Origin of the sequence: Hyphomonas sp. TMED31 (assembly GCF_002172815.1) — a bacterium.
Classification (GTDB): Bacteria; Pseudomonadota; Alphaproteobacteria; order Caulobacterales; family Hyphomonadaceae; genus Hyphomonas; species Hyphomonas atlantica.
In genome coordinates this window covers 1-57,671 of the sequence record NZ_NHCK01000065.1, presented here as the reverse complement: position 1 = coordinate 57,671, position 57,671 = coordinate 1, and the positions used below count along the sequence as shown (strand labels likewise).

The following is a 57,671-nucleotide window of genomic DNA, read 5'->3' as shown; positions in this document are numbered from 1 at the left end:
TAGGCATGAGAAATTCGGTACGGCGACAACCATTTGCGCCCGTAGAGGCGGCAAACGCCATCACGCCTTATCCCGCCGACCAATTTCTCGGCCTTGAGCAGAGCCTTGCCAGGCTATGGATCAATTCCGGCCTGATACGATCTGATCTGAAACGGGGTTTCGCAGGCCTTTCAGGAACCGCCACCGGCGCGCCACTTGATCTGAGACTTCAGTTCCTCTCAGCCTCAAACAGGCAAGCGCCGCTTGCAAATCATGCGATCCATATCTGGCACGCGGATGCCTCTGGGAAGTACTCTGTGTACAATAAACCGGATACAAATTACTTAAGGGGGATTGGCGTTACTGACACGAGTGGACGGGTACGATTTTCAACGGTGTTTCCCGGAACATATCGCGGGCGCATACCCCATATACATTTCGAGGTTTATCGAAACCTCGAAGCGCTTGAAGCAGGCGCTGAACGTATTATCAGGTCGCGATTGCTCTTTCCGGACCATATCACCCGGGCCGTGTACTCGGGATCCTCGTGCTATGTTGAAAGTCTTGCTTGCTACAAAGAGCTAAATTTTGAACGCCCGGTGACAGAACCTCGGCACGACCGCAGGTCTGTCCAAATGGCCAGCGTTACTTCCNGTGGAGCTGACACGCTACGNGCGAGCATGACCGCCTTCCTTTCGACATCAAAATGAAGACGGCGCAATGCATATGCGCCTCAACCTGAGCAATCGTCCCCTACAAGAATATCTGTGATGATCGGCTTCATCAGCTCAATGAATTGGGAGCGCTCCTGCTCCGGATGGCGCAGATTGCGGGCGGGAATTCCCGCAAACAGGCTNAAGAGCATTTCGGTTCGCATGATGGGCGTCCCAATACCGGCCTTTTCGAGAAGAGCGCAAAACTCCTCCCGAATTTCTCGGTCATATCGCTGCAATATCGCAGCGATCGAAGGATTGCGCTGCGCCTCAGCCAGAATCTCAAAATTCAAAACAGTTCGGAACGGTTCCTGGCTTTTTACAATAGCATCAATGACCAGGGGCGCGATCTGATCACGAATTTCTGCAGCGTTGAGATTCCGAAAGTCTTCCAGCTTGTCCCGCTGCCGCACCAGTTCCCGCTCCACGACGGCTTCGATGAGAGCCTCTTTGGAGGAAAAGTAGTGATAGAGGTGCCCGACGCTTATTCCGCAGGATTTCGCAATGCCCGAAATTCCCGCGCCATGAAATCCACTCTCAACGAACTGTACCTCNGCACAATCGAGGATTTCGGCAATCCTGGCCTCTCTCTTGGCGGCGGTCTTCGAAATCTGAATATCTGTCATGCGTTTATGCACCTAATTTACGTCATGCCCAATCTTGACTTGCTGCACCGCAGCACTAGATAGAGCGCTCATTCTATTTTTANAAGTGAGCCGACCGGCTCGTCAAGGAATCCCCATGAAACCTATAAGAAAAAGTCTTTCGGTTGCAGCCCTTGCCGTTGCGTTACTCGCGACGGCATGTGGTGACAGTGGGGAAACCACCGCGACACCGCAACCTGTNGCCCCCCGAGTTGAGACACTCACCGCGGAACTGACCACCGTTCCAAACGAGGTGGAACTCCCCGGTCGTGCACGCGCATACGCCGAGGCTGAGATTCGGCCGCAAGTTACAGGCATCATCAAGGAACGCCTCTTCAAGGAAGGCGACCTGGTCGAACGCGGNCAGGCCCTATATCAAATCGATGCCGCCGAATATGCAGCAGATGTAAGAAGCGCCGAAGCATCCTTGGCCCGCGCGCAAGCATCTTCCAAAGTCGCACATGAGACGGCTGCNCGTTTCGCTGAGCTCGCAAAGATCAACGCCGTCAGCCAGCAGGAATATGATCAGGCAATGGCCTCAGCCCAGGAAGCGGAGGCGGATATCGCGCTCCAAAGAGCAGCTTTGGACCGCGCNCGTATCGACCTTGCCCGTACAAAAATCTCATCTCCGATTGAAGGCCGCATNGGTCGCTCTTCCGTAACGCAGGGCGCGCTCGTCACACAAAACCAGACCGANGCCCTGGCCCGCGTNCTTCAGATNGACCCCATCTATGTGGACCTGACTGTTTCCAGCAACCGGGTACTCAGCGTTCGCCAGCAAATCGCTTCTGGAGAGGTGGCCTCTTCAGAACTCAACATGACACCAGTGAGCATCATTTTGAATGACGGCTCCATCTACCCGCTTCAGGGTACGCTTGAGTTCAGCGAAGTGAATGTTGATGAGAGTGCAGGCACGATTGCCGTGCGCGCAAATGTACCCAATCCGGATGGCATCCTCCTGCCCGGTATGTTCGTTCGCGCGAAGTTTGTTGCCGGCTCATACGAGAACGTCGTTACTCTCCCACAGTCCGTCGTATCGCGCACGCCGACAGGCCAGGCATCTGTCATGGTNCTGAAGGAAGACAACACGGTTGAACAGCGCCTCATCAAGGTTGAGGACTTTGATGGAAAATCCTGGATCGTGCTCGATGGATTGGAAGCGGGTGAAGAAGTCGTCNTCTCAAACCTGCAATCGGTTCAAGNNGGCATGACGGTAAACCCTGTNCGGGCAAATCCTCAGATNTCTGCCGCCCGCGAAACCCAAAGCGACCTGAACTAGAAACACCGGATACTCACTCATGGCCAAGTTTTTCATTGATCGCCCAGTGTTCGCCTGGGTGATTGCGATCATTATCATGCTTGCGGGCGGGATGGCGCTTCGGTCGCTTCCAGTCGCGCAGTATCCGGACATTGCTCCTACCACGGTAAGCATCAATGCGAGCTATCCCGGCGCCTCAGCCGAAGCCGTTGAGAATGCGGTAACNCANGTTATCGAACAGCAACTCACCGGGCTGGACGGACTGGACTATATTTCCTCTTCCTCAAGCTCGGACGGCGTTGCATCCATCACGCTTTCCTTCGAGCCCGGCACGGACCCTGACATTGCGCAAGTGCAGACACAGAACAAGATTTCCCTGGCCACACCTCTTCTGCCAGAGCAGGTTCAGCGTCAGGGCGTGACGGTCAGCAAGGCGAGCGGGGGCTTCCTGCTGGTAACGGCTGTCTACTCGCCAAACGAAACATTCAATCAGACGGATTTGGGCGACTATGTCCAATCGAACATCTACGACACGATCAGTCGTCTGGATGGTGTTGGGAATGTCCAGGTGTTCGGCTCCCAGTACGCAATGCGGGTTTGGCTCGAACCTGAAAAGCTCAATCAATACGGCCTGACGCCGTCTGAAGTCGTCCAAGCCATCGAGGCGCAGAACGCACAGATCGCCTCGGGTGCCCTCGGCGGCGCGCCCTCAGTACCCGGCCAGGAAATCAATGTGACGGTGACATTGCAATCGTTGCTGACGACACCAGAACAATTCCGCAATCTGCTTATCCGCACGACGTCAGCTGGCGGCTCTGTGAGACTGCAGGATGTAGCGCGAGTTGAATTGGGCGCACAGGACTACTCCTTCATCTCTCGCTTCAATGGCTATCCATCAACGGGATTCGCCGTCTCGCTTGCGACAGGCGCAAACGCGCTCGACACTGCCGAACGAGTGAAAGAAGCGATGGGCCACCTCGCGGAAGATTTCCCCGCAGATATGGAATACGTCTTCCCGGTGGATGCGACCCCCTTCATCGAGACCTCCATCCACGAAGTAGAAAAGACACTTTACGAAGCCATCGCACTGGTCTTCGTCGTTATCCTGATATTCCTTCAAAGCTTCCGCGCGTCATTGATCCCGATCATTGCCGTGCCTGTAGTGTTGTTGGGAACATTCGCCGTGCTGCTGGTATTCGGCATGTCCATCAACACGTTGACCATGTTCGCCATGGTGCTCGCTATCGGCTTGCTGGTTGATGACGCGATTGTCGTTGTCGAAAANGTTGAGCGCGTAATGCATGAGGATGGATTGTCGCCTTATGACGCCACCGTCAAATCCATGCAGCAAATCACCGGCGCACTTGTCGGAATTGCCGTCGTGCTCTCAGCCGTTTTCGTTCCAATGGCGTTTTTCCCCGGTTCAGCCGGGGTGATCTACCGCCAATTCTCAGTGACAATCGTGGCCGCCATGACCTTGTCGGTAATTGTAGCTGTCGTGCTGTCTCCAGCTCTCTGCGCCACGCTGCTCAAGCCTTCTCACGGGAATGGCAAGTCGTGGCTCATGGCTCCCGCGAATGCCTTCAATGCCGGATTNNACAAGCTGACCAGTGGCTATGAGGCGGCGGTCACCCGGATTGTGCGTCGGCGCTGGATCATGCTGGGCGTATTCGCAATAATCATCACCCTGACCGGCCTGATGTTTGTCCGCTTGCCCACCGCGTTCCTCCCAGACGAAGACCAGGGCACAATGATGACCATCGTTCAGCTACCGGAAAGCGCCACACTTGAACGCACAGCTTCCGTGCTTGACGAAGTTCGGGGCTATTATGCTGAAAACGAAAGTTCCAACATCAAGGGCCTCTTCACGGTCGCCGGCTTCAGCGTCGTNGGGGCNGGCCAAAACAATGGCATTGCCTTCGCAGCCATGAATGATTGGGAAGAGCGCCCCGGTGCCGAAAACACTGTACAAGCTATTGCGGGCCGCGCATTTGGAGGCCTCTCCCAAATCGATGAGGCAAACATCTTCCCGATTGTTCCGCCTCCCATTCAGGAAATGGGCAACTCCAGCGGATTTGACCTATACATCAAGAACACTGGCGGGCTGTCCCACGAGGAGTTCCTCAATGCACGCAATCAATTGCTCGGCATGGCCTCTCAAGACCCCCGCCTGATGGGTGTACGCCCGAACGGNAGTGATGATGGCCCACAATTCAACATGCATCTGGACTACCAGAAGTCTCAGGCCCTAGGTGTCTCGGTCGGGGACGCAACAAGTCTGCTGTCCATCGCTTTTGGTGGCACCTATGTGAACGACTTTCTGGATCGTGGACGGATCAAGCGCGTGTATGTCCAAGGCGATGCAGACGACCGCATGCAGCCAGACGATGTCTCGAACTGGTTCGCACGCAGCAATACAGGTGANATGGTTCCACTGGACGAAATCGTATCCGGCGAATGGAGCTATGGCTCTCCCCAATTGCAGCGCTTCAACGGCGTTTCCGCCATGAACATCCAGGGATCGCCAGCCCCNGGACAGAGCTCGGGAGCTTCGATGGANCTCATCGGCAGCCTGGTCGACCAGCTGCCGGGCGACATCACCTATGAATGGAGTGGCCTCAGCCGTCAGGAGCAACAAACCGGAAATCAGGCGACCATGCTNTATNTCATGTCTCTGCTTTTCGTATTCCTTTGCCTCGCGGCNCTCTATGAAAGCTGGACAGTGCCNATTTCGGTACTTCTCGTTGCACCGCTCGGCGTTACAGGNGCCGTCGCCTCGGCAAACCTGTTCGGTCTGGCAAACGATGTGTTCTTCCAGGTGGGACTGTTGATGACGGTCGGACTAGCCTCAAAAAACGCTATTCTGATTGTCGAATTCGCACGCACTCTCGAAGAAACCGGCAAGGAAGTCGTGTCTGCCACGATTGAAGCGGTCCGTCTTCGTATCCGCCCCGTGCTGATGACATCCCTGGCCTTCGGCTTCGGTGTACTGCCATTGGCGCTAAGCTCAGGTGCGGGATCTGAAAGTCGTAACGCGATGGGCTGGATCATGATTGGTGGCGTCATTGCCGCCATGACGTTCAGCCTGCTGTTTGCCCCCCTGTTTTATGTCATCGTTCGTCAGGTAACCATGCGCCTTCGCGGCCAGCGTCCTGCCAATACTGGAGAGACCGCATGACCCGCCACCACTATCTCGCCGCTTCCCTCAGCGCGCTGGTTCTCACAGGCTGTGTCAATATGGCGCCGGAATATGAGCGCCCCGTAGCCCCTGTTCCGGCGGAACTGCCGGTTGCTGATCCTTCCCAGGAAGGAGCCTCGACACTGACTTGGCAGCAGGTCGTCCAGTCCGAAGAGCTTCAGGAGCTGATCGCCTTGTCGCTTGAACAGAACCGCGACTTGAGAACGGTCGCCGCGACGGTTGAAGTGGCCCGCGCCAATCTCATCACCGCGCGATCGGGCTTCTGGCCGTCTTTCAATGGCTCAGGCAATGCGCAGATTGGCGACACTTTTGATGACAGCTCAGCGTACTCATCAGCGTTCAGCGACAGCACATCCGCGCAAATTGGTGTTTCCGCATGGGAGCTCGATTTCTTCGGGCGCATCCGCAACACGAATGACGCGGCANTGCAGACTTATCTCGCCAGCGTAGAAGGNGAACGCGCGACGAAGATCTCGCTCGTTGCATCCGTGGCTGAAGCCTGGCTGCAACTGGGTGCGGACAAGGAATTGTTGCGCCTTGCTCAACAAACCGCCGAGAGCCAGAAAGAAAGTCTGGAGCTCACTCAGGCACTCTTCGATGCCGGGACGGCCAGTGAGATTGACCTGCGACGTGCCTCCGCATCGGTTGCGTCTGCNCAGGCTCAGGCTGCTACATTCGAAGCGAATGTACGGCGAGACATCAATACGCTCCGTTATCTGGTTGGCACGGATCTGCCGCCGGCAATTGAGGCAAGCGTGGCGCTCTCACCTTCGCCGGTACAATTGAATTTGCCAGTCGGCCAATCATCCTCGGTTCTGTTGCGTCGTCCAGACGTTATCCAGGCTGAACGAACATTGCTCGCTGCAAACGCCAATATCGGCGCGGCACGCGCCGCCTATTTCCCGTCCGTATCCTTGTCTGGGGGTGTTGGGGTTGCGGGAGGCGACATTTCAGACCTGTTCGAAGGCGACTACGCGTCAGGTTGGACGTTTACGCCGAGCGTCTCAATCCCGATTTTCGATTTCGGCGCCCGGCAAGGAAACCTCGATGCCGCCCGAGCGAACGCTGACGCAGCCATCGCCACCTATGAAGGCGCTATCCAGCAGGCCTTCCGGGAGGTTGCCAACGCACTCGCGGTTTCAGAAACAATTTCGCACCGCCTGGATGCGCTTGAACAACTGGCGGAGGATACCAGCGTAACACTGAATCTGTCTCAGGAGCGGTTCAAGTCCGGGTTGGACGACTATCTGACCGTGCTCGACGCTCAGCGCGAAAATTATGACGCCCAACAGCAACTCATTCAGGCAAATCTGGACCATGGACTGAACAGCCTGGCGCTCTATCGGGCCTTGGCAGTTTGGGAAGAGCCAGCAGAAACCACACCAAGCGAATAGAATATTTTTCGGCAATAATTTTTCATCGCGAAACGATTCATACNAACTTACTGGACATCAGGGCATAAAACATACGATATCCGCGAAAATAGAGGTAACATCACCTGCCGGGAGTTGCGAGCATGCGGATTGGCGTTCCAAAGGAAATCAAGAATAACGAATTTCGGGTAGGCCTGACCCCGGAAAGCGTCAGCGAGTTTGTCGCGCGTGGACACACCGTTCTAGTCGAAACTCAGGCCGGCATGGGCATTGGCGCTGCAGACGATGCCTATCGCGCCGTTGGTGCTGACATCGCGGACACGGCGACAGATGTGTTTGCCAGCTCAGACATGATCATCAAGGTGAAGGAGCCCTTGGCACCGGAGCGCGCCATGCTTCGCGAAGGTCAGATCCTGTTCACTTACCTGCACCTCGCCCCGGATCCGGAACAGACCCAGGATCTGATGAAATCAGGCGCAGTTTGCATCGCCTATGAAACCGTCACGGATCGCACAGGCGGATTGCCCCTGTTGAANCCCATGAGCCAGGTGGCCGGTCGACTTGCNGTGCAGGCTGGCGCGTCTGCACTCGAAAAAGCCAANGGTGGCCGCGGCGTTCTGATCGGCGGTGTTCCGGGCGTGCGCGCGAGCCGTGTGGTCGTAATCGGAGGCGGTGTGGTTGGCTTCAACGCGGCTCAAATGGCCGTGGGCATGCATGCCGATGTGACCATTCTGGACCGCAACCCCGATGTGCTCGAACGCCTCGCGACGCATTTTGAAGCAGGCGCAAACACGGTCTACTCCACGCGCGCCACACTCGAGCAGGAAATCGCGCAAGCTGATCTCGTGATCGGCGCCGTGCTCGTACCCGGCTCTGCAGCGCCGAAGCTGATCACCCGCGAAATGCTTTCCATCATGCAGCCCGGCGCCGTCATGGTGGATGTCGCGATCGATCAGGGCGGCTGTTTTGAAACCTCAAAGCCAACGACACATGACGCCCCAACTTATGTGGTGGACGACATCGTGCACTATTGCGTCGCAAACATGCCAGGCGCTGTTGCCAGAACCTCTACCTATGCCCTCAACAATGCCACGCTTCCACATGCGCTGCGGATCGCTGACAAGGGCTGGAAAGAGGCATTGAGGTCAGACCCGCACCTGGCAGCGGGACTGAACGTATGGAACGGAAAGGTCACGTGCGAAGCGGTGGCGGAAAGCCTGAAGCTCGATCTGACGCCTTTGACCACAGCNCTGGCNTAGTTGCGACCACAGCGGGGTCAGCGACCAGTCAGTTGGCTCCGCAGCGCTTCACACCCGTCGGGCAGCGACGGCTCATAATGAGTGCNCTCAAACCCCNACACAGGCTGGAACAATCGCAAGCTGTTCGTCAGGAACACGCGGTCAGCAGCCAACACATCACTGCGCGATACCGACCTTTCGGACACTGCGAAACCGCCGATGCGGCCCTGCGCAAGGATCCAGTTTCGCATCACGCCGGGCAAGGCCCCATCGTTGACCGGCGGCGTCACGATGTTTCGACCTAGCTGCACGAAGACGTTCGCCGCCGTCGCACAAGACAGATTGCCGTCTGGCGAAAAGAAAAACGCATCTCCAAACCCAGAGGAGACTGCGGCACGTAGAGCAACTACATTGTCCGTATAAGACAAAGTCTTGNACCGCGAACCTATAGAGGTTGGATTGCGCAGAATCTCGCTCTCCTGGACNTGCACGGCGGGCAANGGCNCGCNAACATCATAGTCTGTCAAATTCGCCAAAATNGTCGCGCCACNNGNCACNTCTCCGGCNAGCCCTCTACCNCCCGCGCCTCTCGTGACNGTAACNCGCAGCGCTCCGGATGANTNGGGCGGGGCAGCCTGGTCCATCGCCTGCGCAACCTGAGAGCGCTGCAATGGGATGCCAAGAGCGACAGCGCCATCCAGAAGGCGATTTATATGAGCCTCTCGCAAAATAATCCGCCCACGAACCATCAAGGACGTATCAAACACCCCGTCTGCCAGCAACAGCCCCCGGTCCCTGACATCGAACGAAACGGAATGGACCGGACTGGATGATGGTTGAAACAAACTCATAGTTGAGGCCACGTCTTACTGATGCGTACGAAGTTGCCAATCAACTCCGCACCATATTCGGTCAGGATAGACTCTGGATGGAATTGGACACCGAAGAGCGGTTTCGAGATATGCGAAAGCGCCATAATCTCACCTTCAGCCGATACCGCGTCCACCACGAGGTCGTCGGGCAATTCATCAAACTGTGCGACGAGGGAATTGTACAGCCCCACCTCGTATGACCTTGGCAGCCCTTCAAACAATTTTCCACTCTGGACGGACAATTTTGTCGTGCGGCCATGCCTTGGATGATCCGCCCTGACAATCTTGCCGCCATACACTTGCGCAATCGTCTGGTGGCCGAGACACACTCCGAGAATCGGCAACGCATCACTGAAATGGCGCACGACATCGAGGCAAATTCCGGCCTCGTTCGGTGTACAGGGCCCCGGTGAGAGCACGAGCGCGTCTGGTTCCAGATCGGTTATCTCACTCAGCGTGACGCGGTCACTATCGATGACCGTCACGTCTGCGCCTGCACAGGTCACATACCTTGCCAGGTTGAACACAAAACTATCGCGATTGTTGAGAACAAGGATCATGACGAGTTCTCTTCGGCAAATAGCCCGGGCGCTATCCGCTCCGCCTTCAACTCCGACTCGGCAAGTTCACCTTGCGGATCCGACATCAGCGTAATGCCTCCCCCTGCCAGCAGCACGCTCTCCTCAGGAAGATGGTCTATAGAACGTATAAGGATGTTGAAATCCATCGCACCGTCAAAGCCGGCATATCCAACCGCTCCGCAATACGCGCCGCGCGGTCTTTGTTCCAGTTCGTCAATGATCTCCATGGCGCGCAATTTGGGCGCCCCTGTGATAGATCCGCCAGGAAACACTGCTGAGAACAAATCAACGCCGTCCTTGTCTTCGGCCAGATCACCTTCGATGGTCGAGACAAGATGGTGAAGATTGGAGAATGTCTCAAGCCTGCAGAGTGACGTAACCTTGACCGAATCTGGCGCACACACGACTGAAAGATCATTCCGCAGGAGGTCAGTAATCATTATATTCTCTGCACGATCCTTCTCGGACGCCAACAACTCGGCCTGAATGTTAGCGTCGACTTTCGGGTCTGATGCCCGCCGCATCGTCCCCTTGATCGGTTCTGCGACAACACGCCTATCAGCCGACACAGAGATCAATCGCTCCGGTGACGCGCTGGCCAGTATTCGCCCACCAAAATGGCCAAAAGCCGCGAACGGCGCAGGTGTTCGCTTTCGCATCTCGAGATAATTGGTGAACGCATCGTTGGCACCCAATTTTTCACTGATCCAATTTTGGGCAATGTTCGCCTGATAGATGTCGCCATCCAGTATGTATTCCTGTGTACGCTCAACCGCTTTCATGTAATCGATGGCCCGGTCAGGACGCGCCCACTTAATCGACGCCTCAGAGGTGGCTAGTCCGCCTGATCCCGAAAGGGCTGCCATTACTTTCGATATTCGCTCATCTGCGAGACCTTCGTTTTGGTCTTCATCAGAAGACGAGAGACCAGCGGACATAATCCAGGTCTTTCCCCGCACATGATCAAACGCCAAGAGCGTGTCGTACAAACTGAATTCCGCCAAATCAGATTGTGCAACATGGCGCGAATGGAACCGGCTATGGAAGAGTGGCGCGGCATCATAGGCCACATAGCCTGCTGCGCCGCCCTGAAACGGTGGTCCGCCAGAAATTCGGGTTCGAGGTCGTGCCGTCACCCACCGGCGCAACATATCCATGCTGGCAGCAAATTCAGTTTCGGTCGCCTGGGCGGTCAGGCGCATGGTCGAAACCGGCGCCACACAAAGATACGACCATCGCGACGATGGGTGATCCGGATCTGCACTATCCAGCCACAGCATGCCCGGCTCACGATGGAAGACAGCTGCAGCATGTGCAGGATCACATTGATCTAACAAAACGTAACGCATTCGGACCCAACTCAGAGATGAGAAACCTCCACAGATCAATAGAGTGCGCGACATAAAAGGCACGTAATGATCGCAGCAAATTCATGCGAATGACTTGCAAGAGCATTTCGGGCCGTGTTACGACGCCGGGCAACAGTGGCGCGCACCTCCCCACGCGACATCAATAGCGGATTCTGTCTCCATGAACTCTTCTCCTGCCGCCGCTGCCAAGCGGGCTTCCTTCAAGATGTTCGTCAAGCGTCAGGTGCGTACAATACATTGGATGTCTGGCGCGGTCTGTCTGGTCGGCATGATCCTGTTTGCGTCTACGGGGATCACTCTCAACCATGCAGGCATTCTGTCTGCGAAACCAAAAGTGGTTGAGGGAGAAGTCGTGCTGCCAGAGGAGATGGCACGCCAGCTTCAGGAGACTCTGGAAGACGGCACGCAATTGCCTTTGCCGAAAGAAGTGGCACGTTACCTGAAGTCTGAGACTGGCTTCGATTTGATCGGTCGCACCGGGGAGTGGACCGAGTACGACATCAACATCAGTATTGCCCGCCCCGGTGGCGATGCCTGGGTCAGCATCGATCGCGAAACAGGCGACGTCCTGTTCGAGAAGACCAATCGCGGCGTGGTTGCCTACCTCAACGACTTGCATAAGGGCCGCAACACGGGACTGGCCTGGACGTTATTTCTGGATCTGTTCGCGATTGGCGTGATCATTTTCAGCGCGACTGGTCTATGGCTACTGCAGATGCAGGCCGCTCGCCGTAACAGCACATGGCCATTGACAGCACTAGGCTTCGCCCTGCCCGTTATCCTTCTCCTGATCTTCGTTCACGCCTGAGGAATTTCACCTCAGCAGCGGCGCGCAGTTGACTCTTCTGCGGCAGAACAAATAATGAACATATGGAGCATGCACCACTTCCCCTGAAGGATGTTTTTCATCTGTCATCCCCCCGGGACCGGCCCAGTCTGGCCTTCCCCCTCGGGCTGGGGGATGCAGGCCTGCATGAAATCTGCGAAGCCTCGCATGGGGATTTCGCCGCCATGACGGGCTTTGCCCTCGCGGCCAGAGCGCATCGCAAAGGCCCGATTGTCTGGATCCGCCAAGCCGGCCTGAAACAGTCTCATGGTCTCCTCCTGCAAGCTGGCTATCGGGAGATCTCAACAAATATATCCCCCTGCCTGACAATCACGCCCCGCAAACTTTCCGAAACCCTCTGGGCGACTGAAGAAGCCATTCGCTCAGGTGTCGCAGCGCTTGTTATCGCAGAACTGGAAGACACCGACTTCACAGCATCTCGTCGCTTGGCATTGGCCGCCGGTCGCCACGGCGTGCCTGTGCTTCTGCTAATGCCTTACAGCCGTGATGGTGCCACCGCCGCCAGTGCCCGTTGGCGTATATCCCCCCGCCCGTCCTCCCCGAACCGTTACGACCCGAAAGCCCCCGGAGCGCTCCGCTGGAAGGCTGTGCTCGAACGGTCCCGCCAGGCCCCGCACATGGCCGGGCANTCCTTTGATCTGGAGCTTGATGATGAAACGCTATCTTTGCGTGTGGTGTCCGGATTGGCCGCTGACCCGGTTGCGACGCGCCCGTCGTGGGCACAGGACCGGATCGGCCCGTCCCANCTCCGACAAAGCGCCTGATCCCCACCAGCCCTTCGTGCTGCTGGAAAACGGCGCCAAGGGCCTGCGCGTAGCGGCCGCCAATGAACCTGCCCGACAATTGGGGGTTACAGAGGGACTGGCCTTTACAGACGCCCGCGCCCGCGCGCCCAATCTCGTCGCCGAGGATCTGGACCCCGTCGCCGATGCGAAGGCCCTCGCAGCCCTTGGTGACTGGATGATCCGATTGTCGCCACTTGTCGCGATTGATGGCACAGATGGACTCATCCTTGAAACAACGGGATGCGACCACCTCTATGGCGGTGAGCACGCCATGATGGAAATGCTTTCCAGCCTGTTGNAACGGAATGCCATTCCACACCAATTGGGTCTTGCCAGCACACCGGGTGCAGCCTCGGCCCTCTCCCGCGCTGCGCCGGGCACCTGCCTGAAGGAAGGCGAAGAACANGCTGGCCTTGCCGATCTGCCCGTCGCCGCCTTGCGCCTGTCTGCTGATGCCGAAACCCTGCTAAGACGGTTCGGGCTGACACGGATTGGCCAGCTCTACGGTATTGACCGCAAGGCGTTGGGACGGCGTTTTCAATCNCGATCCGCCGCCGATGCTGTGCTTCTCCGGCTCGATCAGGCCCTTGGCCTGCGCCATGAACCCCTTGCGCCTCTGCGTCCGATGCCACTCCGGTCAGCCCGGCTGAACTGTCCGGAGCCCATTGCCACCAGCGAAGCTATCAAAATCGGCCTTGAACAGCTAACACGGGAAGTGTGCGAAGCGCTCAGCGCCACAGGGATCGGCGCACGATGCTTCCTGCTTACGGCTTTCAGATCAGATGGCTCCCGGTCAGACATCGCTGTGAAAGCCGCCCGCCCTGTACGTGAGCCGAAGCATATTCTCCGCTTGTTCCGGGAGCGGATTGATACGATTGATCCAGGGTTTGGCATAGACCTCCTCCTGCTCGAAGCCCATCGCACCGATGCCATGGAAACCAGCCCCATGGCGCTGTCAGGCGATCTCGCCTCAACCGACATGGACGCCATCGCCTTGTCCGCCTTGGCCGACCGGATCGCAGCCCGGCTTGGAGAGGGGGCGGTCAGCCGGGTCCAGCCCCGCGAAAGCCACATGCCAGAGCGCGCCGAACCTCAGGCGCGATTTGACGGGAGCGCCCCGATTCCGGCCATACCCAGCCCGACTGCCGGGCCACGACCCATCCGCCTGCTACCCTCACCGGAACGGGTCACAGTTATGGCCGAAGTGCCTGACGGCCCGCCCTTGCGCTTCATCTGGCGACGCGTGCCGCGTACAGTAACCCGCGCCGACGGGCCAGAACGCATAGCACCAGAATGGTGGACTCATATCGCCGCCCCCCAAACTCCCCCCTCACTGGATGGGCAAGCCCGCCCCTGGCTAACCCCCAAAATGGATCCCCGCGCGGATGCCGCACAGATTGCCCATGTCCGCGCTGACCTCGAAGCCATGCTGGACGCCCCCTCCGAACCGGTAAAACTCCTGCCCCGCGCACGGGACTATTACCGTGTCGAGGACGCATCCGGACGACGATACTGGCTGTTCCGCGAAGGACTTTACGGAGATGGTCGCGGCGGACCACCGGAATGGTATGTCCACGGTCTTTTTGCATGACTGAGTACGCAGAACTCTCCGTCACAACGAACTTCTCATTTCTGCGTGGAGCTTCACACGCAGAGGAACTCGTCCTGACCGCCAAACAGCTCGGGCTCACAGCTGTCGGNGTTGCAGATCGCAATACGCTCGCGGGCGTCGTGCGGGCGCACATCGCAGCGAAAGAGGCTGGCCTACGCCTTCTCATCGGCGCGCGCCTTGTNNCAACCGATGGCCCGGAACTGATTTGNTACCCAACTGACCGGGCCGCTTATGGCCGGCTGTCACGTCTCCTTTCAGACGGAAAGCTGCGCGCGGAAAAGGGCGACTGCCTGATCACGCTGGACGATATTCTCGCACATGCAGACGGACAAGTATTCATCTTCCAGCCACCAGAACGGTTGGACACGACCTTTGCAGAGACACTGGAACGCTTCGCAGCGCATACGCCAGGCAATGTCTACGCTGCTGCAACCTANGCCTATCATGGCCGCAACCGTGAACGGATCGCTCGCATTGCCGATTTCTGCGCGCGCCANGGNGTNCCAATCNTTGCGACAAATGATGTCCTCTACCACACNCCGGAGCGACGCCCCCTGCAGGATGTTCTNACCTGCATCCGCACGCATTGCACCATCGAACAGGCTGGCTATCGGCTNGAGGCCCATGCGGAACGCCATCTGAAAAGTCCGGAAGAAATGGCGCGCCTGTTCAGAGGCTTTGAGCCTGCTTTGCGCCGCACCATCGAGATTGTGGATCGCTGTCAGTTCAGCCTCGATGAATTGGCCTATGAATATCCTGATGAGCCCGTGCCTGCCGGAAAGACCCCACAGGAACACCTGACTGACCTTACCTGGAGCGGCGCACATTGGCGCTACCCAGAGGGCGTTCCCGGCAAGGTCAGCGCCGCCCTCAACAAGGAACTCGCCCTGATCGAGGAGCTGGACTATGCACGCTATTTCCTGACCGTACACGACATAGTTGCNTGGGCNCGCGANCAAGGCATTCTCTGTCAGGGGCGTGGCTCGGCCGCGAACTCGGCAGTCTGCTATTGTATCGGGATCACGAATGTCGATCCGGCCCTGACCAGCCTTCTGTTTGAACGTTTTCTCTCCAGAGAGCGCAAGGAGCCGCCAGACATCGATGTCGACTTCGAGCATGAGCGCCGCGAGGAAGTCATCCAGCATGTCTACAAGCGCTATGGCCGTCACAAGGCTGCGNTGACAGCAACNGTGATTTCCTATCGNCCCCGTTCTGCTGTTCGCGAGGTCTGCAAGGCACTTGGCCTGACCGAAGATGTTTCTTCTGCACTTGCCGGAACGGTCTGGGGCAGTTGGGGCAGCGCCATCAATCCGAACCAGATCCGGCAGGCCGGACTGGACCCGGCCAATCCCATGATCCGCCGCGCCATCCTGCTGACCCAGCAATTGATTGGCTTCCCTCGNCATTTGTCTCAACATGTTGGCGGCTTTGTCCTGACACGCGGGCCGCTGGTCGAGACAGTCCCTATAGGGAATGCCGCGATGGATGAGCGCACATTCATTGAATGGGACAAGGACGANATCAATGCACTCGGCATCATGAAGGTGGACGTGCTCGCGCTCGGCATGCTCACCTGTATCCGCAAGGCATTTGACCTGCTTCAATTGCACAAGGGGCTGGAGTTCTCGCTCGCCACCATTCCGCAAGATGATGTGGCGACCTATGACATGCTTTGCGAAGGCGACAGTCTGGGAGTCTTCCAGGTAGAAAGCCGGGCACAGATGAATATGTTGCCGCGNCTTCGCCCNCGCACNTTNTATGATCTCGTCATCGAAGTCGCCATNGTGCGGCCNGGCCCCATTCAGGGGGATATGGTCCACCCTTATCTGCGCCGCCGCAAAGGGCTGGAAACNGTAACCTACCCGTCTCCAGCGCCAGAGCATGGCCCCCCAGATGAACTGGAACGCATCCTCAGCCGAACATTGGGCGTGCCCCTGTTTCAGGAACAAGCCATGCAGATCGCCATGGATGCCGCGAAATTTTCAGCCGACGAAGCCAATGGCCTGCGCCGCGCAATGGCCACTTTCCGAAAAGTCGGCACGATTGGAAACTATCAGGACATGATGGTCGGTCGCATGATTGAGCGGGGATATGATTCCGCCTTTGCTGCACGTTGCTTTGATCAGGTCAAAGGGTTTGGCGAATATGGCTTCCCGGAAAGCCATGCAGCCTCCTTCGCACACCTCGTTTATGTATCCAGCTGGCTTAAATGTCACCACCCGGATGTTTTCTGCGTTGCGCTGCTGAATAGCCAACCCATGGGGTTTTATGCTCCGGCCCAGATCGTTCGGGATGCGCGGGAGCATGGCGTGGAGATACGCCCTGTCGATGTGAATCTGTCAGACTGGGACAATACGCTGGAGCCTGCCGAGGGCAAGTATTGCGCGGTTCGCCTCGGCTTCCGTCAAGTTGACGGCCTGCGCGAAGACGAGATGGAAGCGCTGATGGTGGCGCGGGGACATGGCTATGACCGGCCGGACGACATACGCCGCCGCGCGCGCGTCAGCCGTCGATCATTGGAGTTGTTGGCAGCGGCGGACGCCTTCGGCTCCATGCAGCTCAGTCGGCGCGAAGCCCTGTGGAGTGTACGCGGCGAGGCCAGCGGCAACACACTGCCCCTTTTTGCAGCTGCGGACGCTGCTGAGCAGGGCCAGGAACAAGCCCCTCAATTGCCCATCATGCCTGCGTCAGAACAGGTTTTGCAGGACTATCAAACCACGCGTCTCTCTCTCAAGGATCACCCGATGTCTTTCCTTCGCGAAGCCTATGAGCGGATGGGCGCTGTTTCGACACGCGAGGCCTGTAGCCTGGCAAATGGCGCGCGCGTCCAGACAGCCGGCGTCGTACTGGTTCGCCAGCGCCCCGGCTCAGCCAGCGGTGTCTGCTTCATTACAATTGAAGACGAAACAGGCATCGCCAACCTCGTCGTATGGCCAAACGTATTCGAGCGATTCCGTTCTGTGGTGATGGGCGCGCGCATCCTGCTGGTGAAGGGGCGGGTCCAGACCGCAGACAATGTTACCCATATAGTCGCAAATCAGTTGATCGACCGAACCGGAGATTTGGCCTGCTTGTCTGAAGACGCGCATCAAGACCCGCTGAAGCAGGCCCTTGATCGCGCCGATGAGGTCACCCGCCCCATTCCGGAGCGCAAGGGTCCGCCACCCCAGCGCTCAGGCGGACGCCACCCGCGCAACGTCCGGGTCATTCCTCGAAGCAGGGATTTCCACTGACAGGGCCTGAAAGAAGCCCCCATCAATTGACATATCATTATACCCTTTTACCGTGGTGGAAAATCTACGGAGCCTCCCGCCATGAATCAAACCGCCCAGCACTTTCCCTTACTCGCGCGCGGCTGTGGCAGCTGGACAGGAACCTACACCCACATAACTCCGGAAGGTGACGTGCTAGACCGGCACCAGGTCGACACGCATTCGTCTTTTCCGCTCGAAGCAGATGCAGACTTCGTTCTCGATATCCGCAACACCTGGAGCGATGGACGGGAGACACGCATAACACTGAAGGCAGATCACAGGAACAATCGCCTGGAATGGCAAGATCGCCTCGACGGCTGGATGGAAGAGGTCGACGATCGGACAGTGTATCTCAACTTCACCTATGCAGATGACCCCTCCATTCGAGTTTGTGAGATGATCCAGATCAGTGAAGACGGCCAAAGCCGCGCTCGCACATGGCACTGGTTCAAAGATGACAAGCTCTTCAAGATCACGCTGACAAACGAAACGCGCTCCACATTATAGTCCGATCAAGGATCTGGTTTCATGACCTCCCCAAGTCAAACCCCGAAAACTCTCCGCATTCACGGGCCCATCATCTCGTCGAGCGACGTAGAACGACACATTGCACTCTTCGCCGCATTCGGCCTTGAGGAAATTGGTCGTCTGGAACGGACCGCACCGGAAACCTCCGAAATCTGGGGAACACAGGATCAGGAAAGTCTGGAAGTCACGCTTCAAACGCCCGGAACGCAATTTGGCGTCAGGCTCATCCAATTTTCCCCCGGTACGGATTTCCAGATCCGGAACCCGGCGCGTGGTTCCGATAGCAATGCCCTGAAAGTGATCGACTTTTACGCACCTGATCTTGATGCGGCCATGGCTGAAATCGAAAAATCCGGATTCCGCTTCAAAGCAGAAGTCGCAGACTATGACACACCAGAAGGACGCTTCCGTGAAGCGCACCTGTGGGGACCGGACGGAGTTGTTTGCGCACTTATCAGCGGTGATCCTGACAGGTTTGAATCCCTTGCGACGGTTCGTGACAGACTTGTCAGCGAGCCCCAAAGCATTTCCGGCCCCGTGCAGGACCAAGAGCCCACATTATCCTTTCTGGAAGACGCGTTCGGCTTGGAGGTGATTCATCGATACGGACTTGACGATGAGAGCTTTGACGCACTTGTCGGCAGTGCGGATTCCATGAAGCTAAGAGCCTGGAATGTTGGCACAAAGACCAGTGAGCCGTACTTTGGGATCATAAACTATGGTTTGCCCGCGGGNTCNCANACNTCCGTGTTCGAAACGGCCCGGCCTCCNGCTCGTGGNCTATTGGGCGCCACGCTATTCGTGGAGGATATNGCTCCNGTCTCCAACCNTGCAAAGGTTGAAGNTGTTGAACANAACCTTCCCGGCATCGGACGCTGCAAGTCAGTAACCNTACAGGGGCCAAACGGCGCATGGTTCCAGGCTCTTGAGACGAAAGAATAGCGCCCTCAAGCCGCCTCAGTCTCAGAGGCGCGCACGCTGCGGGGTAGCTCCACGAACGAGCCGACTGCCCTGAACACGAACAATGCGCCAATGACAACAAGGCCAACAGACACGCCAACCGCGTATGGATTTGACCACACCAGTTCGCCGCGAATGAGATGGATCGCCGGCGCGGCCAGCATGGCAAGACCAGCGCCCCCTCTGTAAAGTCGCCCTGCTTTCGCTGCCGTCAGCCATACGCAGGCGGCTGCGGCCAACAGGATCGACCCAAGCCAGTAGACCGCGATCAGCATGGCAACACCTATACCCATCAAGCTGGCTGTGAGCGTCACAGGCAGCATTGCGGTGCTCCCCCATATCCAGCCGCTCCACATCGCCTCAAGCCGAGGGGCCGAGCGTCCCTTTTCCCGACGTTTGAGGAAATAGATATTCAAGCCCGTCGCAACGATGATGCACAGCATGATCCCCAGACCAAAGTAAGCCGCCTTGATCCAGAGGCCACCATAGTCGCCAAAGTGCAATTTATACATCGACAGCGCGATCTGCTGCCCTGCCGGACCATCAGAATTGTGACCGGTTGCGAGCAATTCGCCATCTGTTGAGTAAGTGTATGTCTCTCCATAAATCAGGCGGTCGGTTTCGTCGCTATAGAACTGGATGTGCTGGCTCTTCTGTCCAGGTTCATGCACCACGATCAGAAACGGATTGGCATCGACGACATCGCGCGACAGATTGATCATCGCCGTGTCCACGCCCGTCAGCGGCACGGGTGTTTCATCCGGCTCAAGCACCTCGCCGCCAAAGATGGCTTCGCTCAACTTGCTGGTATCACCGCCATAATTTGTCTGCGCGAACACGAGCGCCGCCACTCCGAACAAACCGATCATCGCTCCAGTTCCGGCCACGGCCACCAGGAAAGGTGTCGTCCAGACGCTCAACCGATTGTGCAAATCCACTTGCGCCAGCCNCGCCTGNCCTGANCGCTTGAACCGGAACGCATCCCTGAAAATGCGTGGATGCGCCANCAGGCCAGANATGGCCATAGAGACGAGCATCACGCCAAATATCGCTACGATTATGATGCCAAANCTGTGNGGCATGGTGAGATANTAATGAAGCTCGATCAGGAATTCGTTCCACGGCGCTTCCAGCTTTGCAACAAACGTCCCGGNCTCACTCACGGCGTAAGACCCGTTGTCGCCGCCCACGACATAGCGCGGCCAATCCTCACGAGGGAGATATACGTACAAATGGGTCGTATCCGGATCGCGCTTCAGCAATTCATCGGCGGAAGACTGCACGATTGCAGGATCAACCGAATGTACGACCGGCGTGTTCGCTTGCTCCCACCACTCGATTTCGTCTTCAAAGACCGCGACCGTTCCGCTGAGGCACAGAACGAACAGCAATGCGCTAATTACCANCCCCATNACAGAGTGCGCAGACAAGGCAGAGTCCACACGTGCGCTGGAAGATTTTGGCCAGATCGTTTTTGCCATGAGCTTGTCCCGACGAATTAAATGAAAGCTGCAGCCAATGCGACTGCACACGCGCCAAGCGCATAGAGGGTCCGACGCAGTTTACGCTGTTCCATCAACAACAATGTACTCAGCAANGCCCATGCAACCAGGCTGAATAGAAACGCNCCGACNGCTGCGTTTGCNGGATTGCCCGTTTCCGGAACCGTGACGCGCAACAGCGCGCCTCCTGCATAAAATGAGATCACGCCCGCGACAGGTCCTGCAAGCAGGAACGTCCAGATACCCGAACCGACGGCTGTTGCTTTTTGGACAATTGATGCGGCCTGTGGGGGCGTGTTTTCAATCGTTCTGATGCGTATTGGCGCATGCATTCCATTAGTGCCCAACAAGCCCGGCCAGGTAATCAGTCCCGCGACGACCAGCATCAAAATGGATGCGATCTGCGCAACACCTCGATCCATGTTCACCATGAACCAGACAAGGAGGCTCGAAAGCACGAGAGCCCAACCGACCACAAGCATCNCCGGACGCCCCGGCTTGCGCCACACTGAGTAGAGAAGCGCCAGGCCAAGCAGACCGCCCAAGGCAGCGAGCGTTGCGAAAATGTAGTCGGTTGGGCTCATATGAGTCTCGGCTTAGAATTTGTAGCGAAGGCTTGCAACAACTGTCCGGCGTTGTCCGGGGAAACAATCGCCACGCGTCAGACATCCGGTCAGATAATCTTCATCGGTGATGTTGCGGGCATTGATTGCAAAGTCCCACTGGTCCCACTCATAGCCAACCATCAGGTCGCCCAGCGTGTAGTCCGGTGTCACGTAACGCAATGTACCATTCTCGGAGACAGTTTCGCCGACATAGCGAACGCCGGCACCTGACTTGAAGCCGGTCCACTGGCCATCCGGCCGCCACGTCGCCCAGACCGAGCCTTGAGTTTCTGGCGCAGCAGCGAGTTGGAAGCCATTCGGATCTTCCGCGTCCAGTGTCGAAAACGCTGCCTGGACATACACAGTGTCAAACTGGACATGGCTTTCGAACTCGAAGCCTTTCAGCGTGCCGACGCCTTCCTGTTGGGAGGCAGCCCCCGGCAGGGAGTTCGGATTATCGAGATTGGAAATCTCAATATCGAAATAGTTCAACGTGATCAGTCCGGGGAACGCAGACGGCTCATACTTGACGCCAACTTCGTACTGACGCGCTTCTTGCGGCTTCAGCGGGTTGCCCGTCGTCGTGTCTGTACCAACGACAGTCTCGAAGGATTCCGAATAGCTCGCATAAGGCGCAAAGCCATTGTCGAACCGGTAGAGCACACCGACGCTGGTTGAAATGGCATCATCATCCTGAACAACTGTGCCGCTGTCATTTTCGACATTGTCGCTACGAAGGCCAAGCGTGAAGCGCCAGTTTTCGTAGGAAATCTGGTCGGAAACATAGATGCCGAGATCCTGAACTGTAGAAGCCGGATTGTCGTTATAGATGGCGTCAAACACGGCCTGGTCTGGGTAGTTTCCGTACACCGGATTTGCCAGGTCGAAGACATAGCTGAAATCGCCCTGCAATACGCCACCGGCAAAATAGTACGAAGAATCGCTGTCCGTTTCGACGTCCTGATATTGTACGCCTGCAAGCAATTGATGCTCAAACGCGCCCGTCGTGAAGTCCGCACGCACGCGGACGTCGCCCGCCAGCTGATCAAACGTGTTGTCGCCCTGATAGAAGGTTCGAGCTACGGTTGTCTCGGTAAAGAGAGGCGCGCCCAGATATTGATTCAGATAGCGGCTGGCACCTGTGAATGTTGGCCANGCNTGNTGGTAGTCNGCCTCACCAGAGCGCCACAGGGCGGTTGCTTCGAGTTTGAACACATCATTGATGCGATGCTCAGCCAGCAAGGTGACCTGCTGGGAATCTGTGTCGTAACGATTGAAACCAGGCTCGCCGACATANACGTCCGTGTCGATGAACTCNCCCGTCACATTGTGAGGCTCCAGCGTCCCTTCAATCGGAATGAACTGGGCGGCNGCGTCGCTGTCAGTCTCCTGCAGCAAGCCGATGATAGTGAACTTCGTATCAGGTGTCGGTAGCCAGGAAAGGGATGGCATGAAGACCGTGGTGGTCTCGTCGACTTCGTCAATCTGTGTACCCGTATCGCGATAGACGCCAACGACACGATAAAGCAGCTTTCCGTCCGATNCAGCGACTGGCCCGGTCACGTCACCTGCAATCTGGTAGCGATCAAAGTTGCCGAGCTCCGCAGCGATTTCACCACCGAAGTCTTCCTGAGGAGTCTTGGAAACATAGTTTGCGATCCCGCCAGGGGATCCTTGACCGTAAAGGACAGAGGCGGGCCCTTTCAGAACCTCAACCTGCTCAATCGTGTAAACGTCGGCGCGGGTCGAATTATAGCTGCCAAACAATTCCTGAACGGAGTCGCGATAGCGAGGGATGCTGAGGCCACGGGAGAACGGGAAGTCACCCCGTGTGGAAAAGCCATAAGGCTCGGCGGTCACACCCGCGACATAGGTCAGCGTNTCAGCGAGACGCAGCGCNCCCTTGTCGATGAACATGTCAGACGTTTCGACNGACAGCGATCGTGCGGTCTCAACGATGGGCGTTTCNTTCTTNGTCGCGCCGAACGAACCTGTCGTGCCCGTGACGATCACGGTCTCCTGACGGCTCTCATCGTCGCTGCTTTGTGCCAATGCCGGCGACGCGGCAGCCATGCCGATAACAAGCGCGACNGTGCTGACTGCGCCAACCTTCGAAATACTCATGATGTAACCTCTAGAAAACAGATGTGAGAATGCATCTCAATACTAGAGGGCACCTACGAGGCATGTTATTGCAAGTCAATCGCATGACACACGCATTCCTGAGAATGCGGNTCATTTTCTTTGGAATATCAATCGTCGTGACGAAGAAGCCACACTTCGCTCACAGCATTGGTGCGTGCCCCTGGGCATCGCGCGGCCAAGCCAATCATGTTTTGTAGCTGNGCAGACAGTTCGANTAGTCTCNGCGACACCAAGCGACAAAAAGCGACACAGGCTATTCGGCCGGCACAGCCGCCTGATCGACGCTCGCACTTTCCGCTTCCAGCTTCCGGGCGACATCTCCGGGAGAGCCGNTGCCACGTGCAATCAGCGCATACGCAGTTGGAACGAACAGCACTGTCACCAGCGCTGCTGCNATNACACCAAACAGGATGAGGACACCAATCGCTGACCGCGTTTCNGCGCCNGCNCCGCTCGACANGATNAGCGGCAACGCCCCTGCAGCCGTTGTCAAACTGGTCATGACAATCGGACGGAACCGCGCNAGAGAGGCTTCCTTGATCGCGTCGTGGAACTCTCGCCCTTCGTCCCGCAGCTGGTTTGCAAATTCCACGATCAGAATGCCATTCTTCGCGGCAAGCCCCACCAACATGATCAGTCCGATCTGCGTGTAGATATTCAGGGAGTTGCCGGTCAGCCAGATGCCCAGCATGCCACCCGCCAGCGTGGCTGGCACGCACAGCATGATGATGATGGGGTGGCGATAGCTTTCGAACTGCGCCGCAAGCACGAGGAAGACGATGACCAGCCCCGTTGCGAACACGAACAGGATCGACTGTCCCGACGTCTTGAAGTCGAGCGACTGGCCTTTGAAATCGATGATGGCTTCCTGGGGCAGCACGTCGCGCGCTGTCGCCTGCATGGCGTCCAGCACAGTTCCGAGCGCGGCACCATCAGCCAGGCCGGCCTCGATCGTGATTGCCCGGACGCGATTGTAGCGATTGAGCGTCGGGCTATCGGCGATTGGCATGATGCTTACGAGGTTGGACAATGGGATGAGTTCGCCAGAACGGGCAGACCGCACATAGATGTTCTGCACATCATTCGGCGTATTCTGCTCTGACCTAAGCCCCTCAAGAATGACGTCATACTCTTCGCCATCGTCGATATATGTCGTCACTTGTCGCGAGCCGAGCATCGTCTGAAGTGTCTCGCCAATGTCCGATACGGTCACACCAAGATCGGCCGCACGGTCGTAATTCACCTGAATACGATATTGCGGCTGCGTCTCCTTGTAGTCCCAATCAATATCGACGAGGCCGGGATTGTTTTCCTCAAGCGCTGCGATGAACGTGTCTCGCCATTCGACCAACGTTTCATAGGACGGTCCACCCAGCACGAACTGGATCGGTTTTCCCGTTCCGCCGCCCAAGCCCTGCCGCATGATGGCAAAAGCGCGAATGCCGGGCAGGTCAGAGAGCTTTCCATTCACTTCACCAATGATCTCGTCCGCAGGTCGGCGTTCGGACCAGTCATTTAGCACAACGATCATGAAGCCCTGATTGAACGATGAGCTTCCGAAACCTGGGGCGCGCAGGAGCAAACGATTGACCTCGCCGCTCTCGGTATAAGGAAGCATACGACGTTCGATCTCGTCCATGTAGCGTTCCATGTAATCATAGGACGCCCCTTCAGGGCCGCGGATGGATACAAAGAACGCTCCGCGATCCTCGATGGGGACATATTCCTGTTCGATGGTCTGGGAGAGCCCATAAGCCCCGCCAAACAGGGCGATGAGTATGGCGCCGACGGCGATGGGTCGCATAATCAGCTTGTCCAGAACCCAGGCGTACCCAACGCGCAAGCGACCAAACCCACGATCAATGGCGTTCGGCAACGCCGCCATCACGCCGGTATTCTTCTCGCGCTTCAGCAATTTGGAGGCGAGCATCGGTGCCAGAGTCAGAGCAAGAATACTCGAAAACGCAACCGCAGCCGCCATGGTCAGCGCGAATTCCGTAAACAGTCGCCCAACGTCGCCCCGCATGAAGGTGATCGGTACGAATACCGAAATCAGGACGAGCGTGGTTGCAACGACTGCAAAGCCAACCTGTCGTGTCCCGCGAAACGCGGCGACGAGCGGTGTCTCACCCTCTTCCTCAATCCGTCGGACAATGTTCTCTAGAACGACAATCGCGTCATCCACGACGAGCCCGATTGCCAGAACCAGAGCCAGCAAGGTGAGCAGGTTTACCGACAAGCCGAGCGCGTAGAGCACGATGAATGTGGCGACGATGGAAATCGGCACGGTAATGGCCGGTATGATGGTCGCTCGAATGCTTCCCAGGAAGATGAAGATCACGAGCGTGACAAGCCCGACCGCAATGGCCAATGTCGTGTAGACTTCGCGAATGGAAGCATCGATGAAAACCGAGCTGTCGAAGCTGCGCGCGATGATCATGCCTTCCGGCAAGGTTTCGTTGAGCCTTTCAGCAAGATCCCTCGCACCCGCAGCGACCTCGACCGTATTGGCGGTGGATTGCTTGATAATGCCTAGCCCCACCATCGGGACACCATTGCCCCGGAACATGTTGCGGTCTTCCACGGTGCCACGCTCGACGCGGGCCACATCGCCCAATCTGACGAGATATCCGTCTGCGCCTTCAGCAATGACGAGCGCCGCAAACTCTTCCGGTGTCCGGAAGGTCCTGTCGATACGAACCGTAAACGTTCGCTTCTCGGACTCAAGGCTGCCTGCCGGGGCTTCGATATTCTCGCTACGGAGCGCCTGAATGATCTCGGAAACGGTCAGATTTCTCGCGGCCAATTTGCGACGGTCAATCCAGACCCGAAGCGCATAGTCGCGGGAACCGCCCACCCGTACACGCGCCACCCCATCAAGCGCCGAGAACCGATCCACGAGGTAACGCTGAGCATAGTCAGAAAGCTCAGGCGTCGTCATCGTTTCACTAGCGAGGTTCAACCAGATGATCACATCATCATTGGAGTCGGCCTTCTCGACTTCTGGCGGGTCCGTGTCCTCGGGAAGATTATCCATTACTCCGGAAATTCGGTCCCGGATGTCATTCGCGGCAACATCGATATCCTGGTCGATTCCAAACTCGACGCTGATACGAGAACGTCCATCGCTTGAGTTGGAGTCGATATATCTGATGCCTTCAACACCCGCGATCCGGTCTTCGATAATTTGCGTGATGCGCGTTTCAACAACGCTGGCAGATGCACCGGGGTATCTCGTATCAATCGAGACGATCGGCGCATCAATGTCCGGGTATTCCCGGAGCGGCAAGCGCTCGAACGAGACCAGACCGAATATCACCAGGATGAGCGCGAGAACCGACGCAAATACCGGCCGCTTGATGGATGTATCGGACAGCAGCATTTTCTAGCGTCCCGCAGATGATGAAGAACCGCTTGAACTGCCTGATCTTTTCTTCCCGCTGACTGCCTGCGGCTCCAGCATGGATTTGTCGCGAATANTGACAGCGCCNCCTTCACGAACCCGGATCACGCCTTCCGTGATGACCTCTTCACCTTCGACCAGTCCGGAGAGCACTTCCACCTGTCCCGCCTGGCGTAGGCCCAGCGTGACCTCCTTGCGCCGCGCAACGCGCTNACCACCTTCTTCGGCGGCGACGAACACGAATGTACGCGGCCCGACCGGCTGAACGGCTTCCTCCGGAATGGACAGTGAGACACGCGGATCTGCAACCAGCGTGACCTGCACGAACATGCCCGCGATCAACAGACGGTCNGGATTNGGCAAGGTGGCTCGCACGCGAACGGACCGAGTGACAGGATCAATCGCATTGTCGATAGAGGCAACAGTGCCTTCGAAAGTCTCGCCAGGAAAATCGTCAGAGCGCGCCTCAATCGCGGTGCCCTTTTCAAGGGTCCGCAAGAATGTGGATGGCACCGAGAAATCGAGATTCATTTCGCTGTCATCAATCAACCTGGCGACCACATCACCCGGCTGAACATATGATCCCACACTGACCATCCGGAACCCGAGCACGCCATCAAAAGGTGCAACGAGCACACGATCGCGCTGGCGTGATTGAACTGCGCGCAACTGAGCCGCCGCGCTATCCAGATTGCGATTGGCCTGATCAAGTTCGGATTGTGAAACGGCCTGCTGCTCTGCGAGCCGAGCAAGACGTTCCTGCTGGCGGCGTGCTTCATCGTAAGTCGCCTCAGCGGCCTCTACCANGGCAACCTGCTCGCGCTGAGCCAGAGACAGCAATGTCTTGCCCTGATGCACACGGTCGCCATCGTCAAAATAGATCGCNCGGACACGGTCTGCCGCATTCAGGGTCAAATCCACCTGCTCATTCGGTTCCAGNGTACCGAGCGCTTCGATCCGCATAGAGAAATGGCGTTCCTGAANCGGTTCGACAAACACACTTGCAGGACTGTTGCGCTGAGCATTCGCAACCAGCCCGGAAAAGAGCAAAGCACTTACGAAAAGAGAGGCAAATCTGTTCAACATGTTCATTCCAANGCCATTTCTGGATCGGCTTGCGNAGTTCCGTCCATCAACTCTACTCCACCCAACGCTCTATACGCAGCAATCGCGAGGCTGGATGATTGCAATCTACTCTCCGCCAACTGGTCTTCCGCAGTCAGCAGGGTTCTCTGGGCCTCCAGAACGTCGAGATAGTCATCGAGGCCTTCTTCGAAACGCAGTCGCGCCAGATCAATCGCACGGCGCGCTGAGGCGGCGGCGCGCTGAAGATCGTCGCGCCGCCTTAATTCGTTGGTGTAGTCGGTCAGCGCCGACTCCACTTCACTGAGCGCATTCAACACTGTCTGCTCATATTGCGCAATTGCCGCTTCGGAGACGGCATCCGCAACCGCGATATCAGCGCGGACGCGTCTGAGGTCGGGACCAGCCCAGCTGATGGACGGCCCAATGCCGAACCCGAAGCTCGACAGATCCCCGACATTGTTGCTGTCGTCGAACAGCGCGAACAGATCTGCGTTGAGCGTAATTGTTGGAAACAAATCGGCCCGCGCCGCCTCTCCAAGGGCCAGTTGCCGGGCAATGGTCGCTTCAGCTTCGCGGATGTCCGGGCGTCTCCGTACCAGTTCAGCCAGGGAGCCCGTTGCGATGGCTCCCTCATGTTCCGGAATGTCCAAACGCGTGGAGACGAGGTTCGCCAAAGAGGCATCCGGATCGTTCGCCGCCCGCCCTGTCAGCGCTGCCAGAGCATTTCGAGACGACTGGATCGTCGCTTCGTAGCGGGGCAATGAGGCGAGCGTTGTCCGGTATTGTGCCTCAGCACGCTCAAGGTCCAGCCGGGTTGCACGACCATTGTCAAAAAGGGTCTGAAGCAATTCGAGCCCTTCAGCCTGGGTTTGGGCATTCTTGCGCGCAACTTCGAGCCGTGTTTGCGCCCCGCGCATCTGCACATAATTACGTGCCGTTTCGCTGGCGACGATCACCGCCACGTCTCGGCGTGCCTGTCGCGCAGCCTCNACATCGAACTCTGCCGCCGCGATCTGAGCCTCAATCCGACCGAACGCATCAAACTCCCAGCTGGCGCCTAGTCCGCCCTGAACAGACAAATCGACATCTTCGCCNGACCGAGCTGCCCGGCCGACTTCGGCTGTCGTATTGGCCGACGTCGAATAACTCCGCCCAAGACGCGCCCCGAGCGCAGAGGCCTCTGCTGCACGCAAGTTGGCAGAGGCCAGCTCAAGCGACTTGTTGGCAGACAGGGCGCGATCGACCAGCGCGGTCAGTTCGGGGTCACCAAATTGCGTCCACCATTGAGTGTTGAACGGAAGCTCTGCCTCCACACTGAGAAAATCTCCGCCCACAGGTAAAGCGGCCTCCTCCGGCCGCTNCGGCACAGAGGCACATCCTGCCAAAATCGCTACAGCAGCTACAGGAAGGGACAGATTGAAAACGGCTTTCATGCCGCGCATGTACCGCACTGGCCCTTAATATCCAGTGATAGTTGTCGAGAAACTCCTCACATGTTCGTTATAACTCATTCTACGGAGTCCTCCTTAGGGTAGCGCGCGCCTCCACCTCCGTTTGGCCTTTAGCAGCGCACGAGACTTGGCGGACACAAATTCCTTCGCGCCCGCCAGGAATGGTCTGAATTCCAGAAATGCAGAACATTTCTCTAGGTCAGAGTCCTTCTCGCTCGGTCGCGCCTCATTGTTCCTGAAAGCTGCCATTCATTCTAGCTGCTGCGCCCTGGTCGGGCGATCAGGCAAATCGTGTTCAAATCGCTCAGGANAGCTCCCGCTTCTCCCCACGAATGATCACCGCCAGCGCNGCGCAGGCGAAGAAGACAAGGCTTGGCCAGATGACGTTCTCGCGGAANGCGGCAAGGGCACCTGGGTANGCAGCCGCATCGACGAAAAGGAGTTGCGCGCCGGACACCAGCATCCATGCGAGGGATAGGAAGCCGATTGCTTGCAAACCCCACCACAAGAGTGTGTGCCCGCCAGACTCGTCAATTGGCGCGCCCGACGCCAGATAGCGAGCCTCCTCCGCCTTCCGCATCGCGAGCGTCTCTTCCTCAATCTCCGCCTGCGGATATTGTTTCGCAGNACCGAAGCTGCGCGCGAGTACCAGATAGGCAATCGTCGCGGTGGCCCATGCAGGCAGCAGAAGAAAGAACTGGTGCACACCGGCGCCAAAATACAGCACAGAGATGATGGCAAGAGCCGCGCCCCAGGCNAGAACTGCGGGCACATTCAGCCCCGACTTGCGATACGAAGTCCAGTACCGACGAAGCCCTGTGCGCGGAAACAACCAATGCTCCGCGACGATGATCGCGCCTACCGGCGACAGGATCAGCCCCATCCACCCGACATAACCAAGCAATTGGGTAAACACGAAGGGTGAACACGCCAGCACCATGGTGACGAGGCCAACGAGAATGGTGACATGGGTACGCTTCCAGGCAGGGTTCAGGCTCTGAAACGCAAGNCCTGCCCGGTAAAGCGTCGGATTGGATGTGGTCCAGCCGGCGATGATGACTGCGATAACCCCCGCAAGGCCTAGCGCCTGTGTCGCCACCGCGCCGGGGTCCAGCAGACCTATCTGTGTATTGAGCGCATAGGCCGCGCCCGCCCCCATCGCGCCTGCGCAGACCCAACAGACAAAATGACCTATGAACATGCCGAGTGCGGAGAACCAACCGTAAGACTTTTTCTTCGCAAAGCGCAGCAGCGTCATGTCTCCCAGGGATCCGTGCATTGCGAGATTGGCGACCCANGCAAAGGCCGCAATGGACCAGAAACTCTTGGCTTCGTTCGGGATGGACCAGAAAGCGCCCTCCATCGGGGTGGGCTGGTACACTTGTGTTGAGAGGACCTGCCAGAACACATCGCCTGATACCGCGGGCAAGGCACTTCCGGTTGCCTGAGCCAGCAAGGGATAGAGCACCAGGGCGCCGACAAGGAAGATGCAGATCATCCAGGGTACGACCGCGCCTGCAAACTGCGCGAGCCTTTTGAAGCCCAAGACAGCAAGCGCGACCACGACGGCCCCCACGGCCAAGGCGATGAGCACAAACCGAATGTCGGTGGGGAACATTCCGGTCTGCGGAGCAATTGGCGCACCGGGGACTGCCGAATTGTAGAATACGCGCACAGCTGAGGCAGACACGGTGATCATGGATCCGGCCAGCCCGAGGAACATCACGCCGTTTACAACCGAATAGATCTTCAGGAAATGGCGACCTGCAATCTTCTCGAGATAGGCGTAGAGTGTCAGGCGTGTGTCGACCGCAATCGGTGCGGTGATGAAGGCCCATGTCAGAACTGCCAGCAAGTTTCCGACGAGCAAACCGAGAATCACATCGGACGCAGCCGCNCCTGCCCCGGCAAACAATGCGCCGATGACAAATTCCGTACCTGCAACATGCTCCCCCGAATAGTTTCCGGCGAAATATCCAGCGGGTTGAAGCTTGCGAGGCGGAACCGGGNGGAAGTCCAGATTCTGCGGCTCACCGGTTTCGACGGCGCCTGCGGCGTCCGCTCCAGCAATCGACATTGCGATGTTCCTCCCCTGAATCACATGCACATGTATGACATATTTTGATTGATTATTATCATTGTTGATTGCATTCGATTTATTGTACGTCAAGCACGAACACGCCAGAGTGGTCGGCAAACCATCAGGGAGGCGACGGCCTTGATCATTTCATCACCACAAGACTTTCGTGCTGCCGCACGTCGCAAGCTGCCGAAATTCCTGTTCGACTATATCGATGGGGGCGCAAATGCAGAGCAGACCCTCGCGCGGAATACATCCGATCTGCAGTCGATCGGGCTACGGCAACGCGTCTTGCGGGGGTCCGAATCGATTGACCTGAGCACATCCTTGTTTGGCGAAACCCTCGCTGCGCCCTTCGGCCTGTCCCCGGTCGGTCTGACAGGCATGTATGCCCGCAGGGGCGAAGTACAGGCCGCCAAGGCTGCCGAGCGGGCGGGCATTCCCTACACGCTTTCAACGGTCTCGGTTTGCTCTCTTGAAGAAGTCGCAAGCAAGACAGATCGCGCGATCTGGTTTCAGCTCTACGTTCTGAAAGACCGCGCCTTCATGAAGAATGTGCTTGAGCGCGCCGAAGCCGCNGGNGTGCGCACNCTTGTNTTTACTGTNGACATGCCTGTNCCNGGGGCGCGNTACCGNGATGCCCACTCNGGCATGAGNGGGCCCAANGCGCCGTTGANGCGCATGTACCANGCCATCACACATCCCGAATGGGCCATGTCNGTCGGGCTGATGGGGCGCCCGCATGATTTGGGNAANATATCTGTCTACCGAGGGAAAAAGACAAACTTGTCNGACTATATCGGATGGCTNGGCGNNAATTTCGATCCCGAGATCTCATGGCGCGACCTNGAATGGATTCGCGACACCTGGTCNGGAAACCTGGTGATAAANGGCATTCTGGATCGTGACGATGTCGACGACGCCGTCCGCCTCGGGGCCGATGGCATCATCGTCTCCAATCATGGCGGCCGCCAACTCGACACCGTGTCGTCCAGCATCAGAGCATTGCCTGACATCGTCCATGCCGTCGACGGACGAATGAAAGTGCTCGTCGATTCCGGATTTCGCAACGGACTGGATGTTTTAAAAGCGCTCTGCCTCGGCGCGGATGCCGTCATGTTCGGACGGGCCTACATCTACGCACTGGCCGCGGGGGGAGAGACTGCCGTATCGCAATTCATCTCATTGATCGAACATGAGATGCGCATTGCGATGGTGCTGATGGGTGCGAAGTCCGTGCCTGACCTGTCCAGCGATCTGCTCGACAGAAAATAGTCAGCGCCCCTGCGGGTCATACTCCGCTTCGGCCAGATGACTTTCCCATCCAGATGCATATTTGCCGAGGTCTTCGGGAAGAGGCTCAACCCTCTCCAGAACGCCTTGCGGCTCCAGATCAGGATAGATCAGCCTGAGCGCCCCGAAGGAAACATCGTTCTGCGCACTCGATACAAACACCTGATCATCACCCCGCAAGGATGCCAGCCCACGCACGAAAACCTCAGCCCCTGCAAAACGCCCTTCCACAAGGACGGGCCCCGTTGAAGCAACCAGGTCAAGACAGGTATTCGTCATCAGAGCGGCATACAGACTGATGGNCGCCCCTCTGGCATCTGCCGTTCCGGGTTTTGAAATCCANTGNCCTGAGCGCTTTGNATAAGGACCAAATCCCGGCGCAAAACAGGGCANCAATTGCGCGCCAGACCTCATCACGTCCGGCACAGCGTCCATCAANCGCGCCTGATCCTGCCTCCGGTCCACTCGCTGCGCATCCGGCGCGACGAGNCGCTCAATCTCCCGCCCGCCCATGAAGCGTGCAGATGGGACTGGCCGGTTCCACGCATCCACATTGACGAGGCAATCTCTTTCATCAGACAANGCGGGCAAGTCAGCAGACTTTTCCGGTCGCCGCATCGTTACGAACCATGTACCCGTTGAAACGATGCTCATCTCGTCTTCAGCGAACTGAGGGAAGCCCATCGCCGCCACGAGCGCCGCATTCGAATCGTGCAGTCCGCAATGAATGACAGCGTTTGNACTCAATCCGGTCCTNTGGGCNAGGTCGCCGCGCAATTGTCCAATGGGCTCTCCNGCNAAGGCGACNGGCGCAAAACGCTGCNCCCAGCCTAACCGCTTCGCCATGGGNGAAAAGTCCCGTTCCATCGGCGCCCATAAATCCGTGTGGCANCCCAGGCTGGTGCCTTCCGAGCGCATTTCCCCTGACAGAAACCATGCCCAGTATTGCGCCCACGGCATGATTGTCGCGTNATCCAGGACCNCATCATTCTCCTGCACCGCCCAGTATAGTTGCGCCCCCGCATTCAAACCGTCGGCCAGAAAGGGCGAACCAGTAATTTCGAACGGNTCCCTCTCCGCCGCGTAGCCACGCCGNACATCGTCCGGAATGGGNACTTCGTAATCGAACGGCGGAATNACATGTCGGCCAGACTTCACCACAACAAGTCCTGCCCCGTGCGCGACCGGGATGATGTGGNCGACTTCTGCGAGAGGCGCGAATTTCTTGAGCGTGAAAATCAGCCATTCGGAGATGCCATCAACGTCCAGCGTGGCGCGCCCATTTGAACTCACACGCTCATTCGCCCGGGTCTCCCGCGCCAGGATATCTCCGTCAGGAGACCAAAGACTGAGCTTGCTGACCGTCTTGCCGACGTCGAGCACGATGACGGCACTCATTCGGATACTCCAACAATTGATTCCACAACAATGATCATTATTAAGCGAAAATGATTGAATTTGGCAATTTGAAATGCTAGCGAGCCGAAAGATGTCGTTTGGAGGCCCCACATGTCCACTGATACCGAAGCTCTCGCCCGCTCCGCCACAAAGTTCGCCGTTCCCGAAAGCCTGTGGAACGANGATGTGGCCGCTGATTTGTCCCCTCCTGAGCTGCTCTTGTATCGATCCAACCTGCTGGGATCGGATCTCACCGTAACGAACTTTGGCGGTGGCAACACATCGGCGAAACTTGAAGGTGTTGATCCGCTAACGGGTGAGACTGTTGACGTCTTGTGGGTNAAAGGNTCCGGTGGCGACATCGGCTCCATGAANATCGANGGNTTCGCNACGCTCTACCAATCCAGACTGCTTGAACTGGAAAAGCATTATTCCGGCCCCGANGATGACGACAAGATGGTCGGCTATCTTCCGCACTGCACCTATAATCTGAACACCCGCGCGGCCTCCATCGATACACCGCTCCATTCGCTTCTGCCCTTTGCACATATTGATCACGTCCACCCGGACGCCATCATCGCGCTTGCGGCATCTTCAGAAGGCGAAGCCGCCACGCAGGAAATATGGAATGGCAAGATCGGCTGGCTTCCGTGGAAACGGCCAGGCTTCACGCTGGGCGTCATGATCCGGGACTATGTAAAACAGAACCCTGACGTTCAGGGCGTGATGCTGGCCGGTCACGGCATCATCTGCTGGGCGGATACCGCCAAGGATTGCTATGAGCACACAATCCAGCTGATTGCAGACGCAGCGAGTTACCTGAATGAGAAACTCGGAGATGCGCCCGCATTCGGTGGCGAGATCGTGGCGCCAAATCCGGAGCGGCGCGCCATAGCCGCTGCCCTGATGCCGAAACTGCGCGCGCTGATGACCGGGGACCGGCCGAAACTTGCCCATTATTCCGACGATGCAGAAACACTGGAATTTGTTGGGTCAGCCGATTTCGAACGACTTGCCCGCCTTGGTACATCGTGTCCGGATCACTTCCTGCGCACCAAGATCGCACCACTCACGCTCGATCCCGAACGTTTGAACGATCAGGCCTACCTGCAATCCTCCCTGGAAGACTACCGCGCAGGATATGCCGGATATTACCAACGCTGCGCGGGCCCGAATGACCCTGCCATGCGCGATGCCAACCCTGTCGTGGTCCTTGTTCCGGGCGTTGGTCGGATCACCTTTGCCGCAAACAAGGCCACCGCCAGGATCGCGGGCGAGTTCTACGGAAACGCCATCAATGTCATGCGCGGCGCTGAAGCCATCGGCGCATATGTCGCGCTGGATGAACAAGAGGCATTCAACATCGAGTATTGGGCGCTGGAGGAAGCAAAGCTGCAGCGCATGCCAAAGCCAAANCCATTGGTCGGCAAGATTGCAGTTGTCACCGGAGGCGCTGGCGGAATTGGCGCGGCAACCGCTGCGCGCCTGATGCGCGAAGGCGCTTGCGTGATGTTGCTTGATCGCGATGAAGCTGCGCTGGACACAGCGGCGGCTGGATTTCAGAGCGAATTCGGCAAGGATGTCATCAGAACCGCAGTCTGCGACGTGACCGACGAAGCCGCCGTTGCTGCGGCATTCAAGTCGTGCGCGGTCGAGTTCGGGGGCTGCGATATCTTCGTCGCGAACGCTGGAATTGCCTCGTCTGCGCCATTCGAAGAGACCACGTCCGCAATGTGGAAAAAGAACTTTGACGTATTGGCTGAAGGCTATTTCCTGACCGCGCGCTCCGCCTTCACGCTGATGAAGCAACAGGGCGAAGGCTCAATGGTCTTTATTGGTTCGAAGAATGGCGTGGCCGCCGCAAATGGCGCCGCCGCCTATGCCTCTGCCAAGGCTGCAGCGAACCACCTCGCCCGCTGCCTCGCCCTGGAAGGCGCCGCGCACGGCATCCGCGTGAACACAGTGAACCCGGACGCTGTAATCAAGGGGTCTCGTATCTGGGATGGCGACTGGCGCAAGGAACGCGCCAGCGCACATGGCATTGATACGGGCAAGGAACTGGAAGAGCACTACAGGCTACGCTCAATGCTGAAGCGGGATGTGTTGCCTGCTGACGTTGCCGAGGCAGTGTACTTTTTCGCCAGCGACATGTCTGCCAAATCGACTGGAAACATGCTCAATGTAGATGCTGGCAACGCACAAGCCTTCACGCGCTAAACGGGAGCAGCCTCGATGACACATCTTCCCATTTCCGCGGACCTGATCGCCGAACAGAATGACAAACGCCTCGAAGCTGTCGAGGAAGACTACGCCGCCTTGTCACGAAAACTGTCGCGCAACGGCATCAACATCAGCGACGTACGCCAGAAAGTGTCTGATTTCAGCGTCGCGGTTCCAAGCTGGGGCACCGGCCGCGGCGGCACCCGGTTCGCGAAATTTCCGATCCCCGGAGAGCCGACCAATATTCACGAGAAACTGGAAGACTGCGCGGTGATCAACCAGCTGTCGCAGGCGACTCCGCGCGTCAGTCCTCATTTCCCGTGGGACAAGGTCGAAGACTATTCCGCCCTGCGCCGCGACGCCGAAGCCCTCGGGTTGGGCTTCGATGCGATCAACTCCAACACATTTCAGGATCAGCCGGGCCAGTCACATTCATACGCCAACGGATCACTTGCATCGACGGACGCGGCCACCCGCGCACAAGCCGTTGCCCACAACATCGAGTGTATCGAAATCGGAAAGAAACTTGGCGCGACAGACCTGACCGTCTGGGTTGGCGACGGAACCAACTTTCCAGGCCAGCAGGATCTGGGACGGTCGCTTGACCGGTATCTGGACGCGGCGGCAGAGATCTACGCTGCCCTGCCGGATGATTGGCGCATGCTGCTTGAACACAAGATGTTCGAACCGGCTTTCTATTCTTCCGTCATCTCTGACTGGGGCTCATCCATCCTGGCCGCCCAGACGCTTGGCGAGAAATGCAAATGCCTTATCGATCTTGGTCACCATGCGCCGAACGTGAACATTGAACAAATCGTTGCCCGCCTCCACCGCTTCGACAAGCTCGGCGGATTTCACTTCAATGACAGCAAGTATGGCGATGATGATCTTGATTCCGGATCAATCAATCCGCACCAATTGTTCCTTGTGTTCAACGAACTCGTCGAAGCCGAACGCAATCCACGCGGCGGTTTCAGCCCGTCCTACATGATCGACCAGTCGCACAATGTGACTGACCCGATCGAGTCCATGATGTCCTCGGCTGACGCCATTGTGACGGCGTATTCGAAAGCCCTGCTTGTAGACCGAGACGCATTGCACGCAGCGCAGGAAACGAATGATGTCATGCTCGCCTTCCAGACGCTAAGGGACGCCTACAAGACGGACGTGTCCCCGCTTCTCGCGGCCGTGCGGGCAGACAAGGGCGGCGCAATCGACATGATCGCCACCTATCGCGCGAGCCAATACCGTGAACGAAAGAGCCAGGAACGCGCCGCGGTCGGGCTTGGCGCTGGAATTGTCTGATCGAAATTGATTGATTCTTAGCGTTCGTCGTCCAAAATACCGCTCATGCATGCGACACAACGTGAATCGATCATTCTGGACCTGCTGGCAGAGCACGGCTTTGTCAGCTTTCGGGACATAGAAGCAAAGCTGGACGGATCACCGGCCACGATCCGGCGCGACCTTGAGCGACTGGACGAGGAAGGCAAGATCATCCGCGTTCGCGGCGGGGCAAAATCTGTTTCGTCCAGCGACGGTCAGGCGAAAGCGGATCTGAAACTGTTCGGCACGCCATTTCATGAGAATGTCGTTCTGAACACCCAGCAGAAAAAAGCCATTGGCCAGGCCGCAGCGCAATTATGCAATGCGGGCGAAGGCATCATGATCGATGGCGGGTCAACCACATTACAGATGTGTCCATTCCTTGAGGGGCTCAATCTGCAGGTGCTGACCAATTCTCTACACATCGTCCAGGCTCTGGGCGGCCAGCCCGGCACACGTGTGCTGATACCGGGCGGGGCGGTGTTTCCGGAACAGAACATAGTGCTGCCCCTGTTCGGTGAAGACCTCACTCCCGCTTTCCACGCTCCCAAATTGTTCATGGGCGCCGCCGCGCTCAGCGCGCGAGGCCTGATGCAGGATGATGTGGTTCTGGTCGCCAGCGAGCGCCGCTTCATGGAGCGAGCAGAAGAGGTGATCGTGCTCGCCGATGCGTCCAAATTCGAAAGCTCGTCAGGCAATGTCGTATGCCCACTGAATGAAATCGATGTGCTCGTCACAGACGCGCGACTTGGCGACAAGGATGCCAGCACCATCGAAGCAGCTGGCATCCGGCTGATCATCGCCGACGCCTGACNAAGACAAATTCGGAATCCGGACCCTAATGCCGAAGCATGAAGCGCCGCNCCACCTGTGCCAGGCAGAACAGTGCGAGCGCGATAGCAACCAGGAAACTGGTCGTCAGCAANACCCTTTGAAACAAGTCTTGCCCACCCGGGCTGAAGCCGACAAGCGCAGGGCCGATCCCCATTCCGGCNAACGCCAGAACCGGTAGTAATGATGTCACCCGGTCAGTNANATCCACTTCCGCCACGGCGCCCATCATCAAGGGCAAACNACCACCCCAAGCAAAGAGAAACAGGCAGCTGGCCACGTAGAAAATGCCAAGGCTCATATCTTGCGAAAACAGCGCAACGCTGACGAACATCAAAACACACACGGCCGTCACTGGCCCGATGCGTCCGACTCTCGATACTGGAAGAAGAGATTGATCACAGACTCTATGTGAGCGTCGACCAGTTCAGGTGCCTGCACGTCCACATCGAACAATGCCTNCGACTCCTTGGCCAGGACATAGGGCATCTGGCAGATCGACGAGACGATGTAGACCAATGACAGCGGGTGCATCTTTGGCATTTGCTGAATGTTGCCCGCTGTCGCCATCTGTCGCTCCACGAGGTCGCGCCGCGGGGCGAGGAAGTTCTCGACAATCCAGTTGAGTCGTTCCCCGCCGCGCATGGCTTCGGAGATCATGATCCGGGCATGCTCCGGATGGGCAGCGCAGTGGCGAATATAGCGCCGCAGAAAATCCTTGTACCCCTCGACACCGCCAGATGGCTCGCCATCAGAGTCGTCAAGCGCCAGCGCCTGATCNAGCATCTNGAACATGTCCCGAACCGCCTCTCGCCAGAGCTGTTCTTTCGTGCCGAAATGGTATCGGATCATTGAATGCCGAGTGCCAGCGGCCGCTGCTATGTCGCGGACATTCGCCGCCTCGAACCCTTCCTGCGCGAAGGCGATACGCGCCTCATGAAGGATACGGGCCCGCTTCTTTTCGGACCGGTCCTGAACCGGAGTGCGGTGCTTTCGGGTCTCGGCGGTCTGGCTCAACTTCGTTTTCTTCAAAAAGGTTATTGCTACCGCGCCGACCCTAGAAGATCGCCGCGCGGGGTCAACGCACACGCCCCCCACGAGCAGGCAGCGGGCCGATGGCGATTGAACACAAAATACGTCCAAACGGACTAATTTTCAATTGACAAATAGTCCAATTGGACGACTTTTGGCGCACCATCGCTCTTCATCAAAGAATCCGGCAGGTCTGCATGTTGCTCAAAAGATTGAAATGGCCCCTCAGAATATTGGCTGGCCTGATCACCCTCGTGGTTCTTCTCGCCATTGTCGCCTATTTCAATCGGGTTCGCATTCTCGTCGCGCTGATGAAGAATGACGCCTTTGTGGAATGGGCCGGAACGTTTGAACCGGGCGAGAATTACACCGCCAGCCTGCAAGGCTCTTATCCGGTGGCCGCCTGCCAGAACAGTCATGTGGACTTTGGTGAAGCCGTACGCAGAACGGTCTCGCTAGATGGGGTCTGGGACGTAGAGGAAGGCCCGCTTTCAGACACCGCGCCCGAAGCTTTTGCTCATCGCGCCCCCGTCCCCGGATTGATCACCGAGGCCACGCCCTCATTCAGCGAGATGGGCAAAAAGAGCAAACAACGCGACGTGTTCTGGTATCGCACACGATTCAACGCGCCGAACACTCCCTCTGCACAAGCTCATATCTGCCTGCACAAAGCGGCCTATGGCGTCAAAGTCTGGCTGAACGGTCAGGAGCTGGGCGAGCATTTCGGGCCGTTTACCCTGTCAGAGTACGACGCCAGCACGGCCATCAAATACGGCGGCGAAAATGAACTCATCGTCCGGCTCGGCGCAGACCGAAGCCAGTTGCCCGACTTTGTTCCCGCTGGCGACGATGATGAGGTCGCGCGGTGGTATCCGGGGCTTTGGGATAGTGTCAGTCTCGTCATGACCGGGGATGCGTCCATTGCAAATGTGAAGGTCGAAACGGATGTCGACACAGGTCAGGTGACGGTCATTACGGAGCTTCACAATTCGTCCGATACCGCCTTTAGCGCCCGCGTGTCCCAGTCCGCCGCTTCCTGGCCGGTCTCGCAGGAATTCGTGCCACAAATATCTGACGAGGTTACATTGGCACCGGGTAGCAATACGAGCCTGACCCAGACCTTCACGATAGAAGACGCCAAGCTGTGGAGCCCGGAGACGCCCCATCTGTACCTGGTGTCGACCAGAGTTGAAACCGCAAACGCTGATGGTGAATGGGTCGCCACCGACGATCGCGCCACACGTTTCGGGATGAGAAAAGCCGAGTGGCGTAGCGGAGACGATAAGGGCTTCTATCTGAACAATCGAAAATACTATTTGCGCGGGACGAATGTCGCGCTGCACCGTTTCTTCGGCGATGCGGAACGTAAGACCCTTCCGTGGAATGAGGACTGGGTTCGTGAACTTCTCTCTGGTCATCCCAAGGACTTCCACTGGAACTCGATCCGAACCCACAATGGCCGGGTACCGAACTTCTGGTATGACATTGCNGATGAGGNCGGCCTGATCATTGCCGATGAGTACAGCTTCTGGTCTGTCGCGCGCGGAACGGAGTCTGCGGACTGGTCNATTGTCGAGCTTGAGAAAGAGTTCCGGGGCTGGGTGCGGGAAAGCTGGAACCATCCTTCCATTGGTTGGTGGGATGCGGCCAACGAAAATAATAATCCCATGTCGACCGAGGTGATCGCGCGGGTTCGCTCGATTGATCCGACGCGGCAATGGGAGAATGGTGGCTACCAGCGCCCCGAAGGCCCGAATGACCCTATCGAAGAACATCCGTACAAGCTGAATTCCGGCGGCGCGCTGAACCTCAATGATCGCGCCTATACGCTTGATGACTTTTCAACCATGGACGGCCAGCCTCCACAGGCCGTTTGGGGCCTNTTCGCCACTTATGCGGACGCGCCAGAGCACCCCTTCATCAANAATGAGTATGCTTTTCTCTGGATCACGCAGCTCGGTCGCCCGACACCCTTGGCACAGAGTGCATTCGACACGATGACAGGCGGACTGGATCTGTCACCGGACGAGTACCGNGAAGCCTACGCCTATGTCACNTCTGAATTGACGGCCTATTGGCGGGCCATGCGCGGCTATGCAGGTGTCCAGCATTTTGTGTATTTGTCGAAATGCAATGATGAGGACCTGCTGCCGGATGCGTGGGAAATTCGCACAACCAGCGCGACATGCGACAGCTTTCTGGACGTCACCAATCTTGAACTCGAACCTCGCTGGGAACGCTATGCGAAAGATGTCTTCGCGCCTCAGCTTGTGTATNTGAAGGAATGGCGTGACCAAGCCTATCCGCGCGGGCAAGACGTCGACGTGCCGCTTATCCTCATCAATGATGATTATGAGGCGGTCGCCGGAAATGTTCGCCTATACGTCACCGATGCTGCCGGGAACGTCTCGTCTTCAGATATCCTTCCCGTCACCATCCCGCCTCTGGGCCGGGTAGAGCTGAACGCGCCGCTGAACATTCCGGACCTGGACGCCTTTACGGTTTATGCCAAACTCAGCTCACAGACGGAGGCTTTCGCTCCAGTCTGGAGCCGGCGGAAAATCGGCTTTGAGCATCCCGGTGTGCAGATACAAGATCCTCCCTTTGAATAGGAACTCACCCGGCAGGGTTCCGNTCTCCGGCCCATAAAAAAAGAAGCCCAGCCAAACTGGCTGGGCTTTAGGTCCGTTTGAAAAGTTCAGGATGATCAGTCGACGTTCTCGAACTGGTTCATCGTGTTGTGGACACCGCCCGCCTTCAGCGCNCGTTCGCCGGCAACCATTTCCTTGAACGTATCGCCAAGGTCTGAGCCCACTTCGTGCTGGTGCTTCACGGCAGACACACCATTGCGGATTTCGCGGCGCTGGATGGTCTGAACATAGGCGGCCATCTTGTTCTCGCCGAAGTACCCTTTCGACAATTCGTCCATGGCGAAGGCCGTCATGTGGAAGGTTGGCAGCGTGATCAGGTTGTGGAACACGCCAGCGCGTTCGCTGATGTCATATTGGAAGCGTTGCAGGCGTGCGTCAGCTTCCTTGCCGAGATCGGTATCGTCAAAGCGGGCTGACATGAGTTCTGCCTCCGGATATTCATTCTCGGAAATCTTTCCAGCCGCGATCCAGTCTGCCCGGACCTGCTTGCGCAGATTGAGCGTCCAGTTGAAGCTTGGGCTATTATTGTAGGTCAGCTTCGCATTCGGCACGACTTCCTTGATACGGTTCACCATGCCCGCGATGATGTCGACNTTCGGCGTATCAGTTTCGATCCAGAGCAGGTCTGCGCCGCCAAGCGTAAGGTTGGCGATACAATCCTCGATCACGCGCTCGGTGCCCGTTCCTTCGCGGAAGCGATAGAGGCCGTTTGGCAGACGGACTGGCTTGACCAGCTTACCATCTTTCTGCAGCGCCATCTCGCCATCCTGAAGCGGATTGGAGTCGGAGATCTCTTCGGTTTCAAGCCATTTGATGTATTCCGAAGCCAGGTCGCCCGGCCCCTGAGATACCGGAACCTTCTGGGTCAGGCCGGCGCCGAGGCTGTCTGTACGCGCGACGATCACACCATCGTCTACACCCAGCTCCTCAAATGCCAGACGGCAGGCGCGCAGCTTCTCGATGAAGTCTTCGCGGGGAACTGTGACCTTGCCATCCTGGTGGCCACACTGCTTCGCGTCAGAGACCTGGTTCTCGATCTGGAGGCAGCACGCGCCAGCCTTGATCAGCTCCTTGGCCAGCAGATACGTCGCATGCTCGTTGCCGAAGCCAGCATCGATGTCAGCAATGATCGGAACCACATGGGTTTCGAACGTGTCGATCCGGTAGATGATCTCATCCAGGACATCCTGGCTCGCACCCGCTTCCCGGGCGGCGGCCAGCTCGCGGAACAAATCGTTCAGAGCAACTTCGTCGGCCTGACGGAGAGAGACATAAATCTCTTCGATAAGCTCTGCGACAGCCGTCTTCTCGTGCATGGACTGATCCGGCAGATGACCCCAGGTGTTGCGCAGGCCAGCGACCATCCAGCCGGACAGGTACACATAGGTGCCTTTTGCCGTGCCGCGCATGCGCTTGACAGACTTGATCATCTGTTGCGCGTGGAAGCCGGACCAGCAGCCCAGAGACTGGGTGAACTTTGAGTGGTCGGCATCATAGGCCGCCATGTCAGCTCTCATCACGCCGGCCATTTCACGGGCAATGTCGAGATGCGTGGAGTATGTGTTCTGGATTTTCAGCTGGACGATGTCGTCTACGCTGATCCCGGCGCGCGTCACGCCGTCGGGATAACGCTTGAGCGCCTCGGCGCGCAGTTCAGAGTAAGTTGGGCGGTTGGACATGGTTTTGTCTCCTTGAAATTTGGTGAAGTCAGTGTGGGGATCAGGCGAGCTTTCGCAGCGCCTCGTAAGCGGGGGTTGTCAGGAAGTCTGGCAGGTCTTCGCCGGTTGCCGTTTCGGTGAAGATGTTTGCGGCAAGCTCGTAGCGGCCCTGCTCATAGGCATCTGCGCCAATGGTTTCGCGGATCTTGGCGAGCTCCTCGCCGAGAATTTCCATGAACCAGTCCTGTGAGAACGAGCGGGCTTCACCATTCTGCGCGATGATGCTGGCCTNATGNTGCAACCACTGCCAGATCTGGCTGCGGGAGATCTCAGCTGTTGCGGCATCTTCCATCAGATTGTGGATCGGCACAGCGCCGCGACCATTCAGCCAGGCGGCGGTGTATTCAATGCCGACGGAAATATTGGTGCGCACACCCGCCTCGGTGATGTCCCCGGTATGCGGACGCAGAAGGTCGTCCCGACGGATCGGCGGGAAAGTCCGCTGGCTGCGTACTTGGTTGCAGGCCGGCATGTGCTCGTTGAAGACTTCCATCGCCACAGGCACGAGCGCAGGGTGAGCCACCCAAGTGCCATCATGACCCGCCTTCACTTCGCGCAGCTTGTCGGCGCGCACCTTTTCAAAGGCCGCCGTGTTTGCCGCCTCGTCATTCTTGACCGGAATCTGCGCCGCCATGCCGCCCATCGCATGGGCGCGGCGATTGTGGCACGTCTTGATCAGCAGCAAGGAATAAGCATTCAGGAATGCGCGGTCCATGCCGACCTGCGCACGGTCTGGCAGCACGTAGGCTGCGTTCTTCCGAAGCGTCTTGATGTAGGAGAAGATATAGTCCCACCGGCCACAATTGAGGCCAGCGATGTGGCGGCGGAGTTCGTAAAGGATTTCATCCATCTCGAATGCAGCGGGAAGCGTTTCGATCAGGACGGTTGCCTTGATGGAGCCTACTGGAATTCCGAGCGTTTCCTGCGCGAACTCAAAGACCTCATCCCACAGGCGNGCCTCCAGATGGCTCTCCATCTTCGGCAAGTAGTAGAAAGGCCCAAGGCCCGAGGCGTGCAGTTTCGCGCCATTGTGGAAGATGTGCAGTCCGAAATCGAACAGGCTGGCGGAGATGGGTTGGCCGTCAATGAGGAGGTGCGCCTCTTCCATGTGCCATCCGCGAGGGCGCACGATCATCACAGCGGTCTCTTCGCCGAGCGCATAGGATTTGCCAGACTTCGGGTCCGTGTAATCCAGGCTGCCATTGGCATAATCCTGCATGTTCACCTGACCNTCGATCATGTTCCCGAAGGTCGGTGACGACGCATCCTCGAAGTCAGCCATGAACATCTTGGCGCCAGAGTTCAGCGCGTTGATCATCATCTTGCGATCAACAGGGCCCGTGATTTCCGCGCGGCGATCCTGGAGAACCGCCGGGATCGGGGCAACTTCCCAGACGCCATCGCGGATTGATTTCGTTTCAGGCAGGAAATCCGGCAGCTCCCCGGCATCGAACCGCGCCTGACGTGCGCGGCGCGCNGCGAGAAGCTCACGACGCCGGGAACCGAAACGGCGCTCAAGGCGANCCAGAAAGTCGAGCGCACCCTCGGTCAGCACCCGGTCTACGCCCTCTACCCGCTTCAGGACTTCAATATGGTCAGCCTCTTTGGGGGCCCGCTCCAACGCTTCGACAAAAGTCATAATGTGCCTCATCAATCAAACTCGAATTGACACAACACTATTTACACTTCTTCCGAATATCGAGTATGCAATTGTTTCTATTGGGTTTTTATGTTTACGATGTAAGGTAAACCCAACGGTAATTGTAAAGTTTGTAAATCTTCAGGGTATTTGATGAGCCAGCGAAAAGAGAAACTCCTCATTGGCGCGAAGCTTCGACGGCTTCGCCGCACGCTTGGACTGACGCAGGCCCANATGGCCGAAGACCTNGATGTCTCAGCCAGCTACATCAATCTGATCGAGAGCAATCAGCGCCCCGTGAGCGCGAAACTGCTCGTGTCCCTCGCACAAATCTACGATTTCGATCTGAGCGATGTGGGCGGCGCAAGCGACGCTCGACTGGCCTCCGAACTCATGGAAGCGCTTCGCGACCCCGTTTTTGAAGCCGGGCCAATTGGCAAGAATGATGTCGAAGATGTCGTCAACGCCAATCCGGACATCGCGAAGGCCTTCCTCCGTCTCTATTCGCGCCATCAAGAGATGAATATCCGGCTTTATTCGGACGCCAACCCAATGGCAGACCGGGAAAAGGTCGAAGTGCTGGAACAGACGGATCGGAGCGTGGATTCCGTCCGCGAATATTTCCACGAAAACCGGAACTACTTCCCCGAAATCGACGAAGCGGCAGAAGCGCTCTCAGCCGAATTGTTTCTGACCACGGATGAACCCCATACCACCCTGACAGACCGCCTGAAGAAGCAACACAATTACCAGGTCCGGATTGTGCCGGCTCATGTCATGCCAGACAGGCTGCGTTATTTTGATCGGCACCATCGCAGGATTGATCTGTCAGAACTGCTCCACCAATCCGGACGACGCTTTCAGCTGGCCGTCCAGATCGCCATGCTGGAATATGCCCCCCTTATTGAAGCGCATGTCGAGAAAGCCAAATTCCCGGATCGCAGCGCGCGAAACCTGGCCAGCGTCAGCCTGGCAAATTACTTCGCCGCCGCGTTGCTGATGCCGTATGCGCGCTTCCTCCGTGAATGCGAAACAACGAAATATGACATTGAGCTGCTCAGCCATCGGTTCGGCGCAAGCTTTGAACAAGTCGCCCACCGCCTCACCACGCTTCAGAAACCGGATGCACGCGGCATCCCCTTCTTCTTCGTCCGAATGGACAGCGCCGGCAATGTGTCCAAGCGTTTCAGCGCGGGACGGTTTCATTTTTCGAAATTCGGTGGCGCCTGCCCGCTCTGGAATATCCATGATTGCTTTGCGACGCCCGACCAGGTGCGCACACAAATCATTCAGATGCCGGACAATACGACCTATTTCTCAATCGCCCGCACGATGTCACGATCGGAAGGCGCCTTTGACCGGCCGCCAACCAAGTACGCCATCGGCCTTGGGTGTGACATCGCCTACGCGCCCCGCCTGATATATGCGCAGACACTCAATCTGCCCGCCATGCAGGCGACGCCCATTGGGGTGAATTGCTATATGTGCGACCGGAACAATTGCCCATCCAGGGCNCACGCTCCGCTAAACAAGAAACTTGTCTTCGATACAAGATCGCGCGGTATCTCTGTCTTCAGCTTCGAGCACGACTAGCGGACCACAATCGCATTCCCTAGGAAACGGGTTTGTCACCCGCGATCGTGACCCGGAAACCGGATCTGACTTCCGGGAAATAGTCCCAAACCGCCAGGTGCTGGACGGCACGGTTGTCCCAAAAGGCGATGGAGTGCGGTTTCCAGCGAAACCGTATCTGAAAGTTCGGATTCTTCACGTGGTCGAACAGGAAGTTTAGAACCGCCTTGCTCTCCTCATCCGACAATCCCTCAATATGGGTCGTGTAGGACGAATTGACGAAGATACATTTCTTTCCGGTCACCGGATGCCTGCGAATGACCGGATGGGTCGCAACCGGATACCGTTTATCATAATCCTTGAACAGAGCATGATAAACCGGATTGGCGTCATGNACCGCCTCCAATCCTTCGAGATATGTTTTCATCCGTTCAGACAAGGCGTCATAGGCTTTGTACATGCTGGAAAACATCGTATCCCCGCCCGTTTCCGGAACGGTGTGAAGATAAAGGATACTGCCAAGCGGAGGTTCTTCGTCTGCACTCAAATCCGAATGCCAGCTCTCTCCGGCAACATATTTTGAGTCAGCATCGGCATGAATGGCCACTATCTCTGGATGTCCATCGATGCCAGCCACCGCCGAATGGATCGCGAGAGGCCCAAACAATCGCCCCAGATCCTTGTGCGCGTCATGACTGATTTCCTGGTCACGAAAGAAGATAACCTGGAACCTGGCCAGCGCATCTCGCAATTCGTCTGCCTGGCTGGGTGAGAGGGGCCGGGTCAGATCAATACCATCCAACTCGGCCCCCATATAGGGCGTGACTCGATTTGCGGTGAAATGCTGGTACGTCTTGTCGCCGTCAAATTCGGACACGTCTATTTCCTTCTAATAGTTTGGCTTCGCTTCAGATCAGAACTCAAATCCGNATGTGACGAGCAATTGCCGCGGAGGGACATACTCATTGCTCACAGTTCCGCTTGAGTAAGGGTCCACGAACCGGCCCGAGATACCCTCTTCATCGCCGATATTCGTGATCGAAGCCGACACGAACCACGGCGCTTCNTTCGGCTGATACTGGAAGTACGCATTCCAGAGGCTGTATGATGGCACATCATCCGCGCCAGCCGTGTTGAAAATGCGCGCCTCATACTCTCCAACATATACATTCTCGATGCGAGACGTCAGCTCACCATGATCACCAATTGGCTGGAACCAGGCCGCATACAGATTGTATGTCAGGTCAGCGAGATTTGGCGGGGTGTTGCCCTCGACCTGCACGCCTGCAGACTGACGCGCGAGAAACCAGTCATAAGACCAGGGATATGTAGCGCCTGAATTCACCGCTTCATCTCCGGCGAGGTCAGCAAGGCGGCGATCCAGCGCCACATAGTCAGCAGTGACCTCCCCGTCCAGCATGGCCATATTGCCGCCNAGCATGAGNTGNTCNTTGAAGGTCAGATAGCTGCCNTCCAGNTCGATACCATATGTTTCAGCTTCAGGAATGTTGCCAATNCCCCCNGCATAGGGNATNGGATCCTCTTCGATGAACTGCATGTTTTCATACTGATTGAAGAAGACCGAGGCGTTGAGCGTTGCGCGGCCATCAAGNAANGTGTTCTTGGAGCCGAACTCGATCGCCTCCACAGTCTCTTCATCATATGTCGAGGAGACAACAAGTGCGCCTGACGTTCCGCCATTCAGTCCGCCCGGCTTGTAACCGCGTGACCAGCTCGCATACACCATCGAGTCTTCGGATATATCGTANTCAAGCCCGACTTTCCCGGTCCAAGTCTGTGTTGCGAACGAACTGGCGGTCGGCGTTGAATAGTACGAAGCNCCCTCGCCGTCATACTTGTCGTCATTGTAACGCGCGCCGACTGTNGCGCTCAGGTTTTCCATCAGCGGGATTGTCGCCTGNAAGAACGGAGCAANCGACTCACGATTGACGGTCGAAATGTTTTCATAGGCNAGGTTNGAAGGAATTTCCGCCGGAGTGGTGTCACGAGGCAGAACNGGGAGGCCNGGAATGGAGGTGACGCCAAGCTCCCGNTATTCNACCACATANTGAGCCGAGTCCGTGTTCGAATAGAATACGCCTGCAATCCAGTCGATTCCGGATTCCGGAAGTGAGCTGATTGTCAGTTCTTCCATGAAGGTTTCGGCTTCTGTAGCCCACGTCGCAACATGATCGTAGCCGCCATAGGTCGCCAGATCGAGGCGATCGGCGTCAAACGACTGGTCATGCGACATGTCCTGATAACTCGTCACAGACTTCAACGTCGCGAAAGGAAGCTCGTACGACACGTTGAGCGTGGCAAGTTCCGACCTCAGCTTGAACTTTGCGGGAAAGTCCTGCGTGACTTCGCGAATATCAGGATTGGGGTCCTCAATATTCTTCAGTGCTCCGCCATTATGCTTGTCATTGTATAGCGTATAGGAAAGCGTTGTGGACAGCTTGTCCGTTGGCTCCCACAAGGCGGCGAGGCGATAATGCTCATTGTCAGCGTCATCCAGCTCATAACCGCCATCAATACTGGTGGCCGTCGCATAGCCATCATGAGACGTTTGCTGGATTGACCCGCGGATCGCCGCTGTTTCACCAATCGGCACATTATAGGAGGCAAATCCCTGAACGTAGTTGTAGTCGCCCAGAGTTGCCTTGAACGTGCCCTTCGACTCTCCAAGCGTTGGCTGGTTCGTGATCACGTTGATCGACCCACCGGTTGAACTCTGTCCGAACACAGTGCCCTGCGGGCCGCGAAGGACTTCGATGCGATCTACATCAAAGAACCCCATATTGAGCGCGATGGAATTTGGCAGGAACGCGCCGTCGACATGAAACGACACACCCGGAATTGTCGCGAAGTTCTCTGGAGTCTGCTGGCCTACACCGCGGATGGTGACGATGCGTTCAGACCCGCCACTTTTCGTGATCATCAGGCCGGGAACATACCCATTCAGCTGACTCGGATCCGTGATGCCCGCCTGCTCCAGGATATCCCCGGTGATAGCGCTCAGCGCGATTGGCGCATCCTGNAGAGTNGTTTCCCGCTTCTCTCCGTACACTGTTATCTGGTTCATGTTNCGGATGTCATCTTCATCACCCGCCGCATCATCGGCAAATGCAACACCACCGTGAACCAGCGCAACACTCAGCGCCGCAACAGCAGCACCACACTTCATAAAACTTCTTTTGTTCCGACCCATGACATTACCCCTCAAGCTGCAGAAAATCACAAACTTTGCGATATCTCACGCTAGATTGGGGTTCTCGTCCTGACTTGATTTGGAGCGCCAAAATAGTTGCAANAGCTGAACCACCAGAAACACGAAACTTACTCTCCACACACACCAACAGGTTGTATTCGCAGCCACAGCGGACGCTTCACAAGGACTTACGCTTTGAGAGCATCGGCGGAACCAGTTTCCTGTGTCGTGCCTGTGAGTTGAAGCTTTGACAATCCCGGGTCCCTCAAAACCTGGATAAACAATGCCAAAAGCCCCAGCGCAATTGCGAACACGAAGAAAACTGGCGCGAATGAGCCGACCTTGTCAGCGGCCAGTCCAGCTGCCAAGGGACCAAAGGCGGCAACCGAGGAAATCTGGTGCGACACGCCCAGCAATTGGGCACCCAGTACCCTGCCGAAACGCTCAATGAGCACGACCATNGTCGCGACAACAGTGATCCCCCACCCCGCGCCNAACAGCAAGGAAGACACCACAACGATGGCCGGGCTCATGGCGATCGCAAACAGCACAATCCCTACAGCTTGCAAGGCCATACTCACGGCCAGCAAGTGTTTCGACGAAAACCGCTCACAGAGCGGTCCAGCCAGGCCTTTGAATGCCAAGGATACAAACGCCATGAAGCTGAGGCCAAGTGCCCCAACGGAAGGCGATAGCCCAATCAACTTCAAATGACTGACAGCCATTGAGTGGACGGTCGTGACGCATGCGAGATTGAAGGTTACCGCCGCCGCAATNACCAGNAANAGCGGACGAAACACTGCCGTTTTCCAGTTCTCGGAACTTCTTGCCGCCGAGCCCTCCAGCGCGTCCTCATTGGCCTCCCGTTCCCGATACGACGTCTTGTCCTTGGGAATGGCCAGCGCGCCAAGGATTACCAGCATGCCACAAACCCCGGCCAGAATGGTCCAGTTNGCACGCCAACTCGTCCACTCGACCACGTAGTAACTCAAGCCTGGGCCCACGATATCGCCAATGCCGCCAAGCATGAGATACAGGCCGATCATCCGGGCCGTTCGGATCGGGAACCATTCTCCGATCAACCACACCGCCGTGACATTTCCGGCAAGGGAGAATCCCGCTCCGACAAAGCACATGGCCGCAAAAAAGGTCATCAGCGCTTCGCTCGCGCTCGCCAGACCAAACCCGGCACCGACCAGGACGAAGCCGAGTGCAAATGTCTGTCGTGCACCAATACGCGGAAGCAGAAAGGCCGGCAGAAACCCTGTCAGCCCGACGGCGAGCCCAAGCACGGTGAAACCCAATCCAGCGGACGTGTAGCTCCACCCCAGATCGTCCGCCATAACAAACAGGACGACGCCGAGTGATGCAAATGTGCTGGCATTGAGCACGAAGAAGCCGCCGACCAGAATGGCAAAGACCAACCACTTTCGAAACATGCTCGCCATCCTGTCAATGTGAGGNACCAAGCATCAAAGGTCTCACATCGGGGGCGATCAATATTGTCGCTGTGCGCACTCCGAGTTTGTATTTGCGCCNAGTCGNAGCGGTCGTGCTCCGATTTGGGGTTACCCTTCCAGGGTGTCCAGGACTGTCTGCGTATCAGNCAGCAAAGCGCAATTCTTCTCCAATGCCATGAGCGCACCGACATGAAGTATCTCTTCATAAGCCGCGCACGCATCAGAAACGACGACGACGTTGAAATTGTGATGAAAGGCAGACCGAGCGGTCTGGTCGACACAGCAATCCGTCGTCACGCCCGCCATCAACACAGTATCAATGCCGCGCGCCTTCAATTCCGCGTCGAGTTCCGTGCCATGAAACCCATCGAACAGAACCTTCGCTATATCGAGATCACCATCCTCCGGGACAAGCTGNTAATAGTCTGACCCCGCCTCATCCGCACGGCATATCGCGTGCTGGCCCGGCTTNCCGCGCCAAGCATAGAGGTTCTTCAAGGCGTCCGTGTCTGTTTCATCCCGGGTCACGACCTTCAGGAAACAGATGGTTCCGCTCTTTTGCTTGAGCGCCTCACGAAGACGAGCCATCTGGGCCATTGCGGTGTGCGCTGGGCNAAGNTCAACGCCCGCCTGCCCGATCACGCCATNTGGCGAAACGAAATCCACCTGAACATCGACCAGGACCAANGCGGTACGTGCAGGATCAAGTATCTCGCTGAGCAACTCGGACCCGACATGCGGCAAGTCAGATACAGACGGCAAAGCTGTCATCTATGCCGCCCCGGCGAGAGACGGAAACTTTGCGCGCAACTTTGGAAGCACTTCTTCCGCAAATTTCGGCATTCCCTCNATATAGTCGGGGAAGATCAGCATGAGGCCATCCAGACCCGACACTTCCAATTGCTGTGACAGACGCTCCACAACTGTATCAGGCGATCCTGCAACGTGCGGCGACATGAAGGATGATCTGGCCTTTTTCACGAACGCATTCTCCTTGCCGATTTCGGCATCCAGGAACCCGTAGGCGCGCATCATACCGCGCAGGGCNTCTTCATCGAGACCATCCCGATAGTGNTGCGCCGTCGCTTGAGCCTCTTCATCTGTNTCGCCGAGGACAACGGTCATCATCGCGTACGTGCGGATGTACCGCCCCATTTCGGCGGCGATGCCTTTCACCTTGTTNCTGGCAGCGGCCAGCACNTCAGGAACGTCGCCAGACAAGAAGATCGCGTCCATTTCGTTCGCGCTGAATCGCATTCCCTTTTCAGACGTACCCGCACAAACAAGGAATGGCTTTTTCGAAGGCTTAGGATTCGAAACGCAGTCATCCAGTTGGAAATACTTGCCATCCATCGTGACAGAGGGCTCGGTCCACAAGCCCTTGATGGCCTTGATCCACTCGTCGGCAAGGTCGTATCGGGCGTCGTGGTCAACATCGTCCGGCCACATACCCATTTGGGAGAACTCGCCCTTGTAGGAACCCGTGACCACATTGAGCCCTGCCCGTCCGTTCGATACCTGATCCAGCGTAGCAATCATTTTCGCGACCGTTCCCGGATTTTGCAGGATCGTGTGGACAGTGGTCCAGACCTTCACGGTTTTGGTGACTTCTGCCAGCGCTGCCATCGTGACCGTCGCGTCGAGTGTCGCATCCCACTGNTTGGTTTCGCCGCCATATCCGCGATACTTTGCCATGGACATGATGAAGTCGTATCCCAGCTCTTCTGCCANAACCGCGACTTTGCGGTTGTAGGCATATGACCCATCGAGCTCCGGCTTGTTTCTCGACAGGATCCACCCCCCATTGGCGATCGGCATGAAGATGCCCAGATCCTTGCCTCCGGTATCGGATGGCAAGTCAAACTTGGTTGGAGAAACTGGCTCTGACATGTCTTCAATTCCCTCATTTCGATACCGNACTATCACCAAGNCAAGCCATCCGGTTCTTGATTTCTCGCGCCTCAACTATTGATCGGCGANCATCTTCCACAGGCGCTCACATTTCCTCAGGCGCAACTTCCACGCACAAACCCGACAGCTCNTCCGTCATGATGATCTGGCATGATAGCCGGGATTGGGGCCGTGCATTGTCGGAGAAATCGAGCAACTCNTTTTCCGGTTCGGATGCCGCCCCCGTACGATCCAGGAACTCATCCCCCACGAAGACATGACAGGTTGCGCACGCGCAGGCACCCCCGCAAATCGCAGCGATATCTTCGGCGCCAGAAGCAGATATNGCCTCCATTACGCTATGGCCAGCGGTTGCCTCTATGACGACCTCTTCTCCGGAGCGCTTGATCACTTTCAGTTCGGGCATTCAGCGTCTTCTTCTGTGGCTTGATCAGGAAATCATTCTGGGCACGGCCGCGTCCGCGACATGGAATTTGCCGATCACTTCATCATCGACACCTTCCCGAGGNTTTTCCCTGACCTGCACAACACCATTCTTGCCAAAGCCCTCCACAACCGGTCGCCCTGCATCCCGGCTGAGCCACAAGCGCAGAAGATGGCGTTTGCGTTGCGGTTCAGGATGATCAAAGAACTCCGTACGAGAATGAAGTGCAGCGTAATTGGATAGCCACTGAATATCACCGGGGCGGAAATCCATATCGATCGCCATACCTGGCTCGTAGGTAATTTCGTCAAACAGCGCGAGCACTTCCTTTTGCGCATCCGTCAGCTTCGGCACCCCNGGATANTCCTGCGCCGTCAGAATATAGAGCGAGCCCGCATACATGCTGAACACACCTTCTTCGATGCTGATCACCGGCGATGTGTACGTGTTGGCCGGGGCATTATGGTCTTGCCGCCGCCAGTCCCAATGAAACGGCTCCAGCAGCAATGGCGCAAGGTCGGGCCGGCGACGCAGAATTTCATTATAGATCTCGGCACCTGACACCAGACAGGATGCGCCCCCTTCCTTTGCGGGTCTCAGGCACATCAGGGCGACAATGTCGGAACTGTCGGAATGATAGACCAGCTTGTCGCGCACCTTTGATGAGAGCGCCGTCGGGTCATCCATCGTCTTGTCGGATGTCGCGTAGATATGGTCGATCAAGTCTCCCATCTCGTTCTGACGGATCGGATCTCCCATGTGCAGGCCGAGAATGTAATAGATCGCCGAAGACAGGGCATCCGAATACAAATGTGTTCGCAATCCCCGCACCAGAACGAAACCCCGCCCTGTATCGACATCACGGCCCCAGGCTTCCACCGCTTCGGCGCATGCTGTCAGGGGATACTCAGATGCTTGCACGAACCGAAGGTCTGGATCCGCCTCAACAAACCGGGCTCCGAGGTCCTCCAGTTCTTCCACCTGCTCAGGTGACAGATGGTAGATCCATTCCTCGCCAGCCTTGATCTCATCGCCACGCCAGGCCGCAGCGGTCGTCACAGGTTTGCACACAGCTGCAGTCGTCATCATGGCCTCCAGGCTCTGGAAATTCAGCAGATTTGAAATTGAGAGTATCAACGCTGGATGCATCGGTCTTGCACCGAGCGACATGAATTCTTGTGGCGCGCTGAATTGCTGAAAAAGGCATCACACTGCCTCCGCAGAAACAGAATGCGTGAGCTCTTTGAACGCATCCATAGCATCAAGCTGGCTTCTGAGATGGTCGGTCGCGTATTTGTACGCATCCGCGCCCAATAGCAGCAGCCGCGGCGGCACATCCATCTCCACCAGGTGCGAAATGGCCAATGCGATCTTGCCAGGGGCGCTTGGTTCCCGGCCCTTGCCTTCCGAAAGCACTTGATGGGCCATATGGGCCGTCGATTCGTAGTCCGGAATAGTCGGCTCGACTGCGCGCAAGGAGCCGCCGGCGAAATCCGTGCGCATTCCCCCCGGCGCCACATTCGTCACATGAATGCCAAGTGGCGAAACCTCGTCCGCCAATGTCTGACCAATACATTCGAGCGCATACTTGCTTGCGCCGTAAATTCCGGTTCCTGCCCACGGTGCGAGCCCGCTGGCGGAGGAAACATTCACAATGTGCCCCGCGCGTCGCCGACGCATTCCTGGAAGCACAGCGTGGATCATGGCGATGGCGCCAAGAACGTTTACGTCGAAAAGCGATCTGATTTCCTGAATAGAGGTTTCCTCAATGGCTCCAGTCAATCCGTATCCGGCATTGTTCACAAGCACATCAATCGGACCGTGTTCTCTTTCAGCTTCAGCTACTTTCTCAAAGACTTCATCGAAGTCAGTCACATCAAGCAGCAGCGCAATGGCGCGTCCGCCCGCCTGACTGGAAAATCCCTCGTGATCCTGTTCAGAGCGCACCGTGCCGATCACACGGTCGCCTTGCTCCAGCATTTGCAAAGCGATCTGCTTTCCCAGCCCCTTGCTGACGCCGGTAATCAACCAGGTCTTCATCCAGGAACCTCCTCCGACTCCATCTCGAAGATGATCAGCTCAACATCTTCCCGCGAGGGCATGGATGCGGCGGCGCCATCTTTCTCAACGGACAAGGATGCCGCTATGGATGCGTATTGCATCGCTGCATCAAGTTGGTCGCCCATGGCAAGTCGCGCGCACAAGGTTCCACAGAAACAGTCGCCTGAACCGGTTGTGTCTCGCGCTTTCGTGCGTCGCGCGGGTGTTACGTGCAGGTGATTGCGACTGATTGCCAACGCACCCGCGGCACCACAAGTCACGATGATAACCTGATCCGCACGCGAGAGCAGCGTCCTGGCAATTCGGGTGATATCTTCAATATCTTCCGGAAGGCTCTCAATTTCGGCATAGAATGCGAGTTCAGACTCGTTCATCACGATGATGTTCATCACGTGGAACAAGTCATCGCGCGCCCGCAATATCGCTGGCGCCGCATTCAACACAGCTGTCGTATTGGAGCCTGCAAGCGACGCACAATACGCAAGTGTCGTTTCGATTGGCGTCTCCAATTGGGACAAGACAACTTTTGCGTCGGCCCGCTTTGGCGGAACGACCTTGAGCTGAGCATTTGCGCCGGCATCGACGACGATGTGATTTTCGCCTGCTGCGTCCACGCAGATATAAGCGCGACCGCTCCGCATGGATGGCAACTTTTCGATACCGCCCGAAGGCACAGAAAGTGCCTCCAACTCTGAAATGAGCCATGCCCCGTCCTCATCATCTCCAAGGCAGGCATGGAATTCCAGATTGACCCCAGACCGCGCGGCGGCAACCGCCTGGTTGGCTCCCTTCCCACCGAGATAGTGATCAGACCCTGTTGCAGAAACAGTTTCCCCCGGCCTTGGCAAGCTGGCAACACGAAGCACAACATCCAGATTGACGCTTCCCAATATGGTCAGGTCTGCCATCAGCTGATCACCTCCTGATCGTGAGCAGATGAGTTCTTGCTGAACTCCGGAAGCAACAGGATCAGGACAGTGCCAAGCAAGAGCAGACCTGCGAGCACCCATACCGAAGTCACATAGCTGCCCGTGACGTCAAAGCCGATATCCATCAAGACCGGCGCCCCTCCCTGGAAGACTATGACGACGGAGTAGAACACCCCAATGATCGTTCCGAATGAGCGAAGCCCGAAATAGCGGGACACAAAATAGGACAGACAGCCAAACTCTGCCCCAAGCCCAATGCCCATCAAAGCTGCGCCGATGTAGATGGTCGGCAGGGCCGTTCCATACTGGAAACAAAGCAGGCCAAGGATCGCCGCAGCAAACATGGGCACCGCTACTTTTGGCGTATAAAAACGGTCCAGGAAGTATCCCGTCATGACTTGCCACCCAGCAGTTACCAAGGCGAAGATACTGATGGCCAATGTCGCGGATTGAAGGGAAATGCCGCGATCCATCAACATGGGCACCACATGGGTGAAAATGGCCGTCATG

General features: G+C 57.1%; 36 protein-coding genes. 14 read left to right on the top strand and 22 right to left on the bottom strand.

All coding sequences use genetic code 11. The annotated features are described in order from the left end of the window. Positions 1-1,433 precede the first annotated feature (1,433 nt). The 4 genes from CBB91_RS10155 (at position 1,434) to ald (ending at position 8,425) form a co-directional block, all read left to right on the top strand. A complete protein-coding gene (locus tag CBB91_RS10155) occupies positions 1,434-2,615 on the top strand; it encodes an efflux RND transporter periplasmic adaptor subunit (RefSeq protein WP_273013943.1) in 1,182 nt (393 codons plus the stop codon). 19 nt (positions 2,616-2,634) lie between these two features. Further along, complete coding sequence (locus CBB91_RS10150; RefSeq protein ID WP_273013942.1) at positions 2,635-5,772, top strand: efflux RND transporter permease subunit; 3,138 nt, start codon at positions 2,635-2,637, stop codon at positions 5,770-5,772. Beyond that, the gene (locus tag CBB91_RS10145; protein WP_273013941.1) at positions 5,769-7,187 is read left to right on the top strand and encodes a TolC family protein; all 1,419 of its coding nucleotides are present in this window, start codon (positions 5,769-5,771) and stop codon (positions 7,185-7,187) included. The genes CBB91_RS10150 and CBB91_RS10145 overlap by 4 nt, the downstream gene beginning before the upstream one ends. A 122-nt stretch (positions 7,188-7,309) precedes the next feature. Next, entirely contained in the window at positions 7,310-8,425 is a 1,116-nt protein-coding gene (gene ald / locus CBB91_RS10140; protein WP_273013940.1) for an alanine dehydrogenase, read from the top strand. 826 nt (positions 8,426-9,251) lie between these two features. Here ald and CBB91_RS10135 read toward each other — a convergent pair. Continuing rightward, positions 9,252-9,836 (bottom strand): aminodeoxychorismate/anthranilate synthase component II, encoded by a 585-nt coding sequence (locus CBB91_RS10135; RefSeq protein ID WP_273013939.1) that lies wholly within the window; start codon positions 9,834-9,836, stop codon positions 9,252-9,254. Further along, complete coding sequence (locus CBB91_RS10130; RefSeq protein WP_273013938.1) at positions 9,833-11,206, bottom strand: anthranilate synthase component I family protein; 1,374 nt, start codon at positions 11,204-11,206, stop codon at positions 9,833-9,835. The genes CBB91_RS10135 and CBB91_RS10130 overlap by 4 nt, the downstream gene beginning before the upstream one ends. Before the next feature lie 181 nt (positions 11,207-11,387). Here CBB91_RS10130 and CBB91_RS10125 point away from each other — a divergent pair, with 181 nt between their 5' ends. From CBB91_RS10125 to CBB91_RS10110, 4 genes are all read left to right on the top strand, one after another. Continuing rightward, positions 11,388-12,035, top strand: coding sequence for a PepSY-associated TM helix domain-containing protein (locus CBB91_RS10125; RefSeq protein WP_273013937.1), 648 nt, complete (start codon positions 11,388-11,390; stop codon positions 12,033-12,035). 819 nt (positions 12,036-12,854) lie between these two features. After that, positions 12,855-14,450, top strand: coding sequence for a DNA polymerase Y family protein (locus CBB91_RS10120; protein ID WP_273013936.1), 1,596 nt, complete (start codon positions 12,855-12,857; stop codon positions 14,448-14,450). Next, positions 14,447-17,704 carry an error-prone DNA polymerase gene (locus CBB91_RS10115; protein WP_273013935.1) on the top strand — a complete coding sequence of 1,086 codons (3,258 nt, stop codon included), beginning with the start codon at positions 14,447-14,449 and terminating at the stop codon, positions 17,702-17,704. Before CBB91_RS10120 ends, CBB91_RS10115 begins: the two co-directional genes overlap by 4 nt. An 81-nt stretch (positions 17,705-17,785) precedes the next feature. Further along, entirely contained in the window at positions 17,786-18,232 is a 447-nt protein-coding gene (locus tag CBB91_RS10110) for a DUF3598 domain-containing protein (protein WP_273013934.1), read from the top strand. A 968-nt stretch (positions 18,233-19,200) separates the two neighbouring features. On the opposite strand, the gene CBB91_RS10105 is transcribed toward CBB91_RS10110, so the two are convergent. The 6 genes from CBB91_RS10105 to CBB91_RS10080 form a co-directional block, all read right to left on the bottom strand. Beyond that, a complete protein-coding gene (locus CBB91_RS10105; RefSeq protein ID WP_273013933.1) occupies positions 19,201-20,694 on the bottom strand; it encodes a PepSY-associated TM helix domain-containing protein in 1,494 nt (497 codons plus the stop codon). A gap of 617 nt (positions 20,695-21,311) precedes the next feature. Beyond that, positions 21,312-23,444 (bottom strand): TonB-dependent siderophore receptor, encoded by a 2,133-nt coding sequence (locus tag CBB91_RS10100; protein ID WP_273013931.1) that lies wholly within the window; start codon positions 23,442-23,444, stop codon positions 21,312-21,314. A 274-nt stretch (positions 23,445-23,718) separates the two neighbouring features. Further along, positions 23,719-26,847 (bottom strand): efflux RND transporter permease subunit, encoded by a 3,129-nt coding sequence (locus CBB91_RS10095; protein ID WP_273013929.1) that lies wholly within the window; start codon positions 26,845-26,847, stop codon positions 23,719-23,721. Positions 26,848-26,850: 3 nt separating this feature from the next. Next, positions 26,851-27,867 (bottom strand): efflux RND transporter periplasmic adaptor subunit, encoded by a 1,017-nt coding sequence (locus tag CBB91_RS10090; RefSeq protein WP_345906799.1) that lies wholly within the window; start codon positions 27,865-27,867, stop codon positions 26,851-26,853. 89 nt (positions 27,868-27,956) lie between these two features. Continuing rightward, positions 27,957-29,387: an efflux transporter outer membrane subunit gene (locus CBB91_RS10085; RefSeq protein WP_273013925.1), complete on the bottom strand. Its 1,431-nt coding sequence runs from the start codon at positions 29,385-29,387 to the stop codon at positions 27,957-27,959. A 322-nt stretch (positions 29,388-29,709) separates the two neighbouring features. After that, positions 29,710-31,482 (bottom strand): nucleoside transporter, encoded by a 1,773-nt coding sequence (locus CBB91_RS10080; protein ID WP_345906798.1) that lies wholly within the window; start codon positions 31,480-31,482, stop codon positions 29,710-29,712. A 141-nt stretch (positions 31,483-31,623) separates the two neighbouring features. On the opposite strand from CBB91_RS10080, the gene lldD reads away from it, so the two are divergent. Then, the gene (lldD, locus tag CBB91_RS10075) at positions 31,624-32,760 is read left to right on the top strand and encodes an FMN-dependent L-lactate dehydrogenase LldD (RefSeq protein WP_273013923.1); all 1,137 of its coding nucleotides are present in this window, start codon (positions 31,624-31,626) and stop codon (positions 32,758-32,760) included. On the opposite strand, the gene CBB91_RS10070 is transcribed toward lldD, so the two are convergent. After that, positions 32,761-34,176, bottom strand: coding sequence for a carbohydrate kinase (locus CBB91_RS10070; protein WP_345906797.1), 1,416 nt, complete (start codon positions 34,174-34,176; stop codon positions 32,761-32,763). Positions 34,177-34,287: 111 nt separating this feature from the next. Between CBB91_RS10070 and CBB91_RS10065 the strand changes: the two genes are divergently transcribed. The 3 genes from CBB91_RS10065 to CBB91_RS10055 are packed head-to-tail and all read left to right on the top strand — an operon-like array spanning position 34,288 to position 38,535. Beyond that, on the top strand, positions 34,288-36,393 hold the full coding sequence (locus CBB91_RS10065) for a bifunctional rhamnulose-1-phosphate aldolase/short-chain dehydrogenase (protein WP_273013921.1): 2,106 nt from the start codon (positions 34,288-34,290) through the stop codon (positions 36,391-36,393). A gap of 15 nt (positions 36,394-36,408) precedes the next feature. Next, on the top strand, positions 36,409-37,701 hold the full coding sequence (locus tag CBB91_RS10060) for a TIM barrel protein (protein WP_273013919.1): 1,293 nt from the start codon (positions 36,409-36,411) through the stop codon (positions 37,699-37,701). 45 nt (positions 37,702-37,746) lie between these two features. Then, positions 37,747-38,535 carry a DeoR/GlpR family DNA-binding transcription regulator gene (locus CBB91_RS10055; RefSeq protein ID WP_035554694.1) on the top strand — a complete coding sequence of 263 codons (789 nt, stop codon included), beginning with the start codon at positions 37,747-37,749 and terminating at the stop codon, positions 38,533-38,535. 369 nt (positions 38,536-38,904) lie between these two features. On the opposite strand, the gene CBB91_RS10050 is transcribed toward CBB91_RS10055, so the two are convergent. Next, complete coding sequence (locus CBB91_RS10050) at positions 38,905-39,570, bottom strand: TetR/AcrR family transcriptional regulator (RefSeq protein WP_273013916.1); 666 nt, start codon at positions 39,568-39,570, stop codon at positions 38,905-38,907. Between the two features lie 248 nt (positions 39,571-39,818). Here CBB91_RS10050 and CBB91_RS10045 point away from each other — a divergent pair, with 248 nt between their 5' ends. Next, positions 39,819-42,197, top strand: a complete 2,379-nt coding sequence (locus CBB91_RS10045) for a glycoside hydrolase family 2 TIM barrel-domain containing protein (protein WP_273013915.1) — start codon at positions 39,819-39,821, stop codon at positions 42,195-42,197. A gap of 95 nt (positions 42,198-42,292) precedes the next feature. On the opposite strand, the gene CBB91_RS10040 is transcribed toward CBB91_RS10045, so the two are convergent. Together CBB91_RS10040 and aceB are read right to left on the bottom strand one after the other, a co-directional pair. Next, the gene (locus tag CBB91_RS10040) at positions 42,293-43,915 is read right to left on the bottom strand and encodes an isocitrate lyase (protein WP_273013914.1); all 1,623 of its coding nucleotides are present in this window, start codon (positions 43,913-43,915) and stop codon (positions 42,293-42,295) included. Between the two features lie 40 nt (positions 43,916-43,955). Continuing rightward, the gene (gene aceB / locus CBB91_RS10035) at positions 43,956-45,593 is read right to left on the bottom strand and encodes a malate synthase A (RefSeq protein ID WP_273013912.1); all 1,638 of its coding nucleotides are present in this window, start codon (positions 45,591-45,593) and stop codon (positions 43,956-43,958) included. Between the two features lie 153 nt (positions 45,594-45,746). Between aceB and CBB91_RS10030 the strand changes: the two genes are divergently transcribed. Then, on the top strand, positions 45,747-47,186 hold the full coding sequence (locus tag CBB91_RS10030) for a helix-turn-helix transcriptional regulator (RefSeq protein ID WP_273013911.1): 1,440 nt from the start codon (positions 45,747-45,749) through the stop codon (positions 47,184-47,186). Between the two features lie 19 nt (positions 47,187-47,205). On the opposite strand, the gene CBB91_RS10025 is transcribed toward CBB91_RS10030, so the two are convergent. From CBB91_RS10025 to CBB91_RS09980, 10 genes are all read right to left on the bottom strand, one after another. After that, positions 47,206-48,042, bottom strand: a complete 837-nt coding sequence (locus CBB91_RS10025) for a TauD/TfdA family dioxygenase (protein ID WP_035554683.1) — start codon at positions 48,040-48,042, stop codon at positions 47,206-47,208. A 36-nt stretch (positions 48,043-48,078) separates the two neighbouring features. Continuing rightward, positions 48,079-50,352 carry a TonB-dependent receptor gene (locus tag CBB91_RS10020; RefSeq protein ID WP_273013909.1) on the bottom strand — a complete coding sequence of 758 codons (2,274 nt, stop codon included), beginning with the start codon at positions 50,350-50,352 and terminating at the stop codon, positions 48,079-48,081. Between the two features lie 212 nt (positions 50,353-50,564). Continuing rightward, complete coding sequence (locus tag CBB91_RS10015; RefSeq protein WP_273013907.1) at positions 50,565-51,815, bottom strand: MFS transporter; 1,251 nt, start codon at positions 51,813-51,815, stop codon at positions 50,565-50,567. A gap of 129 nt (positions 51,816-51,944) precedes the next feature. Beyond that, a complete protein-coding gene (locus tag CBB91_RS10010; RefSeq protein WP_273013905.1) occupies positions 51,945-52,607 on the bottom strand; it encodes an isochorismatase family cysteine hydrolase in 663 nt (220 codons plus the stop codon). Then, positions 52,608-53,726, bottom strand: a complete 1,119-nt coding sequence (locus CBB91_RS10005) for an LLM class flavin-dependent oxidoreductase (RefSeq protein ID WP_273013904.1) — start codon at positions 53,724-53,726, stop codon at positions 52,608-52,610. It abuts the gene before it with no gap. Positions 53,727-53,832: 106 nt separating this feature from the next. After that, the gene (locus tag CBB91_RS10000) at positions 53,833-54,153 is read right to left on the bottom strand and encodes a 2Fe-2S iron-sulfur cluster-binding protein (RefSeq protein ID WP_273013902.1); all 321 of its coding nucleotides are present in this window, start codon (positions 54,151-54,153) and stop codon (positions 53,833-53,835) included. A gap of 24 nt (positions 54,154-54,177) precedes the next feature. Further along, positions 54,178-55,257, bottom strand: a complete 1,080-nt coding sequence (locus tag CBB91_RS09995; protein ID WP_345906796.1) for a TauD/TfdA family dioxygenase — start codon at positions 55,255-55,257, stop codon at positions 54,178-54,180. Between the two features lie 120 nt (positions 55,258-55,377). After that, complete coding sequence (locus CBB91_RS09990) at positions 55,378-56,211, bottom strand: oxidoreductase (protein WP_273013899.1); 834 nt, start codon at positions 56,209-56,211, stop codon at positions 55,378-55,380. After that, on the bottom strand, positions 56,208-57,140 hold the full coding sequence (locus tag CBB91_RS09985; protein WP_273013897.1) for a ribokinase: 933 nt from the start codon (positions 57,138-57,140) through the stop codon (positions 56,208-56,210). Before CBB91_RS09985 ends, CBB91_RS09990 begins: the two co-directional genes overlap by 4 nt. Next, positions 57,140-57,671: MFS transporter (locus CBB91_RS09980; protein WP_345906795.1), on the bottom strand; the 532-nt coding region annotated here is incomplete at its 5' end. The genes CBB91_RS09985 and CBB91_RS09980, both read right to left, overlap by 1 nt.

Excerpts from the sequence above, each read along its gene's own strand:
- CBB91_RS10130 (WP_273013938.1), bottom strand. The coding sequence starts at position 11,206 with ATGCGTTACGTTTTGTTAGATCAATGTGATCCTGCACATGCTGCAGCT.
- CBB91_RS09990 (WP_273013899.1), bottom strand. The coding sequence starts at position 56,211 with ATGAAGACCTGGTTGATTACCGGCGTCAGCAAGGGGCTGGGAAAGCAG.
- CBB91_RS10135 (WP_273013939.1), bottom strand. The coding sequence starts at position 9,836 with ATGATCCTTGTTCTCAACAATCGCGATAGTTTTGTGTTCAACCTGGCA.
- CBB91_RS10055 (WP_035554694.1), top strand. The coding sequence starts at position 37,747 with ATGCATGCGACACAACGTGAATCGATCATTCTGGACCTGCTGGCAGAG.
- CBB91_RS09985 (WP_273013897.1), bottom strand. The coding sequence starts at position 57,140 with ATGGCAGACCTGACCATATTGGGAAGCGTCAATCTGGATGTTGTGCTT.
- CBB91_RS10060 (WP_273013919.1), top strand. The coding sequence starts at position 36,409 with ATGACACATCTTCCCATTTCCGCGGACCTGATCGCCGAACAGAATGAC.
- CBB91_RS10110 (WP_273013934.1), top strand. The coding sequence starts at position 17,786 with ATGAATCAAACCGCCCAGCACTTTCCCTTACTCGCGCGCGGCTGTGGC.
- CBB91_RS10125 (WP_273013937.1), top strand. The coding sequence starts at position 11,388 with ATGAACTCTTCTCCTGCCGCCGCTGCCAAGCGGGCTTCCTTCAAGATG.